Origin of the sequence: Plantactinospora veratri (assembly GCF_036421995.1) — a bacterium.
GTDB lineage: Bacteria > Actinomycetota > Actinomycetes > Mycobacteriales > Micromonosporaceae > Plantactinospora > Plantactinospora veratri.
This window is the reverse complement of record NZ_JAZGQL010000004.1, coordinates 113,839-171,079: the sequence shown is the minus strand read 5'-3', so window position 1 is coordinate 171,079 and position 57,241 is coordinate 113,839. Positions and strand designations below refer to the sequence as shown.

At 72.5% G+C, this 57,241-nt stretch carries 51 protein-coding genes and 1 riboswitch (2 of these 52 running past the window's edge); of the genes, 18 read left to right on the top strand and 33 right to left on the bottom strand.

The window, feature by feature from the left end:
* From V1634_RS05630 to V1634_RS05620, 3 genes are all read right to left on the bottom strand, one after another.
* Positions 1-377 carry the 5' end (the start) of a hypothetical protein gene (locus tag V1634_RS05630; protein WP_331206658.1) on the bottom strand. Its footprint begins 862 nt before the window's first position, so 377 of the gene's 1,239 nt are visible here — the first part of the coding sequence; the start codon lies at positions 375-377; its stop codon lies off the left edge, out of view.
* 65 nt (positions 378-442) lie between these two features.
* Positions 443-1,192 carry an ABC transporter ATP-binding protein gene (locus V1634_RS05625; protein WP_331206657.1) on the bottom strand — a complete coding sequence of 250 codons (750 nt, stop codon included), beginning with the start codon at positions 1,190-1,192 and terminating at the stop codon, positions 443-445.
* 43 nt (positions 1,193-1,235) lie between these two features.
* Positions 1,236-1,601, bottom strand: a complete 366-nt coding sequence (locus V1634_RS05620; RefSeq protein WP_331206656.1) for a hypothetical protein — start codon at positions 1,599-1,601, stop codon at positions 1,236-1,238.
* A 611-nt stretch (positions 1,602-2,212) separates the two neighbouring features.
* Between V1634_RS05620 and V1634_RS05615 the strand changes: the two genes are divergently transcribed.
* On the top strand, positions 2,213-2,584 hold the full coding sequence (locus V1634_RS05615; RefSeq protein WP_331206655.1) for a VOC family protein: 372 nt from the start codon (positions 2,213-2,215) through the stop codon (positions 2,582-2,584).
* A gap of 46 nt (positions 2,585-2,630) precedes the next feature.
* On the opposite strand, the gene V1634_RS05610 is transcribed toward V1634_RS05615, so the two are convergent.
* Both V1634_RS05610 and V1634_RS05605 read right to left on the bottom strand, forming a co-directional pair.
* Positions 2,631-4,883, bottom strand: a complete 2,253-nt coding sequence (locus tag V1634_RS05610; protein ID WP_331206654.1) for a glycoside hydrolase family 127 protein — start codon at positions 4,881-4,883, stop codon at positions 2,631-2,633.
* Positions 4,884-5,179: 296 nt separating this feature from the next.
* On the bottom strand, positions 5,180-5,992 hold the full coding sequence (locus V1634_RS05605) for a hypothetical protein (RefSeq protein WP_331206653.1): 813 nt from the start codon (positions 5,990-5,992) through the stop codon (positions 5,180-5,182).
* 130 nt (positions 5,993-6,122) lie between these two features.
* On the opposite strand from V1634_RS05605, the gene V1634_RS05600 reads away from it, so the two are divergent.
* Together V1634_RS05600 and V1634_RS05595 are read left to right on the top strand one after the other, a co-directional pair.
* Positions 6,123-6,821 (top strand): ImmA/IrrE family metallo-endopeptidase, encoded by a 699-nt coding sequence (locus V1634_RS05600; RefSeq protein ID WP_331206652.1) that lies wholly within the window; start codon positions 6,123-6,125, stop codon positions 6,819-6,821.
* The gene (locus tag V1634_RS05595; RefSeq protein WP_331206651.1) at positions 6,814-7,866 is read left to right on the top strand and encodes a TrmH family RNA methyltransferase; all 1,053 of its coding nucleotides are present in this window, start codon (positions 6,814-6,816) and stop codon (positions 7,864-7,866) included. Before V1634_RS05600 ends, V1634_RS05595 begins: the two co-directional genes overlap by 8 nt.
* A gap of 2 nt (positions 7,867-7,868) precedes the next feature.
* Here V1634_RS05595 and V1634_RS05590 read toward each other — a convergent pair whose 3' ends face one another.
* The 3 genes from V1634_RS05590 to V1634_RS05580 all read right to left on the bottom strand — a co-directional run bounded on the left by V1634_RS05590 (position 7,869) and on the right by V1634_RS05580 (position 10,925).
* Positions 7,869-8,384, bottom strand: a complete 516-nt coding sequence (locus tag V1634_RS05590) for an O-acetyl-ADP-ribose deacetylase (RefSeq protein ID WP_331206650.1) — start codon at positions 8,382-8,384, stop codon at positions 7,869-7,871.
* A gap of 97 nt (positions 8,385-8,481) precedes the next feature.
* Positions 8,482-9,504, bottom strand: a complete 1,023-nt coding sequence (locus tag V1634_RS05585; RefSeq protein ID WP_331206649.1) for a coiled-coil domain-containing protein — start codon at positions 9,502-9,504, stop codon at positions 8,482-8,484.
* Between the two features lie 3 nt (positions 9,505-9,507).
* Positions 9,508-9,641: riboswitch (cyclic di-AMP (ydaO/yuaA leader) on the bottom strand.
* A gap of 255 nt (positions 9,642-9,896) precedes the next feature.
* Positions 9,897-10,925: an SDR family oxidoreductase gene (locus tag V1634_RS05580; protein WP_331206648.1), complete on the bottom strand. Its 1,029-nt coding sequence runs from the start codon at positions 10,923-10,925 to the stop codon at positions 9,897-9,899.
* Between the two features lie 216 nt (positions 10,926-11,141).
* Here V1634_RS05580 and V1634_RS05575 point away from each other — a divergent pair, with 216 nt between their 5' ends.
* Entirely contained in the window at positions 11,142-11,879 is a 738-nt protein-coding gene (locus tag V1634_RS05575) for a polysaccharide deacetylase family protein (protein ID WP_331206647.1), read from the top strand.
* 102 nt (positions 11,880-11,981) lie between these two features.
* On the opposite strand, the gene V1634_RS05570 is transcribed toward V1634_RS05575, so the two are convergent.
* Entirely contained in the window at positions 11,982-13,103 is a 1,122-nt protein-coding gene (locus V1634_RS05570; RefSeq protein WP_331206646.1) for a glycosyltransferase family 2 protein, read from the bottom strand.
* A gap of 155 nt (positions 13,104-13,258) precedes the next feature.
* Positions 13,259-13,804 (bottom strand): hypothetical protein, encoded by a 546-nt coding sequence (locus V1634_RS05565; RefSeq protein WP_331206645.1) that lies wholly within the window; start codon positions 13,802-13,804, stop codon positions 13,259-13,261.
* A gap of 355 nt (positions 13,805-14,159) precedes the next feature.
* Between V1634_RS05565 and V1634_RS05560 the strand changes: the two genes are divergently transcribed.
* Positions 14,160-14,471 carry a hypothetical protein gene (locus V1634_RS05560; RefSeq protein WP_331206644.1) on the top strand — a complete coding sequence of 104 codons (312 nt, stop codon included), beginning with the start codon at positions 14,160-14,162 and terminating at the stop codon, positions 14,469-14,471.
* A 39-nt stretch (positions 14,472-14,510) separates the two neighbouring features.
* On the opposite strand, the gene V1634_RS05555 is transcribed toward V1634_RS05560, so the two are convergent.
* The 3 genes from V1634_RS05555 to V1634_RS05545 form a co-directional block, all read right to left on the bottom strand.
* Positions 14,511-14,984, bottom strand: a complete 474-nt coding sequence (locus V1634_RS05555) for a ribose-5-phosphate isomerase (RefSeq protein ID WP_331206643.1) — start codon at positions 14,982-14,984, stop codon at positions 14,511-14,513.
* Between the two features lie 160 nt (positions 14,985-15,144).
* On the bottom strand, positions 15,145-16,446 hold the full coding sequence (locus V1634_RS05550) for a DUF1015 family protein (RefSeq protein WP_331206642.1): 1,302 nt from the start codon (positions 16,444-16,446) through the stop codon (positions 15,145-15,147).
* 113 nt (positions 16,447-16,559) lie between these two features.
* Positions 16,560-17,189 carry a mycothiol-dependent nitroreductase Rv2466c family protein gene (locus V1634_RS05545; RefSeq protein WP_331206641.1) on the bottom strand — a complete coding sequence of 210 codons (630 nt, stop codon included), beginning with the start codon at positions 17,187-17,189 and terminating at the stop codon, positions 16,560-16,562.
* A gap of 219 nt (positions 17,190-17,408) precedes the next feature.
* On the opposite strand from V1634_RS05545, the gene pepN reads away from it, so the two are divergent.
* Positions 17,409-19,961, top strand: a complete 2,553-nt coding sequence (gene pepN / locus V1634_RS05540) for an aminopeptidase N (RefSeq protein ID WP_331206769.1) — start codon at positions 17,409-17,411, stop codon at positions 19,959-19,961.
* Positions 19,962-20,389: 428 nt separating this feature from the next.
* On the opposite strand, the gene V1634_RS05535 is transcribed toward pepN, so the two are convergent.
* From V1634_RS05535 to V1634_RS05520, 4 genes are all read right to left on the bottom strand, one after another.
* Positions 20,390-20,815: a DUF5130 family protein gene (locus tag V1634_RS05535; protein ID WP_331206768.1), complete on the bottom strand. Its 426-nt coding sequence runs from the start codon at positions 20,813-20,815 to the stop codon at positions 20,390-20,392.
* A gap of 4 nt (positions 20,816-20,819) precedes the next feature.
* Positions 20,820-21,116 carry an aa3-type cytochrome oxidase subunit CtaJ gene (gene ctaJ, locus V1634_RS05530; RefSeq protein WP_456238612.1) on the bottom strand — a complete coding sequence of 99 codons (297 nt, stop codon included), beginning with the start codon at positions 21,114-21,116 and terminating at the stop codon, positions 20,820-20,822.
* A 151-nt stretch (positions 21,117-21,267) separates the two neighbouring features.
* Complete coding sequence (gene kynU, locus V1634_RS05525; protein ID WP_331206640.1) at positions 21,268-22,548, bottom strand: kynureninase; 1,281 nt, start codon at positions 22,546-22,548, stop codon at positions 21,268-21,270.
* 55 nt (positions 22,549-22,603) lie between these two features.
* Positions 22,604-23,497, bottom strand: coding sequence for a tryptophan 2,3-dioxygenase (locus V1634_RS05520; protein ID WP_331206766.1), 894 nt, complete (start codon positions 23,495-23,497; stop codon positions 22,604-22,606).
* Between the two features lie 190 nt (positions 23,498-23,687).
* On the opposite strand from V1634_RS05520, the gene V1634_RS05515 reads away from it, so the two are divergent.
* The 3 genes from V1634_RS05515 to V1634_RS05505 all read left to right on the top strand — a co-directional run bounded on the left by V1634_RS05515 (position 23,688) and on the right by V1634_RS05505 (position 25,652).
* On the top strand, positions 23,688-24,140 hold the full coding sequence (locus V1634_RS05515; RefSeq protein WP_331206765.1) for an Lrp/AsnC family transcriptional regulator: 453 nt from the start codon (positions 23,688-23,690) through the stop codon (positions 24,138-24,140).
* A 148-nt stretch (positions 24,141-24,288) separates the two neighbouring features.
* Positions 24,289-24,810, top strand: coding sequence for a hypothetical protein (locus tag V1634_RS05510; RefSeq protein ID WP_331206639.1), 522 nt, complete (start codon positions 24,289-24,291; stop codon positions 24,808-24,810).
* Positions 24,811-24,824: 14 nt separating this feature from the next.
* The gene (locus tag V1634_RS05505) at positions 24,825-25,652 is read left to right on the top strand and encodes a class F sortase (protein ID WP_331206638.1); all 828 of its coding nucleotides are present in this window, start codon (positions 24,825-24,827) and stop codon (positions 25,650-25,652) included.
* 17 nt (positions 25,653-25,669) lie between these two features.
* On the opposite strand, the gene V1634_RS05500 is transcribed toward V1634_RS05505, so the two are convergent.
* Positions 25,670-26,203, bottom strand: a complete 534-nt coding sequence (locus V1634_RS05500) for an HNH endonuclease (protein ID WP_107263344.1) — start codon at positions 26,201-26,203, stop codon at positions 25,670-25,672.
* Between the two features lie 338 nt (positions 26,204-26,541).
* Here V1634_RS05500 and V1634_RS05495 point away from each other — a divergent pair, with 338 nt between their 5' ends.
* The 3 genes from V1634_RS05495 to V1634_RS05485 all read left to right on the top strand — a co-directional run bounded on the left by V1634_RS05495 (position 26,542) and on the right by V1634_RS05485 (position 29,853).
* A complete protein-coding gene (locus tag V1634_RS05495; protein ID WP_331206637.1) occupies positions 26,542-27,600 on the top strand; it encodes a mechanosensitive ion channel family protein in 1,059 nt (352 codons plus the stop codon).
* Between the two features lie 315 nt (positions 27,601-27,915).
* Complete coding sequence (locus V1634_RS05490; protein ID WP_331206636.1) at positions 27,916-29,328, top strand: MFS transporter; 1,413 nt, start codon at positions 27,916-27,918, stop codon at positions 29,326-29,328.
* A gap of 93 nt (positions 29,329-29,421) precedes the next feature.
* On the top strand, positions 29,422-29,853 hold the full coding sequence (locus V1634_RS05485; RefSeq protein ID WP_331206635.1) for a globin: 432 nt from the start codon (positions 29,422-29,424) through the stop codon (positions 29,851-29,853).
* 25 nt (positions 29,854-29,878) lie between these two features.
* Here V1634_RS05485 and V1634_RS05480 read toward each other — a convergent pair whose 3' ends face one another.
* The 4 genes from V1634_RS05480 to ettA form a co-directional block, all read right to left on the bottom strand.
* On the bottom strand, positions 29,879-30,481 hold the full coding sequence (locus tag V1634_RS05480; protein ID WP_331206634.1) for a type III secretion system chaperone family protein: 603 nt from the start codon (positions 30,479-30,481) through the stop codon (positions 29,879-29,881).
* Between the two features lie 131 nt (positions 30,482-30,612).
* On the bottom strand, positions 30,613-31,365 hold the full coding sequence (locus V1634_RS05475) for a hypothetical protein (RefSeq protein ID WP_331206633.1): 753 nt from the start codon (positions 31,363-31,365) through the stop codon (positions 30,613-30,615).
* Positions 31,366-31,412: 47 nt separating this feature from the next.
* On the bottom strand, positions 31,413-31,916 hold the full coding sequence (locus tag V1634_RS05470) for an acyl-CoA thioesterase (RefSeq protein ID WP_331206632.1): 504 nt from the start codon (positions 31,914-31,916) through the stop codon (positions 31,413-31,415).
* Complete coding sequence (gene ettA, locus V1634_RS05465) at positions 31,909-33,585, bottom strand: energy-dependent translational throttle protein EttA (protein WP_331206631.1); 1,677 nt, start codon at positions 33,583-33,585, stop codon at positions 31,909-31,911. Before ettA ends, V1634_RS05470 begins: the two co-directional genes overlap by 8 nt.
* Positions 33,586-33,944: 359 nt before the next feature.
* Between ettA and V1634_RS05460 the strand changes: the two genes are divergently transcribed.
* The gene (locus V1634_RS05460) at positions 33,945-35,345 is read left to right on the top strand and encodes an alpha,alpha-trehalose-phosphate synthase (UDP-forming) (RefSeq protein WP_331206630.1); all 1,401 of its coding nucleotides are present in this window, start codon (positions 33,945-33,947) and stop codon (positions 35,343-35,345) included.
* 11 nt (positions 35,346-35,356) lie between these two features.
* Complete coding sequence (otsB, locus tag V1634_RS05455; protein ID WP_331206764.1) at positions 35,357-37,951, top strand: trehalose-phosphatase; 2,595 nt, start codon at positions 35,357-35,359, stop codon at positions 37,949-37,951.
* Positions 37,952-38,129: 178 nt separating this feature from the next.
* Here otsB and cobA read toward each other — a convergent pair whose 3' ends face one another.
* The 3 genes from cobA to cobC are packed head-to-tail and all read right to left on the bottom strand — an operon-like array spanning position 38,130 to position 41,862.
* Positions 38,130-39,581 carry a uroporphyrinogen-III C-methyltransferase gene (gene cobA, locus V1634_RS05450; RefSeq protein WP_331206629.1) on the bottom strand — a complete coding sequence of 484 codons (1,452 nt, stop codon included), beginning with the start codon at positions 39,579-39,581 and terminating at the stop codon, positions 38,130-38,132.
* Between the two features lie 2 nt (positions 39,582-39,583).
* The gene (gene cobT, locus V1634_RS05445) at positions 39,584-40,666 is read right to left on the bottom strand and encodes a nicotinate-nucleotide--dimethylbenzimidazole phosphoribosyltransferase (protein ID WP_331206763.1); all 1,083 of its coding nucleotides are present in this window, start codon (positions 40,664-40,666) and stop codon (positions 39,584-39,586) included.
* The gene (cobC, locus tag V1634_RS05440; protein WP_331206628.1) at positions 40,666-41,862 is read right to left on the bottom strand and encodes an Rv2231c family pyridoxal phosphate-dependent protein CobC; all 1,197 of its coding nucleotides are present in this window, start codon (positions 41,860-41,862) and stop codon (positions 40,666-40,668) included. The genes cobT and cobC overlap by 1 nt, the downstream gene beginning before the upstream one ends.
* Positions 41,863-42,005: 143 nt before the next feature.
* On the opposite strand from cobC, the gene V1634_RS05435 reads away from it, so the two are divergent.
* Positions 42,006-44,171 carry a transglycosylase domain-containing protein gene (locus V1634_RS05435; protein WP_331206627.1) on the top strand — a complete coding sequence of 722 codons (2,166 nt, stop codon included), beginning with the start codon at positions 42,006-42,008 and terminating at the stop codon, positions 44,169-44,171.
* 76 nt (positions 44,172-44,247) lie between these two features.
* Here V1634_RS05435 and V1634_RS05430 read toward each other — a convergent pair whose 3' ends face one another.
* Both V1634_RS05430 and V1634_RS05425 read right to left on the bottom strand, forming a co-directional pair.
* Positions 44,248-44,823 (bottom strand): GNAT family N-acetyltransferase, encoded by a 576-nt coding sequence (locus tag V1634_RS05430; RefSeq protein ID WP_331206626.1) that lies wholly within the window; start codon positions 44,821-44,823, stop codon positions 44,248-44,250.
* A 268-nt stretch (positions 44,824-45,091) separates the two neighbouring features.
* Positions 45,092-47,236 (bottom strand): cobyrinate a,c-diamide synthase, encoded by a 2,145-nt coding sequence (locus V1634_RS05425; RefSeq protein ID WP_331206625.1) that lies wholly within the window; start codon positions 47,234-47,236, stop codon positions 45,092-45,094.
* A gap of 201 nt (positions 47,237-47,437) precedes the next feature.
* Here V1634_RS05425 and V1634_RS05420 point away from each other — a divergent pair, with 201 nt between their 5' ends.
* Both V1634_RS05420 and V1634_RS05415 read left to right on the top strand, forming a co-directional pair.
* Positions 47,438-48,274 carry an SURF1 family cytochrome oxidase biogenesis protein gene (locus tag V1634_RS05420; protein ID WP_331206624.1) on the top strand — a complete coding sequence of 279 codons (837 nt, stop codon included), beginning with the start codon at positions 47,438-47,440 and terminating at the stop codon, positions 48,272-48,274.
* Between the two features lie 128 nt (positions 48,275-48,402).
* Positions 48,403-48,954 carry a hypothetical protein gene (locus V1634_RS05415; RefSeq protein WP_331206623.1) on the top strand — a complete coding sequence of 184 codons (552 nt, stop codon included), beginning with the start codon at positions 48,403-48,405 and terminating at the stop codon, positions 48,952-48,954.
* Positions 48,955-48,976: 22 nt separating this feature from the next.
* Here the strand turns inward: V1634_RS05415 and uppS are convergent, their stop codons facing one another.
* The 3 genes from uppS to V1634_RS05400 form a co-directional block, all read right to left on the bottom strand.
* The gene (gene uppS, locus V1634_RS05410; RefSeq protein ID WP_331206622.1) at positions 48,977-49,753 is read right to left on the bottom strand and encodes a polyprenyl diphosphate synthase; all 777 of its coding nucleotides are present in this window, start codon (positions 49,751-49,753) and stop codon (positions 48,977-48,979) included.
* A gap of 51 nt (positions 49,754-49,804) precedes the next feature.
* The gene (locus tag V1634_RS05405; RefSeq protein ID WP_331206621.1) at positions 49,805-51,679 is read right to left on the bottom strand and encodes an ATP-dependent DNA ligase; all 1,875 of its coding nucleotides are present in this window, start codon (positions 51,677-51,679) and stop codon (positions 49,805-49,807) included.
* Positions 51,680-51,757: 78 nt separating this feature from the next.
* A complete protein-coding gene (locus V1634_RS05400; RefSeq protein ID WP_318394956.1) occupies positions 51,758-51,964 on the bottom strand; it encodes a hypothetical protein in 207 nt (68 codons plus the stop codon).
* A 190-nt stretch (positions 51,965-52,154) separates the two neighbouring features.
* Between V1634_RS05400 and V1634_RS05395 the strand changes: the two genes are divergently transcribed.
* Positions 52,155-53,834: a hypothetical protein gene (locus V1634_RS05395; RefSeq protein WP_331206620.1), complete on the top strand. Its 1,680-nt coding sequence runs from the start codon at positions 52,155-52,157 to the stop codon at positions 53,832-53,834.
* Between the two features lie 153 nt (positions 53,835-53,987).
* Here the strand turns inward: V1634_RS05395 and V1634_RS05390 are convergent, their stop codons facing one another.
* From V1634_RS05390 to V1634_RS05380, 3 genes are all read right to left on the bottom strand, one after another.
* Entirely contained in the window at positions 53,988-55,346 is a 1,359-nt protein-coding gene (locus V1634_RS05390; protein ID WP_331206619.1) for a dipeptidase, read from the bottom strand.
* Between the two features lie 168 nt (positions 55,347-55,514).
* Entirely contained in the window at positions 55,515-56,684 is a 1,170-nt protein-coding gene (locus tag V1634_RS05385; RefSeq protein ID WP_331206618.1) for a M48 family metallopeptidase, read from the bottom strand.
* 91 nt (positions 56,685-56,775) lie between these two features.
* Positions 56,776-57,241 carry the 3' portion of a uridine kinase family protein gene (locus V1634_RS05380; protein WP_331206617.1) on the bottom strand. Its footprint extends 224 nt past the window's final position, so only the last 466 of its 690 coding nucleotides appear in the window; its start codon lies off the right edge, out of view — the gene reads right to left on this strand; it ends in the stop codon at positions 56,776-56,778.

Below are 57,241 nucleotides of genomic sequence, written 5' to 3'. Positions count from 1 at the left end.
ACGCAGAATCCGATCACTGCCAATGTGGCCACACCGGCCAAACCGACGACCACGTCCTGGAGGGCTAACGCGCCGGCGGTCGCCTGGCGCGCTGCGGCGAGGTGCACCGGGACCAACCCGAGGGCATGTCCCAGGCAGAGCCACACCGCCAAGGCAAGCCCATGGACGAGGAACAGGCCGGCAGCCACCCTCGGTCGCAGTGCCGCTGCCACCGGAGACGCCTTGGGAAAGTACGTTGCTCCGAGCGCGGCGGCCACACCGGACAACAACGATCCGGAGATCCAGAGCGACTCGTGCCACGAGGTGGCGACAGCCGACCAGGTGACGTAGTCGGACCCGGCTATGTCCCTGGTTGCCAGAAACGAACCGGTCGCCATGAGAGCGCCTGCGACCGGGAACACCCACAGCGGACCGGGCCAGCCGCACAACAGGCGCAGGCGATTCACTCGGAACCGCCGAGGGACACGATCAGATCATCGTAGGCGCGCTCGAAGGGTGACCCGGGGCGGCCATCACCAGGCGTGTCGGCGATGGTCAACTGCGAGATCGGGCCCTGGTACTGAATCTTTCCCTGGACCAGGACACCGACCGAGTCCGCGAGGTGCTCGACATCCTCGGTCATGTGGGTCGACAGCACCACCGGCCGCTCGGTGGCGAACTGCTGAATCACCTGCCGTACCTTGAGCCGCTGTCCCGGGTCGAGACCCACAGTGGGCTCGTCCAGGATGAGAATGCGCGGATCGTGCACAATGCCGGTGGCCAGTGCGACTCGTTGCCGCTGCCCGCCGCTGAGGGTACGGATCCTTCGAGAGGCAAGGTCCAGAGCCTGCATCTTGCCCAAGGCGACCTCGACGGCCGCGTCCGTCCGTGCCATTTCCATCCCGCTCAGCCAGGCCGCGTACGCGACGAGGTCGCGCACTTTCGCCAAACCCGGAAGCGACGGGTTCTGCGGTACGTACCCGAGCGCCTCCTGGGCGGCCTTACCGTCGCTGACGTCCCGGCCGTCGATGATCACTTGACCATGGCTGGGGCGTGAGAGACCCACCATGCATTTGATCAATGTGGTCTTCCCCGACCCGTTCGGCCCCAGCAGCGCGGTCACCCCCGGGCCGATCGTCCAGGAGGCGCCGGTCAAGGCCCGACGCCTCCCGTACGAGAATGACAGGTTTCGAACCTCGACGATCCCGGTCACTCAAACCTCTTGACCTTGTAGTAGTGAGACTCGTTTCGTGAGGTCAGCAGCGCGTGGCGCGCGACGACGCCGCAGACGCCCCGGTGCTCGACCTGAAATCAGAGTAGTAGCTGCCACGGCCGTTGCCACAGGACCCGTCGACGGTTTTGGTGCCCCAGCCGCCACCAGAGATTGAACCGACGGTGTCGTCGGGCCAGTTGTTCCGGTCCTCCCTGATACGACCCTCACCATCGACTGTGTCGGAGCAGCCCGAACGGCCCACGACCGCGTCGTTGTTCGAGTTCGGTACGTCGGCCCGCAAGGTACACGCCAAAGCTGAAGACGAGTCGGCAATCGCCACCCCAGCCGCCACGCCAACCAGGCCGAAAGCCGCGATACCGGTGATCAACGCCTGTGAAATCTTTCGCATAGAACTCTCCAAATTCGGTAGATCCGAGAGGGTGCGCTATTGGCAGTGACAGTGTCGGACCCTAGACAGGGTGGAGCGCGCGATGACGGGACCACCTCCCGAATTTGATCGCATTGTCATCACAGTTTGTGGGCAGCGCAATGAGGACGCCCGGGGATTCACTCAACCCGGAGCGTTGCCCACGTCTTCTGATCACGTCTGGAGAAATCCAGTACAGACAGTTCGACCCTTAACACCCCCGTGATAAGATCGATAAGGCATTGCTGCCGCGACAGTCAGACTCATCTACCGCAGTCTGTCGCCACCGTGCCACACCTAAGGACATTAGTCAATGCCACAGATTCGGGTGGCGGGCACGTCGAGTGCGGCGGCGACATCGACGGTCCCGCTCGGGAAGAGTTTCACCACTCGATCAAATTCCGGTTCTCGCGAGTGTGTGCGGATAATCGCTGTGCCGACCCGTGACTCCGCCGATTAACTGATCAACGCCCGCACGCCGACCACACGCTGAGCGCGAAGGGCGACCGATCCCACCTGCCGGGGGCCGTCGCTGCCCCTCGCGACCACGGACGGGCCTGCGATGCGTCGTACCCTCGCCCTACGCTGGCCCGATGGACTGGAAGATCGAACTCATCCCCGTTCCGGTGACCGACGTCGACCGAGCCAAGGCCTTCTACGAGAAGGTGGGGTTCAACACCGACCACGACCACAGAGTGCACGAGGGTCTGCGGTTCGTGCAGTTGACCCCGCCCGGCTCGGCCTGCTCGATAGTGATCGGCGACGGCATCACCGACAAGACGCCCGGCACCCAGGAGATCCAGGTCGTGGTGGCCGACGCCGAGGCGGCGCGCCGGCAGTTGCGCGAAGCGGGCGTCGAGGCGAGCGATGTCGACCCGCAGCCGTGGGGAAGCTTCGTCTACTTCCGCGACCCGGACGGCAACCGCTGGTCGTTGCAGGCGATCGAGTCGCGCCCGAACGGTTAGACCTGGCGCCACGCCGGAGACGTGGCGCCAGGTCCTGGAACAGCCGTCAGGACCCCAGCTCGTCCTCGGCGTTGCCGGCGGCGGTGACGATGTCCCAGCGCTCGTCCCGGGTGATCAGCCCGGCCTGCACCCACTCGGTCGCGGTCCGGGAGACCTTCGTCATGAACTGGCTGTGGTTCCTGAACGGTGCCGCCGCCCAGACCTCGTCGAGGAACGACGTGCCGTCCGGTCGCTTCCGGTTCGGCACACCGGAGTCGTGCGAGCCGAAGACGATTGCCGGTTCGGAGCGCCGGAAGTAGACGTGCTGCGCCTGGGTGTCACCGACGTAGAGCGGCCGCAGCGTGTGCTCGTTGGTGGTGAAGGTGCCGTCGCCGGCCGGTACGACCGCCCGGGAGAGGTCACCGGTCAGGGTGAAGTGCCGGTAGAGGGAGAACTCCTTGAGGCTGCTGCCGGTGCCGAGCGCCGGCAGCAGCACCGGCCCGTTGAAGATCGCCTGTACGTCCCGGTCGTCGAGCGCCTTCTCCAGGCGGAGTACGAACGGGATCGTCACCTCGATGGTGTCACCGGGCTTCCAGTTCCGCTGGATGCTCAGGTAGCTGCCCGGGGTCACCTTCCCCTTCCGGGCCACCCCGTTGACCTTGACGGAGAAGCCCTCGGCCCAGCCCGGGACCCGGAGCCGGATGTCCAGCCGGCCCCGGCCCTGCACCGTCAGCCTGGCCTGCTCGCTGCGCGGATAGTCGGTCTCCTGCCGGATGATGAACCCGTTCGCCTCCCAGGTCAGCACCGACCCGACGTAGAGGTTGACGTAGAGCGTCGAGTTGTCCGCGGACCGGAAGTAGACGGACTCCTGGTATTTGGTGTGGTTCTCCAGGCCGGAGCCGCCGCAGCAGGTGCCGGTGTTGCCGTAGCCACGGGTGCTGCCCGGGGTCAGCGGCAGGAAGTAGGTGACGTTCGGGGTGCTGGCCGACTCGGTGTCCCGCTTGGACCCGAGGATGTGGTTGAGCAGCGTCCGCTCGTAGTACTCCATGTAGGCCGGGTCCGGGTCGTGGAAGAAGAGGTTCCGGGCCACCTTGAGCAGGTTGTACGAGGTACACGTCTCGGCGCCGTTCCCGGCGATCGAGCCGGCGATGTTCCCCCTCGGCTGGAACAGTTCGGCGTTGGTGTTCGCCGGCAGGTCCGGGGTGGCCGGCCAGGTGCCGCTGGTGCCGCCGTGCGCGTACATCCGGTGCGGCACCACCATGTGCCAGAAGTTCTCCGTCGCCGCGTGGTAGGTCTCCTCGGCTCCCTGGTCGAAGACCCGCAGGTAGCCGACGAACTGTGGTACGTGGGTGTTGGCGTGCAGCCGGGTGATGATGTCCCGGTCCTCCACACAGGCGTCGAAGAGCGACTGCCGGTTGTCGAAGCACTTCGCCGTGGCCAGGTGTTTCGGGTCACCGGTGATGGCGTGCAGGTCGGCCATCACCTCGTTCATCCCGCCGTACTCGCCGGCGATGTAGATGGCCCACATCCGGTTCAGGGTCTCCCGGGGCAGCACCGAGAGCCGGCTGTGCACCCAGTCGCCCATCGCGGTGACCACGGTGAGCGCCTGCGCGTTCCCGGCCAGCAGGTACGCGTCGAGCAGCCCGCGCATGATCTTGTGGCAGGTGTAGTACGGCGCCCAGATCGTCGGGTAGGTGGCGAAGGACTCCAGCCGGACGAACTGGTCCTCGGGATAGGCGGCCAGAAAGCCGGGGTGGCTGTACTTCCCGCTCGCCGCCATCGCCGTCTGGCAGGCGGCCAGCTCGGCGACGATGTAGTCCACCTTGTCGCCGTAGACCGAGTCGCCGGTGGAGGCGTACGCCTGGGCGAAGCCGGTGAGCAGGTGGCCGCTGTAGTGCCCGCGCAGGTTGCCGGTGGCGTCGTCCCAGCCGCCCGGCGGGGTCGACCCCTCCGGCAGCGGCAGCCCGGCGGTGACCCGGAAGTTGTGCAGCACCCGGTCGGCCGGGTACGCCCGGAGCAGGTTCAGGATCCGGTCCCGCTTCTCGGCGAAGAGCGTACCGTCGAGCAGTTCGACCTGGTCCAGCCCGAACGGCTTCACCACCCAGCGCGGGTTGCGGTCGTAGAAGTCCCCCTGGGACAACGTCGCGGCGGTCACCGCCGCCCCGTCCGGCACGGCGGCGGCGCGGGCCGGTGCCGCTTGCGCGGGTGCGGCCGATGCCGCCGCACCGGGCAGTTGGGTCGCGGCGACGGTGCCGGCGGTCACCGCGCCGACGGTACGCAGGAAACGGCGGCGATCAAGTGCGTGCTGGTCTGCGACCACTGTCAACCTCCTCGGTGGTGGCTCCGATGTCCCCGGCGCCCGCTGACGCCTCGTCACCTCTCGGCAGGTCGGCGCCGATGTGATCGCTAACATTCAACCAGAGACATGGCCGGCCGTGATTGCGACAGTTGTCGAAATTCCCGGCCCCGATCGACCGCCGACAGTTCGGGTCCGCCGACCGTCACCGGCCGGGCAGAGGGACCTGAACAGCGGTCGCCTCGGTCGCCTGCTCCAGGTTCTCGTGTGGACAGAGCCGCCGCACCGTCGCCAGCGCCGTGAGCCGGTCGGCTTCGGCGTCAGGTGAACTCCCGGGGCGGTGTCTCGCCCGCCGGCAACCCGCCGTCAGGTCGGGACGGGAGGTCGGCGTGCAGCCGGGCCAGCTCGGTCGCGGTGCCGATTCCGGCGCGGAACGACGGATGTGCGACGTACTCCCGGATCGCCGAGGCGAGGAAGTCGGGTTGCACGTTCAACTGCCCGACCGGCAGCTCCTCGGTGCGCGGTGGGCGGCCGGACCACGCGTGCCAGCCCCGGCGGTAGAGCGTGATGCGAGGGCTGACCGGCGCCGGCTGCGGCGGCCCACCGGGCGCCAACTCGTCCCAGTCGATGGTGGTCGCGCCCGGGACCCCGGACACGGAGATCCCGGTCGGTTCCAGCACCAGACCTGCCCGCCGGTGAAACGGCGAGACCAGCGCGCACCCGACTACCACGGCGAACAGGGCGCCGTGGTAGCTATCGGACGGCCAGTCGTGGAAGCTGAGCTTGTCCCGCGCCGGTCCGCCCTCGACCACGACCAGTACTGCGGCAGTCCAGAGGTAGACGATCGTCAGGGCGCACTGGAAGCGGGGGAACGCCCCGACGACGAACCGGCGGGCTGCGGTGTCGACCTGGAAGGTGGCGGGCCGCCGTCCCAGCGGCGCGACGACCCGGATAAAGACGACCAGCGGCGCCACCACGGTGAGGACCAGCGCCAGCAGTTGGAGCAGCAGGCCGAGGCCGGCGGGGTCGATCCGGTCGGTCAGCGGTTCCACCCACCAGCTCACCGCGAATCGGCTCAGGAAGGCAACGATGCCGAGCGCCAGGGCGGCGGCCCGGAGCACGCCGAGCGACATGACCAGCAGCGTAGCGAGGCCGGTCAATGCCGTACCGGCCGCACGCAACAACCCCGAGCCGCGAAATCCGGTGGAGCCGCCGGCTTAGACCCTGGTACCAAGAGCCGATGCCGACACCATCCCGTACCGCGTGAGCCGTAGCCTGCACACCGACCCGTACCCGAGCCGGGCCGCCCGGCGACTCGGCGCACCCCGGGGCCGGCGCGCGGCCGAGCCGAGGGTACTGCGCCGACGCGCCCGCCTCGCCGTCCCCGAGCCGGAGGCCGCCGCGCCCGAGCCGGAGGCCCGGCCGGCGGCCCCGTACTCTCCGCCCCGGCTCCCGATCCGGGAGTCCCCGGCCCGGCCGGGCTTCCTGCATCCGGCGACCGTCGGCGACGTCACCCGGCTGCTGGGCTTCTTCGGCCCCGAGCTGCGGTACGGGCTCCGCGCCGTCGAACTGCGGCACGCCGTCGGCGCCGGCCGGCCCGGGCCGCTCCTCGCGGCGTTGCTGGTGCCGGGCGTGGTGATCCTGTACGAGCAGCCGCGACCGCCCTGGACCCTCCCCGGCCAACTGGTGCCGCGGTCCCGGTCCAGGTTGGAACGGGCCGGTGCCCGGGTCGAGTCCGCCGCGACGCTGACCACGATCGACTGGCCCGATTCGACGCTGCGCGACTTCGTGCTCTTCGACGGCCTGCTGCACGAGATCGGCCACCACCTGGTGCAGCACGGCACCGGCAAGCGGACGGTCCGGGTCCGCCGGACCGCCGACCACGAGCGGTACGCCGACGAGTTCGCGGCCCGCTGCCGGGAGCGCTGGGCGACCGCCGCGCCCGGGGTCGCCGGTGGATAGCCGTGCCCGGCTGGTCGGTGACGGTCTGGAGAACCCGGCCAACGCGTACGCGCTGCGGGACGCCGCCGCGATGTTCGGGGTGCCGTGCCTGTTCCGGGACGGCCGGGGACTGGCCGGGCGCTGGTCCGCCGAACGGGCCGGCGGGCCGCTGGACATGATCAGCAGCAGTGAACTGCTGGCGGCACCGACCCCGATCGTCGCCGTCGAGAACGCGCCCGGCGCGACCTCCGTGTTCGGTATCGCGCCGCCGGCCGGGCGGCCGTCGGTCGTCCTCGGCAACGAACGGCTCGGCGTACGGCCGGACGTGCTGCGGGCGGCCGCACGGTGCGTACAGATCCCGATGGCCGGTCGCGGGGTGAACACCCTGAACGTCGCCTCGGCGGCCGCGGTGGCCCTGCACTACCTGCTGGCGGCGTCCGGCCGGCGTACCGTCCGGGGCGCTCGTCCCGGGTCGCGGCGTCCGGCGGTACTGCTGGTCGGGCCCGGCGACCACGTCGAGGCGGGCAGCACGCTGCGCTCGGCCGCCGCGTTCGGCTGGCAGACGGTGGGGCTGGACGACCGGGCGAGGGTGTGGTGGGGCACGCCCCGCCCGGTACGCACCGAGGCCCGGGCCGCCGCCCGCAGCGCCCGCAACCCGCTGCGGGTGGTACCGCTGCCGGCGCAGCCGCCGTTGCCGGCCCGACGGGTGGTGGTCGCCGGGCTGCACGTCACCGGTCCGGCGCTGCACCGGGTCGACCTGACGGGCGGCCCGGAGACCCTGCTGGTGATTCCGGACGAGCAGGCGACCGGGCTGCCCGAACAGTGGCGACGGCTCGGCCCGAGGGTGGAGTTCGCCCGGCTGGAGGTGCCGGCGGCGAACGTGCCGTACCGGTACCGGCTGGTCGCGGCGATCGTGCTCGCCGAGGTCGCCCGGCAGCTCGGTACCCGTACGCCCGGACGCCCCGGCCCGGCACCCCGGCAGCGCCCCCGCTACGACAGCGCGCTCGCCCTGGTCGACTCCCCGGACGCCGAACTGGTCACCCCGGCGGAACTGGAGTCGTACTGAGATCAGGCGGGATCGGTGCCGTCGAGGGCCGCCTGGATCAGGCCCCGGGTCTTCTCGTCGAAGGCGACCAGTCGGATCGACTCGACCGCCGACGGTGTGGAGCGGAGCGTCCGCACCGCTATCCGCGCCGCCCGGTCGGCCGGGAACCCGTAGACCCCGGTGGCGATGGCCGGGAAGGCCAGGCTGCGCGCGCCCACCTCGTCGGCGACCGCCAGGCAGCGGCGGTAGCAGGAGGCCAGCACCTCGGCTTCGCCGTACTCGCCGCCCTCCCAGACCGGGCCGACGGTGTGGATGACATGCCGGACCGGCGGGTCGAGGTCGAACGCCGGGGTCGCCACCGCCTCGCCGGGTGGGCAGGGGGCGATCGCCCCGCCCGCCTCGGCCAGCCGGGGACCGGCCGCCCGATGGATGGCACCGTCCACACCGCCGCCGCCCAGCAGCGACTCGTTGGCGGCGGTGACGATCGCGTCCGCGTGCTCCCGGGTGATGTCGCCCAGGACGACTTCGATGCTGGCCACCCGCCGATGATGCCAGTCGGCGCCGCGACCTGTCCGCACAATGCCACCGCCCCGCCACCTGAGCGGACAGGTGACGGGGCGGTGGCGTTGGCTCGGGCTACAGCATCGAGACGTGCACGTGGTCGGTGTGGTCACTCGGACCGCTGTAGGAACTCCAGCCCTCGTCCGGGAACCAGATCTCCTTGTACCAGATCACGTAGAGGATGCCGAGCCGGTCCGCGTTGCGGATCAGGAACGCGGCCAGGTCGTTGCCGTACTTCATCTGGTCGTCGTTGGCGGCCCGGCTGAACCCGGAGTTGCGCAGCGACCAGTCACATGCGCGGCCCTTCGGATGCTCGAACGGCCCACCGGGCCGGAAGCAGCCGACGAACCTCTTGAAGCCCGCCCGGCGCACCTCGTTGTACATGTGGAGCGTCCGGGCGGTGATGCAGCCGCTGGTGGTCGGGTCCTTCTTGTTGCACGGCAGCCCGGGGAAGCCGTCCGCCATCCCCGGCCCCGGCCGGGCGACCGGCGAGGTGGCCGCCACCAGCCCCTTGTCGGGGCGCGAGTTGCCGCCCACCAGGGCGAGCGCCTTCTTCGCGTCCGACTGCTGCTTCTTGATGATCTTCTCTTGCGCGGCCTGCTTGGCGACCTCCTCGTCGATCGCCTTCTTGGCCGCGCCGACCTCGTTGCGCGCCTGGTTGAGCGCCCGGAGCTTGCTGTTGTTGAACAGGTTCAGCTCGTTGAGCGCCGAGGCCCGCTCGATGAACGAGTTCGACGAGGAGTCGGACGAGTTGTTGGTCAGCAGCATCGAGATGGCGCTGAGCTTGCCGCTGCGGTAGGACTCGGCCGCGATCTGGCTCGCCTCCGGCGTGAGCGCCGCCAGCCTGGCCTCCGCCTGCTTCAACTGGTTGCCGAGCTGCTGCTGCCGCCGCTGGGACTTGGTGCGTTCGGCCTTCGCCTCGGCGAGCCGCTTGCCGGCGCTGGCGAGCACGTCTCCGAGCACCGGCGAGTCGGCCTCCTCCTGGGGGGCCGGTTTCGGCGCGGGTGCCGCCGACGCCTCCGACGGGACCACGACCAGAGCTGCGGCGGTGAGCAGTGCCAGGGCAGTCGCCAGCCTTCGGCGTAGGGGTGCCCTCACATGTATCCCTTCCGTCGGCCGCCGACCGGGTTAGCTGACGGGTTCGGGATGGAAGTGGTCCCTACCGCTCGCGCGGATTCACCCCAGGGGTACGTGGGTCCCCGGCTCGCCGTGTGGCGATTAGGCGGCGATCAGCGCCGGCACCACTCGGTATCCGGCGGCTATGAACGGCAGACAGCATACCCGGTTTCACTTCCCGAATGGCAAGACCCGTTCGCAGGCAAAAGCGTTGCCAGGCAACGACTATCAGTAATCACGGCGCGTCAGACGCATCGAAGGTCATGCTTTGTCCACCATTATCGACTAGCTGCTGTCGGCTATTTACCAAGCGCGTTGTCAGCCGTCTGACGTGCGGAAACGTGTCCAGGTTGGTCGGTGGCGTGATTCTCCGGTCACCGTCGGCGCCAAGGCGTTGTGCCGAACAGCACACCGGCCACCGTACCGGCCGAGAGCAGACCCGCCGTCACCGCGCCCCGGTGCTGGGACAGCCAGAGTTGCGGACTCCGTGTGCGATACGGCGTGTCGAACGAGCCGTGCGCGCCCGGGTCCACCCCGGTGCCGTCGTCGACCGGGTGCCACAGGTTGGCCGGTCGACCCCGCTCGGCCGGCTGCTCCGTCTGCTGGCCGGAGTATCCCGTCCGGGCCAGATACCGGTCGAGCAGCCCGGGCACCAGCCGGTTGCCGAGGATGGTGCCGACCGTCGAGGCACCGACCCAGTACTCCCGCCGGCCCGGCCGGTCGGCCGCGTGCACGATGGCCCGGGCCGCGAGTTCGGGCTGGTAGATCGGTGGCACCGGCTGGGCGCGGTTGCGCAGCCGGGACAGTACCCAGTCGAACTGCGGGGTGTTCAGCGCCGGCAGGTGCACCATGGTGAGCCGGACCGGACTCCGGTCGTGCAGCAGTTCGCAGCGCAGCGACTCGGTGAAGCCCGCGATGGCGTGCTTCGCGCCGCAGTACGCGGACTGGAGCGGGATCGACCGGTAGGCCAGTGCCGACCCGACCTGCACGATCGTGCCGCTCCCGCGCGGCAGCATCCGGTCGAGGGCGGCCCGGGTGCCGTGGACGTACCCGAGATAGCAGACCTCGGTCACCCGCCGGAACTCCTCCGGTCCGATCTCCTTGAAGGGCGCGAACACCGAGACGATGGCGTTGTTGACCCAGAGGTCGATCGGCCCGAGTTCGCTGGTCGCCCGGTCCGCCGCCGCCTCCACCTGGTGGTGGTCCGCCACGTCGGTCTCGATCGGCAGCGCCACGCCCCCGGCCGCCCGGACGTCCTCGGCCGCGCCGCGAAGACCGGTACCGCCCCGGGCCAGCAGGGCGAGCCGCATCTCCCGGCGGGCCAGCAGCCGGGCCGTGGCGCGACCCACCCCGGCACTCGCTCCGGTGATCACCGCTACCCGCGCCGCAGGTCGCCCCCGCATCCGCTCCCCCGTCCCGAACCTCCCCGGTCGCCCGCGCCGGCTACCCGGCCGACGCCCCGGCAAACGCCGGGACGCTTCCGGAGCAGGCCGCCACGTGGCAACCGGAGTGACCGGCCCGGGCACCCGTCCGGGTGAGGATGAACCCCGGCCGGGCGGGTAACCGCGTCCGCGACGGTGCGGCGGGCGGAGCGAATGGTGCGGCGGGCGGAGGAACGAGTGCGCGGACGCGCGGTACCGGCGACGGCCGTCGGTGCCGCGTTGGCCGCCCAGGTGGTGCCGGCCGTGTTGGCCGCCCAGGTGGTGCCGGCCGTGACGGTGCTGCCCGGGGTACGGCTGCGGTTCTTTCCCCGGCTGAGCGGACGCGGCTCGCCGGGGCACGTCGCGCTCACCTTCGACGACGGCCCCGACCCGGCCTCCACCCCGCTCTTCGTCGAGACCCTCGCCGCGCACCGGACCCGGGCGACCTTCTTCCTGCTGGGGTCGATGCTGGCCCGCGCACCGGAACTCGGGCTGGATCTCGTCGCCGCCGGGCACGAGGTGGCGGTGCACGGCTGGGCACACCGGAATCTGCTCCTCCGGGGCCCGCACGCCACCTATCGCGACCTGGCCCGGACCCGCGAGCTGGTCGGAGCGGTGACCGGGCGGGTACCCCGGTTCTTCCGCCCGCCGTACGGGGTGCTCAGCGCCGCCGCCCTGATCGCCGCGCGCCGGCTGGACCTGACCCCGGTGCTCTGGACCTGCTGGGGGCGGGACTGGACCCGGTCGGCGACCCCCTCCTCGGTACTCGACACGCTGCGCGACGGGTTGGCCGGCGGCGGCACGGTACTGCTGCACGACTCCGACTGCACCTCCGCGCCGGGGTCCTGGCGGGCCAGCCTCGCCGCCCTGCCCCACCTGCTCGAGGAGTGCCTTCGCCGGGGTTGGCGGGTCGGGCCGCTCGGCGAACACGGCTGATCCGCCGGCCCGCCGCCTGCGCCGCCCGGGTCGGTCGCCCGCGGTACCCGCGCCCGCCGCCCTGGGCGCCGCGCCCGCCGCCCGGGCCCGTGCCCGGTGGGTTCAGCCCAGCCGGTCGGTCAACTCGCCGGGTACCGCCTCGACCCGGCTGCCGGGCACGGCCACCGGGGCCGAGCCGCCGGCACCGGCCGTCGACCGTGTCCCGGCGAGCGGATGCCGGACCCGGGTCACCACGCCGACGTGTGCCCGCCGCGCGGCCTGGAGCGCGGCGAACAGCCCGTACGCTCCGCGACCGACCAGCCGGTGCTTGAGCCCGACAGCGCCGCCCGGCGGCTGGTAGCCGGCGGGCGGCAGGTGGGCCCGGTACCGGGTGACGATCTCGGCGAAGAACTCGCGGCGGCGGCCAGGCGGCACCCGCCGGGGATGGCCGAGCACCTGCAACAGGTGCCAGATCATCCGCTGGAAGATCAGGTGACGCAGTTCGGCCGGCACCGCCGGGTCGGCGTCCAGCCCGGACAGCACCCGGTCCCAGTGCGCGAAGACCTCGAAGTGCCGATCGCTGACCGTCGCGGTGATCGCACCCTCGGGACGCTGCCGGTACGCGTAACAGCACCGGTCCAGCAGGGCGACCCGCTGCGCGGCGAGCATCAGCGGAAAGCTGAACGAGACGTCCTCGTACCAGCCGGGGCCGAAGGTCAGGCCGAGGTCGAGGAGGAACCGGCGCCGGATCACCTTGTTGCAGGTGATGTGCAGCACCGACAGCAGGCCCGGCCGCTGCCGGAGGGTGAAGGTCTCCGGCCCCGACCCCCCGGCACCGACCTGGGAGAGCGACAGGTGCCGGGTCCCGCCGTTCGGGTAGTACCGGGTGTACGCGGTGACCAGCAGGTCGGGCCGGGTCCGGGTCAACCGCTCGGCGACGGCGGTGAGGCTCCCCTCGGGCAGCCAGTCGTCGCCGTCGACGAACCACACGTACTCGCCGGTGGCCCGGGACAGGCCGGTGTTGCGGGCCGCCCCGAGCCCCTGGTTGCGGTCGAGGGTGACCACCACCAGCCGGGAGTCGCGTTCGGCGTACCGGGCCAGGATCGCCGCGCTGCCGTCGCGGGAACCGTCGTCCACCGCCACCAGTTCGAGGTCGCGAAAGGACGCGTCGAGGATGGAGTCCAGGCAGTCGGCCAGGTACTCCCGCACCTGGTAGACCGGGACTATCACGCTGAGCAGGGTCACCGTGGAAACCTCCGGGGGAGGACGGAGACCGAATAGTAGCGCCCAGTAATCGGGCGCCACGCGCTCGGTAACTATCGAGTGACCAAATTGTGATTTGTCACTTCGATCAACACCTGTCCGGATCTACCGGTCATCCCGGTCGCCGCACGGGTCGCTCAGAGCCCCGCCACCCAGTTCCACAGGTCGACCACCCACTCGGTCTGGCGCAGGTACGCCACCCCGACCCCGGCCAGGAAGATCCCGGTGACCAGGTGCGCGCCCCGGGCACTACGCCGGATCCGACCGAGCTGACGCTCCCAGACGACCCGGCCGACCAACCGGGCCAGCGCGAAGAGGCCGACCGCGACGAAGAGGGTCAGCACGAAGGTGACCACCGGACTGGTCAGGTCACCCCGGGCCGAGATCGCCCAGATCCCCCAGCAGACGAAGGCGAAGAGGCCGCCCAGCATGCTCCAGTGCCGCCCGATGCGCAGCTGCCGCCAGTGGTAGCCCGGCGGAAGCTGCTCCCGCTCCTGCTCCACCATCGGCCACCCGGTACCGGTCGGCTCGTGCGGCGCCTCCGGCTCGGTGCGCGGCCGAGGCACCCCGACCTGCGCCACACCGCGCCGGAAGCCCTCGGGGCCCGGCGGCATCCCCGGTCCCTCCGCACCGGGCGGCATCTCGACGGTCCGCTCGGCCCACGGCTGCGTCTGGTCTGCCATCTGTCCTGTCCTCCCCATCGGCCCGGGCCCGGAACCCGGTCCAGTTCCGAGGGTAGCCAGCCGGCAAAGCCCGCGCCGAGCCAGCGTCGATCCACCGGACAGGGCGACGACCCCGCGCCGTTCGACCTGCCAGCCCGAGTTCCGCCGCCCCTGGCCGACCTCCGCCGCGTTCGGCGGGCTGTGCACGGGTCACAGAGCGTGCCGGCGTTCGGGGCTCCCGCCGGTTCGGGGGCCGCTGAGCCGGGACCGGCACGCCACCGGCCGGTAGGGTCGACACCATGACCGGGCGGAGCGACGGCGTCGACCAGCTCAGGTCTGCCGGTCGTGACGCCGACGAGCGGATCGGGGAGGGACCATGACCGAGCCGGAGCGTCGACGGCGGAGGCTGCGGCACGACCCGTCGAGCGGCAGCGGCGGCACACCCGAACAGGGCCGTCGCGGCGGTGACCCGGGTACCGGGCCGGGCGCCGGGGACGACCGGGACGCGGAACGCGGCCTGCGCGGGCTGATCGGCTCGGGCGCCTCCCAGGTGAGTGTCGCGGCGGCGATGCGCGCCCGGGACGCGGCCCGGCCGACCGAGGCCGACCTCGCCGAGGCGGCCGACCGGCTGGTACTGGTCCGGCGCAACTGGGTGCCCCGGGACGAACTGCCGCGCGGCGGCCGCTGAGCGCCCGCCACCGACGAGCGGGGCGGGCGGCCCGTCCGGCTACGACGCGGGCAGCGCCGGCAGCGCGCCGGAGCGCTCGTACTCGGCGACCTGCCCGATCCGCCGCGCGTGCCGCTCGTTACCGGAGAACTGCGTGCTGAGAAACGCCTCCACGATCGCCGTCGCCTCGTCGAGGGTGTGCTGGCGGGCGCCGACCGCGACCACGTTCGCGTCGTTGTGTTCCCGGGCGAGCTGGGCGGTCTCGACGTTCCAGGCGAGCGCGGCGCGCACCCCGGCCACCTTGTTGGCGGCGATCTGCTCGCCGTTGCCCGAGCCGCCGATCACCACGCCCAGGCTGCCCGGGTCGGCCACCACCCGGGCGCCGCAGTGCAGGCAGAAGACCGGATAGTCGTCGTCCGGGTCGAAGAGGAACGGCCCGACGTCCACCAGTTCGTAGCCCTGCTTGGCCAGGTGGTTGGCCAGGTGCACCTTCAGTTCGTAGCCGGCATGGTCGGATCCCAGATAGACGCGCATACCGCGAGTCTGTCAGCCCGCCACCGGCACCCGCCGGCAGGCACCGCGACAGCCGGACAGATCACAACCCGGCACCGCCCACGGGTACGGTGCCGGGCGCCCGGAACGCCGCCGGCGCGCCCGGCAGCGTACTGAGCCGTACCGCCAGCTCGTCGCAGGGTCAGTCGCGCGGCGTCTCCGCCGTGTCCCGGCCCAGCTCGGCAAGGACCAGCCCGGCCCGGGCCTTCGGGGTGAACCAGGTGCTCTTCCGGGGCATCTTCTGCCGGGCCAGGTTGACCGCGACGAAGTCCTGCACGGTCACCGGGGCGATCAGGATCGCCAGCTCCGCCCGGCCGGCGTCGACCTCGCCGACCAGCCACCGCGCCGGGTAGTCCCCACCGACGTACGTGATCCGCTTGTCGCCGGGGTCGAGCCCGAGCGCGTCCCGCAGCAGCACCCGCTCGACGAGCGCGTGGTCGAGGTCCTCCACTCCCCCGCCGGAACCCGAGGGGAGGGTGACCGCGTAGGTCCTGCCGGCCGCGTAGAGCTGGATCGTGCCGCCGGAGTCCGGTACCGCCGCCGGGCCCGCCACCTGCTCGACCCTGGCGCCGGTCGCACGCAGCCGGTCCAGCAGCTCGTCGGGGGTGCTGGTCAGCTCGCTGACCAGCCGGTTGTACGGCTGGATCGCCACCGAGCCGGGTGTGGTGACCACCGCGAGGAACCGGGGCAGCTCGCCGATCTGCGCGGCCAGGCTGCGGTGGTTGCCGTCCGCGACGACGAGTTCCCCGGCACCGGCCAGCGCCAGCAGTTCGTCCTGGCGGGGCCCCGGCCCCTGCAACCAGATGGCGTGGGTCCGCCCCGCCTGGTCGGTGTCGGTCGCGGCCGGCGGACCGGCCGCGTCGGTGGCCTCGGCCAGCGCCCGGTGCAGCGCCTCGCCGGCATTCGGCCGCGCACCGCCGCCGTCGGCGCTGCTCACACCGTCGCCGTCGCTCGCACCGCCGTCGCCGCCGGCCCGGTTGCCGGTCTGGAGCAGCAGCACCGGCGAGAGGAGATGGCCGGTCGCCTCGGCGAGCGCCACCCGCTCCCGCACCTTGGCGATGAAGACGTCCTCGTTGCGGATCACGAGTCCGGGCTCGTCCGCACTGGTGGAGATCTGGTCGGTGTCGACCATGGCGAACATCCCGTAACCGGGCTCCTCGCCCGGCGCGGTGATCCGGTAGAGCACCACGACCTGCTCGGCCGGGGTGTAGCTGCCGTCGGCCCGCGCCTGTGCCAACCGGGCGACCGCCTCGGGCAGCGCGTCGGTGAAGGACCGCCCGACGCTCTCCGGCGCCCGGTGCGGCATCTCGATCGCGAGTGCGCTGGCTGGGTTGTCCCGGATGATCGCCGTGATCTCGGCGTCGTCGGCGAACTCGTCGTAGTTCTGGGCGCCGGTGCCGCCAGTGGTGACCCAGGCGCGGCTGATCGGATGCACGACCGTCATGTGCCGGAACGCTACCGGCGGTGCCGGAGCCGGCGTACGGATACCCCGGTCGTTTCCACCCCGTGGGCGGCCCGACCGGCGGAGAGTACCGGCCGGACCGCCCGGCGGCGCGCTCAGTCGAAGCTCGGCGCCTCGGTACGGGTCCGCTTCAGCTCGTAGAAGCCGGGCGTGCCGGCGACCAGGAGTACGCCGTCCCAGAGCCGGCCGGCCGCCTCGCCCTTCGGGGCCGGGGTGATCACCGGGCCGAAGAACGCGACGGTCTCCCCCGGCACCGGACCGGGAGCGTGGACCACCGGCGTGCCGACGTCCTGGCCGACCGGCTTCATCCCGGCGTTGTGGCTGGCCCGCAGCGCCTCGTCGTACTCGGTCGAGTCGGCGGCCTCGGCCAGCGCCGGGTCCAGCCCGACCTCGGCCAGCGCCGCCCGGTACAGCTCCGGGCCGCGCTCCTCCTTGGCCAGGTGGATCCGGTTACCGAGCGCGGTGTAGAGCTTGCCGACCGCCTCGGAGCCGTGCCGCTGCTCGACCGCGATGCAGATCCGCACCGGTCCCCAGGCGGTCTTCAGCCCCTCCCGGTACTGCTCGGGAAGGTCCTCCCGGCCCTCGTTCAGCACCGAGAGGCTCATCACCCGGAACCGGATGTCGACGGGGCGTACCCGCTCCACCTCCAGCAGCCACCGGGAGGTGATCCAGGCCCAGGGGCAGGTCGGGTCGAAGAACATGTCAACGGACGCGCGCTCGGACACGGCGCGACTCCCTTCGTCGTCGGGGCAGCCGGAATCGGCGGCACCGTTACAGATCTTCACCCGTGTACGCCGTCGCCGACAGCGGGATGAGACCGTGACCTGGAGCACCAGTGGCATTCCCGCCGGCATGAAACACTCGACGTCGAGCCGTGGGGATGGCTCGGTGCTGTCAACGGGGACAGCCAGCGGGAAGACCGGATGGAGATTCACGTGCCAGGAGTGCGTAACCTGACCCAGGTCGAGGCGACGGACCGGGGTCGTCTGCTCGACGTCACCGGCTATGACATCCGCCTGGACCTGTCGTCCGCCGGGCGGGGCGCGGACAGCCGCACCTTCCGCTCGACGACCGAGGTCCGGTTCCGGTGCGCGGATCCGGGTGCCACCACCTTCATCGAGGTGGCCGCCGATTCGGTACGCGCCGCGACGCTGAACGGCACCCCGGTCGACCTCTCCGGCTGGTCGGCCGAGGACGGGCTCACCCTCACCGGTCTGGCCGCCGAGAACACCCTGGTCGTGGATGCCGACTTCCTCTACTCCTCCAGCGGTCAGGGGCTGCACCGCAGCGTCGACCCGGTGGACGGCGAAACCTATCTCTACAGCCAGTTCGAGACCGCCGACGCGCAGCGGGTCTTCGCCTGCTTCGACCAGCCGGACCTGAAGAGCGTCTTCACCTGGCACGCGACCGTGCCGGCGCACTGGCGGGTCATCTCCAACATGCCGATCAGCGGTGAGGAGCCGGCCGGCACCGACACCAGGACGATCCACTTCGCCGAGTCGGTCCGGATGAGCACCTACATCACCGCACTCTGCGCCGGTCCCTACCACGAGGTGCGGTACACCCACGACGGTCTCGACCTCGGCTACTTCTGCCGGGCCAGCATGGCGCCGCACCTCGACTCGGCGGACCTGAACCTGATCACCGTCCAGGGCTTCGACTTCTTCCACCAGCAGTTCGGCGTCCGCTATCCGCTGCCCAAGTACGACCAGGTGTGGGTGCCGGACTTCAACGCCGGCGCGATGGAGAACTTCGGCTGTGTCACGCACGCCGAGGCGCACTACCTGTTCCGGTCCCAGGAGACCGACTTCGAGTACGAGCAGCGGGCCAACACGATCCTGCACGAGCTGGCCCACATGTGGTTCGGCGACCTGGTCACCATGCGCTGGTGGAACGACCTGTGGCTGAACGAGTCGTTCGCCGAGTGGGCCAGCCACTGGGCCAACACCAACGCCACCCGGTTCTCCGACGCCTGGACGACCTTCCTCTCCATCCGGAAGAACTGGGGCTACCGGCAGGACCAGCTCTCCTCCACGCACCCGGTCTACTGCGAGATGCCGGACCTGGAGGCCGTCGAGGTCAACTTCGACGGCATCACGTACGCCAAGGGCGCCAGCGTGCTCAAGCAGCTCGTCGCGTACGTCGGGGAGGCGCCGTTCCTGGAGGGCCTGCGCAGCTACTTCGGCAAGTACGCCTGGGGCAACGCCACCTTCGACGACCTGCTCACCGAGCTGGAGGCGGCCTCCGGCCGGGAGCTGCGCAAGTTCGCCGCCGAGTGGCTGGAGACGTCGCAGGTCAACACGCTCCGCCCGGAGGTGTCGATCGGCCCGGACGGGACGTACGAGTCGGTGGTGGTCCGGCAGGAGGCACCGAGCGAGCACCCGACGCTGCGTACGCACCGGATCGGGGTGGGCCTCTACGACCTGCGGGACGGCCGGCTGGTCCGGCGGGACCGGATCGAGGTCGACGTGGCCGGCGAGCGTACCGAGCTGCCCCAGCTCGCCGGCGTCGCGGCGCCGGACGTGCTGCTGCTCAACGACGACGACCTGACCTACGCCAAACTGCGGCTGGACGAGCGGTCCATGGCGACGGTGGTCCGGCACATCGCCGCGTTCGAGTCGTCGCTGGCCCGGGGCCTGTGCTGGGCCGCCGCCTGGGACATGGTCCGGGACGCCGAACTGGCCGCCCGGGACTACGTGGCGCTGGCGCTGGCCGGGCTGCCCGCCGAGACCGACATCAACCTGGTCACCGCGACGCTGCGGCAGGTCGCCGCCACGCTCACCTCGTACGCCGCGCCGGAGTGGGCGCCGACCGGCTGGGCGGAGTTCGCGCGTACCGCGGCGACCGCACTGCGCGCCGCCGAGCCGGGCAGCGGCCTGCAACTGGCCTGGGCCCGGACCTACGCATCGGCGGCCCGCAGCGACGAGGAGCTGGCCGTGCTCCGGGGCTGGCTGGACGGTGCCGGGGTGCCGGACGGGCTGGCCGTCGACACCGAACTGCGCTGGACCGTCCTTCGTGCCCTGGTCGCGGGCGGGGCGGCGGGGCGGGCCGAGGTGGACGCCGAGCTGGCCGCCGACCGCACGTCGAGCGGCGAGCGGGAGGCCGCGCTCGCGCACGCGCTGCTGCCCACCGCCGAGAACAAGGAGACGGTGTGGCGCACCCTGACCGGGGACGAGGCGCTGCCGAACTGGCGGCACCGGGCGCTGCTCCAGGGTTTCCAGCATCCGGCGCAGGTCGAGCTGACCGCGCCGTACGCCGAGCGGTTCTTCCAGGTCGTCGGCCAGATCTGGAAGAACCGCGACAGCGAGCCGGCGCAGGAGTTCGTGATGCTGGCCTACCCGGCGTACCAGATCACCGAGGAGACCATCCGGCTGACCGACACCTGGCTGGCCGAGTCGGGGCATCCGGCGCCGCTGCGCCGGCTGGTCGCCGAGGGCCGCGACGGGGTGGTCAGGGCGATCCGGGCGCGGGCCAAGGACGCCGCCTCGCCGGCCTGACCGCGCCGCCGAACTGACCGCCGCCGGGCGCCGGATCCGATCCGACGCCCGGCGCCGTCGTCGCGCCCGGAAGCGATTCGGGTACGGCCACCGGGCGCGCCCCGTTCCGTCCGCCAACCAGGTCCGGGCGGTGCCGGGACGACCGGTTCACCAAGCTGAGCCTGTACGCCGAGGCCGGCATCGAGTCGTACTGGCGGATCGAACGCGCCGAGCGGGGCCGATCGCCCACCTCTACCTGCGCGCCCCCGCCGGCCACTACGAGCTGCTCCACTCGGTCCCCTCGACCGGCGCGGAGCTGGTCGAGGTGCCGTTCCCGGTGCGGGTCGTCCCGGGCAGCTGGCTGGGCTGACCGGCCGCCTGGCCGAGTGCCGGGGCGGCCGGGCAGCTACTCGGACGAGCGCGGGAACCGGCCGGACGAGCGCGCCGGGTCAGGCGGCGCGGCCGGCCCGGGTGGCGAGCTGGTCCAGCCCGCTGACGATGCCCCCGGTCAGGTCGCCGCCGCCGAAGGCGGCCACCATGGAGAGCGCGGCCAACTTGGCGTCCCGGTCCGGGATCCGCTTGCGTGCCTCGGAGCCGGTGACGACCTCCAGCACCCGCTGGTTCGGCGAGAGCGCGACGAGTACGGCGCGGGCCGGGTCGACCAGCTCCAGGTGCAGCCGCTGCGCGTGTTCGCGTACCGGTTCGGTCAGCGGGCCGACGTAGACGGTGAAGACCAGGCCGGTCGACTCGTCGGCGATCCGCAGCGCCTCGTCGATCCGGAGGAGCTGGCGGGTGGTGAACGGCCCGTCGAGCACGTCCGGCCGGGTGGTGGCGCTCGGCCCGACCTCGGCCTCGGGCCGTTCGGCCGTCGCCACGCTCTTACCAGCGGTCACTTGCGCCCCCTGTCACGCCGGCGCGCTTCGGCGCGCTGATGGTCTCGATCTCGCCGCTGCTCAGGGCCCGGGCCTCGGCGCCGGCCGGCAGCGCGTTCCGGGCGGACTCGGTCAGGTGCTCGGGCGAGGAGAGGAACCAGACCGGAGTGAACTCGAAGGGCCGCCCCGGGCGGTAACGCCGGGCGTTACGGCCGCTCTTGCCGGCCCGGGCCAGCACGGTGATCAGGAGCACCGCGGCGGTCGGGATGGCAACGAAGACCAGCAACGTGTCGGAAACAGACAACCTCAACGCCCCCAGGCGAAAACGGGATCATCGTGCCGGTCGGCGCAGGTGGCGAAGGTGTCCACCCGACCGACCCGGTCGCCGTTCACGGTATCGGAAACCGCCGCCCACCAGATCTCGGGGTGCCGATCCGGCCCGGGCGGCGCTCGGATCAGGCCGCGTCGACGAGCCGGGCCAGCGCCTCGGCCGCCCGCCAGCAGTCGTGGTGGGTCGAGTAGAGCGGTACCGGGGCGAGCCGGATCACGTCCGGCTCCCGGTCGTCAACGACCACCCCGTACTCCTGGGAGAGCCGCTTGGTCAGCGCGGCGGCCCCGCCCTGGCCGATCCGGACGGAGAGCTGGCAGCCGCGCCGGGCCGGGTCGCGCGGGGTGAGCACGGTGAGGGGCCGGCCGGGGGTGATCTGGTCGAGCAGTCCTTCGAGATAGCCGGTCAACCGCGCGCTGCGGGCCCGCAGCGCGGGCATCCCGACCTGCTCGAAGATGGCCAGGGCGCTGCGCATCGGCGCCATCGCCAGTACCGGCGGATTGGAGATCAGCCACGCCTCCACGGTGGCCGGTGGCCGGGAGACCGGTGCCATCTCGAACCGGGTCGCCTCGTCAGTGCCCCACCAGCCCTCGAACCGGTCGATCGCCGGGTCGCCGAGGTGCCGTTCGTGCACGAACGCCCCGGCCAACGCCCCCGGCCCCGAGTTCAGGTACTTGTAGGTGCACCAGGCGGCGAAGTCCACGTCCCAGTCGTGCAGCGCCAGCGGTACGTTGCCGACCGCGTGCGCGAGGTCCCAGCCGACCAGGGCGCCGGTCCGGTGCCCCGCCCGGGTGATCTCCGGGATGTCCATCAGCTCGCCGGTCAGGTAGTTGACCCCGCCGAGCAGGACCAGCGCCACCCGCTGCCCCTCCCGGTCGAGGTAGTCGACGACATCCTCGGTACGCAGGGTCTCCTCGCCGGGACGCGGGCGCAGCCGGACGACGGTCTCGTCCGGGTCCAGTCCGTGGTGCCGGGCCTGGCTGCGTACGGCGTAGCTGTCGGAGGGGAAGGCGCCGTCCTCGATCAGGATCCGGTCCCGGCCGGCCGTCGGCCGGTAGAACGAGACCATCAGCAGGTGCAGGTTGACCGTCAGCGAGTTCATCACCACGGTCTCGGCCGGCAGCGCGCCGACCAGCGAGGCGCTCGGCCCGGTGAGCGAGCGGTACGACGGCACCCACGGCCGGTCGCCGGAGAAGTGCCCCGAGACCCCGAGCCTGGCCCAGGTCTCCAGTTCGGCGTCGAGATCGGCGCGGGCGGCCCGGGGTTGCAGCCCGAGTGAGTTGCCGACCAGGTAGGCGGCCTCGGCGTACCGGCCGCCCTCGGCCGGGGGCACGTGGAAGAGGTGCCGGTGACCGGGGTCGGCCTCGTCACGGCGCCGGGCCGCCTCCTCCTGCTCCGGGGTGGTCATCCGCTCGTCACTCCTCAATTCGCTCGCCCTCGGCACGGAACGGTAGCTGCCGGCCCTACATGTCGGTCCGGGCGGCCCACAGCTCGGGGAAGACCTCCCGGGCCATGCTCCGGCGCAGCCAGGCCGCGCCGGCCGATCCGCCGGTGCCGACCTTGGCACCCATGGTCCGGCGTACCGCCTTGAGGTGCTGGTGGCGCCAGTCGTCGAACTGCTCGGCGATCTCCACCAGGGTCTCGCCGAGCTGTCGCAGGTGGTTGTCGGGTCCGGTGTCGGCGTAGATCTCCACCCAGGCGGCGGTCAGCTCGGCGCTCGGCTCGGCGTCGCCGGAGAAGTCCCGGTGCAGCAGCGTCTCCGGCAGCGCGAAGCCGCGACGGGCCAGCAGGGCGGTCACCTCGTCCCAGAGGCTCGGCGCCCGGAGCGTCTCCACCAGTTCGGCGTAGACCTCCGGCTGCCGGTGGAAGGGCCGGACCAGGGTGGCGGACTTCAGCCCGAGCAGGAACTCCAACTGCCGGTACATCGCGGACTGGAATCCGGAGCCCTCGCCGAGCAGGTTGCGGAACCGGTTGAAGTCCGCCGGAGTCATCCAGCGCAGTCCCCGCCAGGCCGCGTTCAGCCCCTCCAGGTGCAGCGCCGCCCGGTGCAGCGGGGCGAGCGCGCCCCACAGGTCGTCGGCGCGCAGCCGCTGCCGCGCCTCGCGCAGTTCGAAGCAGGTCAGCCCGAAGTACAGCTCCATGATCTGGCTGACCATCAGGAACGACATCTCGCCCGGATCCCGGCTCAGCGGCTGCTGGAGACGGTGCAGCGTACTCGCGTGCACGTACGCCTCGTACGGCGTCCGCCCGGCCGGTTCCAGGGTCGGCTCGCCGCCGTTGGCCGCCGCCCGGGCGGCCCGCTGCGCGGCGTTCACCGGGCGTACCCGGGGTCGGCCGGGTCGCCGCTGCCGCTGGATGCTCTCCACCGTCGCCTCCGTTCCGTCACGCACTACCGTCATGATCTCCCCGGTCCGGTGCCGGACGGAATGCCGGACCAACGGCACTACCGGCCCGGATTCGGCGCTTCTGCGGTTCGGTGTTGAATTGGCTTAACGTTTGAAAGGTCGATCCGAGATTCAGGATTAGGTCACTGAGAGTGAGGCAGTGGTGGACGACATGGACTGGGCACTGCTGCGGGAACTCCAGGCCGACGCCCGGCTCTCGTTCAGTGAACTCTCCCGCCGGGTGCACCTCTCCCCGCCGGCCGTCGCCGAACGGGTCCGCCGGCTGGAGGAGTCCGGCGTGGTGACCGGGTACCACGCGCACGTCGACCTGGCCCGGGCCGGCCGGAACGTGGTGGCGATGATCCGGATGTCCTGTTACGGGGCGCGTTGCATCCTCCGCGACCCGGACGTGCCGGGGTGGCCGGAAATCCTGGAGATCCACCGGATCACCGGGGACGCCTGCTCGATGCTGAAGGTCGCCGCCGAGTCGATCGAGGCGTTCGAGCAGGTCATCGACCGTCTCGCCCCGTACGGGCAGCCGTCGAGCACGATGGTGCTCTCCAGCCCGCTGGACTGGCACCCGGTGCTGCCGATCCCACCCGCGTCAGGCGTCTGACCAGGGCGATCGTCCGGTTGTCGGCCCGCCGGGGGCGTGTGTGCGCCGGACCGGTGGGAACACGTCCCCCGACGACGGTCGCGCACCCGACCCGTGCGGCGATGCGACGGGTGCCCGGCCGAGGGGATGCACCGTCGGGGAGGACGTCATGCGCACTGCCAAGGTCGTCGGCCGTACGATCGCCGCCGGTGTCACCGTTGCCGCGCTGGTCCCCGGGCCGCTGCTCGGGAACGTGGGCGCGGTACGGGCCGGACCGAACACCTTCGTCGAGGTGACGCCGAACACCGCCCAGGCGGGTACCCGGGTCAACATCCGGGCGAGCTGCGACGGCGCGAACAACCAGCAGGCGACGGTGCACTCGGACGCGTTCGGCCGGGTGATCGTACGCCCCGACAACGGTTTCCTCACCGGGTCGGTGACGATTCCGGGCAGCAAGGCGCCCGGGGCGTACGCGGTCAACCTGGCCTGCCAGCAGAACGGCAACAACGCCACCACCACGCTGACCGTGGTGAACATGAGTCAGGGCAGTCAGGGGCCGGCCACCGGTGGCGGCGGTACGGCCGGCGGCCCGGGCGGGACGCTGATGATCGCCGGTGGTCTCGGCATCGTCGTGCTCGCGATCGGGTTCGGCGTGGCCGGCCGGCGGCGGCGTACCGAACCGAGTAGCTGACCCGCGGACCGACGATGTTCCGCCCTCCCACCGCCGGTGGCGCGTGGCGGGACCGGACGGGTCGGTGGTGGGCGCGTACCGACCGGTGGCGACGCCGGACGGTCCGGCTCGCCCGCCAGGCCACTGCGGCGAGCATCACCAGCCCGGATCCGGCCGACGGCACCCCGCCCGGCACCCTGGCCGCCGAGCCACCCCGGCCGGCCCGCCGGGCGGGTCGACGCCGTTGGGCCCGCCGCCCCGGGCCGGTACCGGTGATCACCCTGCTGCTGGGCATCCTCGTCACCCTCTTCGGGGTGCAGAGCGTCACCGGGATCGCCCTGCTGCCCAGCGGGCTGCCGTTCGGCGCCCCGGCGCCGCCCCGCAAGTTCCCGGTGCTGGAGTCGAGCCCGCCGGTCGCGATCGGCATCCGGTCGCTCGACCTGAGCGCCCCGGTGCACCCGGTCGGGGTCGCACCGGACGGCACCATCGAGGTGCCGGCCTCGGACCGCCGCGACGAGGCCGGCTGGTACAGCCAGAGCCCGACCCCCGGCCAGTACGGGCCGTCGGTGATCGTCGGGCACGTCGACACCCGGACCGGGCCGGCCGTCTTCCACGACCTGGCCGGGCTGCGCCCCGGCGCGAAGATCGAGGTGGACCGGGAGGACGAGTCGGTGGCGGTCTTCGAGGTCAACTCCGTCCGGCGGTTCAACAAGTCCGAGCTGCCGGTCGACCAGGTCTACGGCGACTTCAGCCGGCCGTCGCTGCGGCTGATCACCTGCGGCGGGCGCTGGGTCGGCGGTTCCGTCGGGTACGCCGACAACGTCATCGTCTTCGCGTCCCTGGTCTCGGCCCGGCACACCTGAGCCAGCGTGCCGTCGGCTCAGGCCGCCTCGGCCTCGCGCAGGTCCAGCCAGTCGGCCCAGCGCGGGTCCGGTGCCCGGTGTCCCAGCACCCGCCACGCGATGCCCTTCGGCGCGGTCGGCAGCGAGTGCAGCCGCCAGCCCAGCTCCGCCGGAGTCTTGTCGCCCTTGGTGTGGTTGCACTTCGCGCAGGCCGCGACGACGTTCTCCCAGGCGTGCCGGCCGCCCCGGCTGCGCGGGAAGACGTGGTCGATGGTCTCGGCCGGGCCCCGGCAGTAGACGCAGCGCCAGTTGTCCCGGGCGAAGATGGCCCGGCGGGAGAGTCCGACATGCGTCCGGTAGGGCACCCGGACGAACCGGGTCAGCCGGACGACCGACGGCACCGGCAGGGAGTTGCGGGCGCTGTGCAGGATCCCCTCCCCGTCGGCCACACAGACGGCCTTGGCGGAGAGAACCAGGATGGCGGCTCGACGCACTGAAACGACACACAGCGGCTCATAGGTGGCATTGAGCACCAACGCTCCGGAGCCCACCGTGGGTCGTATGTCAGGCATCGCGCTCACCCTCTCGGTTGTTTCTCGTCCGCTCCCTCGCCCGCCTGGTGCCGGCCGGCGCCCCGGCGCCGGTCGGCAGGGACCGACCGACCGCCAAGACCACGGCCGACGCCGGCAGATCACCGGCGTCCGTGCGCCAATAGTCCCCGATAGCTGGCGCGATTGCACGTACTAATCGGGGGTCCCGCAGAAAGCTTTCACGTCCCCGTGGCAAGATGACCGGTTCCGTCCCGACCCCCCGACCCGGGCGGGCGGGCACCGGCCGCGGGACGGGGCGTCCGCCACGTGCCGGCGGGTCGGCCGCGACCGGTGGACGCCGGTACGGTACGAAGGCATTCGTGAACCCCGCGACGCTGATCACCGCCGCCGTGCTCGGAACGCCACCGGCCGAGACGCCGGAACCGAAGCCGAGTTGCCTGGACAACCCGTTCTGCGACCAGGTCTACCGGGTGACCAAGTCGGCGTGGTTCGCCGAGGGGAGCAACCTCTTCCTGATCAAGCCGGCCACGATCCTGCTGATCCTGCTGGTGGCGGTCCTGCTCCGCTTCCTGCTGCACCGCACGATCAACCGGCTGGTGCGGAGCACCTCGGAGAGCCGGATCCCGGCGGTGCTCCGGCCACTGCGGGAACGGATTCCCAGCGCCGCGCCCGACCCGCAGGCCGTGGTACCCGAACGGCGCCGGCAGCGGGCCGAGGCGATCGGCTCGGTGCTGCGCAGCATGACCACGGCGGTGGTCTTCGCGATCGCCGTGTTGCAGATCCTCAGCGAGCTCAGCTTCGACCTGGCCCCGCTGCTGGCCAGTGCCGGCATCGCCGGTCTGGCCCTCGGCTTCGGCGCCCAGACGCTGGTCAAGGACCTGCTCGCCGGGCTGTTCATGCTGCTGGAGGACCAGTACGGGGTCGGCGACACGGTGGACCTCGGCGAGGCGACCGGGGTGGTCGAGGCGGTCGGCCTGCGGATCACCACGGTCCGGGACGCCCGGGGAGTCGTCTGGTACATCCGCAACGGCGAGATCATCCGGGTCGGCAACAAGAGCCAGGGCTGGGCGATGGTCGTGGTGGACATGCCGATCGGCTTCGCCCGTACCGAGGAGGCCACCGCCGTGCTGCGGACCGCCGCCGCCTCGGTCGCGGTCGACCCGGAGCTGGCGCCGGAGCTGGTGGAGCCGCCTGAGGTGGTCGGGGTCGAGCAGATCACCGTGGACGGTTCGGTGATCCGCACGGTCGCCAAGACGACCGCCGAGGGGCAGTTCGCGGTCGCCCGGGAACTGCGCCGCCGGCTGGCCGAGGCGCTGGAGAACTCCGGCATCACCGCCGGCATCGCGGCGACCAGGATGTTCCCCCGGCCGTCGACCCCACCGGCCGACGGGGAGACCGGCCAGGGTGGAGCGACCTGAGGCCGCCCCTTTCGGGTACGGCGGCAGCCGCCCCGCCGACCGGGTGACCCGGCATCGGTACGGGGCGGTGCCAACTACGCCGGACGGCGCCGTACGGGTACCGGATGGCCTGGCCGGAGGGCCGGCCGTCAGGGGTCGCGTACCGCGCGGGCGGTCGGGTATGGTCCGTTCGACCAGTCAGAGATGTGACGATCTATCCGTTCGCCCTAGCCAGCCGTCATACGATCGGGCAGAATCCAGAACTAGCTCCCTCCCGGAGCGTAACGAAGACCTTGCTGATCAGAACGTCTGAAACGTTCCCGGCAGCCCCATCACATGTGGTCAGCGGTCGAGAACGATGGAGGCCCACCGGTGTCCGAAGAGACACACACTCCCGAGCGGCCGGCAACCTATCGGGAAGTGTTTGCCCAGCGTGAATACCGGGCGGTCTTCGCGGCCACCGTACTGACCTGGACCGGCGACTATCTCGCCAAGGCCGCCGTGACCCTGCTGGTCTATCAGCAGAGCCAGTCCGTCGCCCTCTCCGCAGCCGCCTTCGCCACCAGCTACCTTCCGTGGCTGATCGGTGGCCCGCTCCTCACCACCCTCGCCGACCGGTACCCGTACCGGACGGTCATGGTGATCTGCGACCTCGTCCGGCTGCCGCTCTACGCGGCCATCGCGATCGACGGCCTGGACACACCGGTGATCCTGGCGTTGCTCTTCGCGGCGACCCTGGCGAATCCGCCCAGCCAGGCGGCCCGGTCCGCGATGCTCCCCCTGCTGCTCACCGGAGACCGGCTGGTCGTCGCACTCGCCCTGCAGGGCAGCGTGGGGCAGGCGGCGCAGGTCGTCGGCTACGCGGTCGGGGCCGGCATCGCGCTCTACAGCCCGGCCCTGGCCCTGCTGCTCAACGCCGTCGCCTTCGGCGTCTCCGCGGTGATCATCTGGTTCGGCGTCCGGCACCGGCCCGCCGTGCCGCCCGAGCGGGGCCGGCGGCACCTGCTCCGGGAGACCGGCGCCGGTTTCGCCCTGGTCTTCGGCACCCCGGTGCTGCGGGCCATCGCGATCATGGTGTTCTGCGCGATGCTCTTCGCGATCGTCCCCGAGGGGCTGGCCGCGGCCTGGGCCACTGATCTCGCGGGTTCGGGCGCCGACCGGAGCGTCACCCAGGCGCTGATCATGGTCGCCGCACCGGCCGGTTTCATCCTCGGCGGCGTACTGGTCGGCCGGACCCTCCGGCCGGACCTGCGCCGGGCCCTGGTCCGGGTGTTCGGGGTACTCGCGCCGCTGGCCCTGGTGCCCGCCCTCTTCAACCCGCCGCCGGTGGTGGTCGCGCTGCTGGCGGCGATCGCCGGCTTCGCGGTCGCCGGGCTGTTGCCGGTGACGAACGGGCTGTTCGTGCTGGCCCTGCCGCACGGCTACCGGGCCCGGGCCAACGGCGTGATGAACACCGGCGTGCAGGTGACGCAGGGCCTGGCGGTGCTCGTCACCGGCCTGCTGGCCGAGCGGTTCACCATCCCCCGGGTGGTGGGGGTGTGGAGCGCCGCCGGGGTGCTGCTGATGCTGTTGCTGGCGCTGCGCTGGCCGCAGCCGGAGCGGTTCGACGCGGCGATCGCGGAGGCCCAGCGCCGCTCCGCCGACCGGGAGGCGGCGGCCGGAGCGGCCCGGCCGGGACAGCACCCCGCACCGACCTCCCCGCCCAATCCCAGGCCGCCCTCCTCCGAGGCCGGCATCGGCGCGGTCTGATCCCCCCGCCCACCGCTGAGATGTGAGCGAGCCCGCACCGGGGGCACGGCACAGACTGCCGACGATCGCCCACCCGAATGGCAGGATGGAGCGGTGAATCCCGCAGGTGAGCGAGAGCAGACCCGCCCGTCGCCGACCTTCTTCGAGGAGATCGGCGGCGAACCGACCTTCCGGAGACTGGTCGACGAGTTCTACGCGGGTGTCGCCACCGATCCGGTGCTCCGGCCGATGTACCCGGAGGCGGACCTCGGTCCGGCGGCGGATCGGCTGCGGCTCTTCCTGATCCAGTACTGGGGTGGCCCGAACACCTACTCGGCGCAGCGCGGGCATCCCCGGCTCCGGATGCGGCACGCGCCGTACCGGGTCGGGCCGGTCGAGCGGGACGCCTGGCTGCGACACATGCGGCAGGCCGTGGACCGGCTGGAGTTGTCGCCGGAGCAGCACGAGACCCTGTGGCAGTACCTGGAGCGGGCCGCGTACTTCATGGTCAACACGATGGACGAGACGCCGGGGCCGGCGCACTGAGCGCTGCCTCGGCCGGGGACCGCCCCTAGAGCAGCGCGCCCTCGTCGTGCAGCCAGTCGACGAAGGTGGTCGCCACGGCGGCTCCACAGTCCAGCATCTCGACGAGCAGGGCGTCGTGCGCACCGGCGCTCAACGGCACCTGCAACTCGGCGTAGATGGGCAGCTGGCCGCGCTCGGTGGGGTCACCGACGTACGCCTTGCAGAACCGCCGGGTGTGGTTCCACTCGTTGACCACCCGGTAGGCCCGGTCGGCCCAGTCCGGCGGGACGGTGGAGTGCGGACGGGCCCGCATGACGAGGATCTCGTCGTCCGGCCCCTCCAGGGCGAACAGCACGGCGTGCCGCTCCCACATGGCCAGCAGGCTGCCGTCGCCGTCGGCGAGATAACGGACGTCGAGCAGGTCCAGCGCGTCGCCGACCCGGCGGAGCGTCACCGGCGCGATCACCGGGGGAATCTCCCTGATCGAGGCCCGGTCCCCCGGCCGGGCGTCGGGCTCCGGTCGGGAGTCGTGATCCGGCTCCCGAGGTGCCGGCGGCCCGACCCGGACGGCACCTTCCGACGCGATCCTGCTTCGAGTTTCCGGCTCGCCGCCACCGGCGTGGCCGGGGCGCCATGACCACCACGGCATCGCTTGCGCACCTCACTCCCCAGCGGATCCACGTGCCTACGTTGCGTTGGATCCGAGGCCCGACGGTACCCGTACAGCCGGCTCGAAGCACCCCCCCAACTACAGCCCCAGGACGGTTGGACCATGCCGCCTCATCCGTTCGGATGATCACGCGCCGGTTTTATCGCAAGCTGACTGACTTTCTGTGACCATGCCACTCCGAATGGTGCGGCCAATCCGACCCAACGACCCATGATCCGCACCCGTACGGCGTCCTGCCCGGGTGCGCCGGAGGAGCCGAGAAAGCCCATCCGGACGATGGCCTGGACCAGCCGTTGAGAGATCTCGATCCGGCCGCCGCCGGAGACCGGATCGGTGCCGGCGGTGCCGGCGGTGGGTACCGGATCGGTGCTGGTCGATGGCGCGGTCACCACCACCGCGACGTGGTCGAGCAGGGCGTCCCGGACCGCGCGCTGGCCGACCGCCCGGCCGGCGACGCCCTCGACGGCGGCACCGCGCAGCGTCTGGGCCGCCGCCACCGCGATCCGGCGCAACTCGGCACCGGCGATCGTCTCCACCACCGTGCCGGGCCCGCCCGGCACCGGCCAGCGCCAGTCGGCGTCCCGGCGGCGGGGCAACGCCGCACCGCCCCGGCCGAGTTCGGCCAGCAGTTCGGCGGCGGAGACCGTGGCGTCGCCCGGGCCGACCCCGGCGACCACCCGGCCCACCAGCACCTCCCAGGGCAGCCGCGCCCAGAGTACGGTCCGTTCCGGTGCCCCGGGCGCCGCACCGGGCGCCCCGGAGCGGAGCCGGACCACCGCGCCCGGGTCGAGCCGGGTCAACCGGGCCAGGAAGGCACCGGCGTCCGGCAGGCCGGAGAGCCCGTGCCCATTACCCTGCGCCACCGACGCACCGGCCGTAGCCTTCTCCGCAGCGGACACCGAATCGCTCCCTACGCTGGGTTGTCCCGGTTCGCCGGCTCGATCAGGTACCGCCGGAGGAACTCCTGCTCGGAGTCGGTCAGCCGGCGCGGCCGCTGCTGTTCGAGGTCGAACGGCACCAGCACCGACCGGGCCCGGCTGGCCAGCACCGTACGGTCGAAGAGTTCGTACGCGACGGTGAACCGGGACTGCCGCAGATCCTCGATCCACATCTCGATGCGTACCGTCGGGGCGCGCTCGGCGGTCGTCTCGTCGAGCGCGTACCCGACCGGGCGCAGGTAGTCGACCTCGTGTCGGTAGATCACCACGCCGTCGGCGAACGAGCCGACTCCCCAGGCCCGGCCGCCGGCGAACATCAACGCCACCCGGGCCTCCTCGTAGAGGGTGAGGAAGCGGGCGTTGTTGACGTGCCCGTACGCGTCCAGGTCCGACCAGCGCAGCGTGCAGTCGTAGACGTACCTGCGGCTGTCGAGCTGCTCCGCTGGCGCCGGCCGGGCCTGCACCGGACTAGTCACGGGTGAGCTTGCGGTAGGTGACCCGGTGCGGCCGGGCCGCCTCGGCGCCGAGCCTGTCGATCTTGTTCTTCTCGTACGCGTCGAAGTTGCCCTCGAACCAGAACCACTTCGACGGGTCCTCGTCGTCGCCCTCCCAGGCCAGGATGTGCGTCGCCACCCGGTCCAGGAACATCCGGTCGTGCGAGATGACCACGGCACAGCCGGGGAACTCCAGCAGCGCGTTCTCCAGCGAGGAGAGGGTCTCCACGTCCAGGTCGTTGGTGGGCTCGTCGAGCAGGATGACGTTGCCGCCGATCTTGAGGGTCAGCGCCAGGTTGAGCCGGTTGCGCTCGCCGCCGGAGAGCACCTTGGTCGGCTTCTGCTGGTCGGGGCCCTTGAACCCGAAGGCCGCGACGTAGGCCCGGGACGGCATCTCGACCTTGCCCACCATCAGGTGGTCCAGCCCGTCCGAGACGACCTCCCAGACGGTCTTGTCGCCGGCCAGCCCCTCCCGGTTCTGGTCGACGTACGACAGCTTCACCGTCTCGCCCACCTTCACCGAGCCGGCGGTCGGCTGCTCCAGCCCGACGATGGTCTTGAACAGGGTGGTCTTGCCGACGCCGTTCGGGCCGATGATGCCGACGATGCCGTTGCGGGGCAGCGAGAAGCTCAGGTTGTCGATCAGCACCCGCTCGCCGAACGCCTTGCGCAGCCCGTGCGCCTCGATCACGGTGTTGCCCAGCCGGGGGCCCGGCGGGATCTGGATCTCCTCGAAGTCCAGCTTCCGGGTCTTCTCGGCCTCGGTGGCCATCTCCTCGTAGCGGTCCAGCCGCGCCTTGGACTTGGTCTGCCGGGCCTTGGCGTTGGACCGGACCCACTCCAGTTCCTCGCTCAGCCGCTTCTTCATCTTGGCGTCGCGGCGCCCCTCGACGGCCAGCCGGGCGGCCTTCTTCTCCAGGTAGGTGGAGTAGTTCCCCTCGTAGCCCACCGCTCGGCCCCGGTCGAGTTCGAGGATCCAGCCGGCCACGTTGTCGAGGAAGTACCGGTCGTGGGTGATCGCCATCACCGTGCCGGCGTACTTGGCGAGGTGCTGCTCCAGCCACTGCACGCTCTCCGCGTCCAGGTGGTTGGTCGGCTCGTCCAGCAGCAGCAGGTCGGGCGCCTCCAGCAGCAGTTTGCAGAGTGCGACCCGGCGCCGCTCGCCACCGGAGAGCTGGGTGACGTCGGCGTCCGGCGGCGGGCAGCGCAGCGCGTCCATCGCCAGTTCGAGCTTGGAGTCCACGTCCCAGGCGTCGGCGTGGTCCAGCTCCTCCTGGAGCTGCCCCATCTCGGCCATCAGCTCGTCGGAGTAGTCGGTGGCCATCTGCTCGGCGATCTTGTTGAACCGCTCCAGCTTGGCCTTGGTCTCCGCCACCGCCTCCTCGATGTTGCCGAGCACGGTCTTGGCGTCGTTGAGCGGCGGCTCCTGGGCGAGCAGCCCGACGGTGTAGCCGGGCATCAGCCGGGCCTCGCCGTTGCTCGGCCGGTCCAGGCCCGCCATGATCTTGAGCAGGCTGGACTTGCCGGCGCCGTTCGGACCGACCACACCGATCTTGGCCCCCGGCAGGAAGCTCAGCGTCACGTTGTCCAGCACGACCTTGTCGCCGTGCGCCTTGCGCGCCTTCTCCAGGACGTAGATGTACTGGGCCACGGTGCGGCCTACCTCCCACGGATGTGATGTCCCCGAATGCCGTGTTTACGATCGACCACGACGTCGGGCTTGCTCTGGACCGCGCTGTCGGTGTCACGCCGGCCACGCGGTGCGGCGGAAGCGCCGTCGTCAATCCTGACAGGTCCGGCCCGGCCCGCCCACATCACCCTCCGCCGGAGCCGACGCCGGGGAGCCGACGCCGGAGCCGGCGCCCGCACCGGCCGGGTGGTCATGATCACCTTTGTGTTTTCGTCCCGCGTCCCGCAGGGCAGTAACTGTGCCACTGGGGGTTAGGCACCGCGGCTACGCTCAGTACGCTCAGCGGTGGACCACCCGTCATTACCGGAGGTGCACTGATTGTGACCGTACGTAGCTCGTTCGTGGTCGTTGCGAATCGCCTGCCGGTCGACGAGGTGACCACAGCCGAGGGACGCCAGTGGCGGCGCAGCCCCGGAGGTCTGGTCACCGCCCTGCATCCGGTGCTCGCCCAGCACCAGGGCACCTGGGTCGGCTGGGCCGGCGGTGTGGGCGCCGCGCCGGAGCCGTTCGACCTGGAGGGCATCCGGCTGCACCCGGTACCACTGAGCGCGGAGGAACTCGAACGCTACTACGAGGGCCAGTCCAACGCCACGATCTGGCCGCTCTACCACGACGCGGTGGAGACCCCGGCGTACAAGCGCCGGTGGCGCGAGGCGTACCGGCTGGTGAACGCCCGGTTCGCCGAGGCCGCGGCCGAGGTGGCCGCCGAGGGCGCCACGGTCTGGGTGCAGGACTACCAGCTCCAACTGGTACCGGCGATGCTCCGGGAACTCCGCCCCGACCTGCGGATCGGCTTCTTCCTGCACATCCCGTTCCCGCCGATCGAACTCTTCATGCAGATGCCGCTGCGCGCCGAGGTGCTGCGCGGGCTGCTCGGCGCCGACCTGGTCGGCTTCCAGCAGCGGCTGGCGGCGCAGAACTTCGTCCGGCTGGCCCGGCACCTGCTCGGCCTCCGCTACGAGGGCCAGATGATCCAGGTGGACGGCCGGCAGGTGAAGGCGGGTGCCTTCCCCATCTCCATCGACGTGGCCGAGATGGAGCGGATGGCCGTCGACCCGGCGGTGCAGGCCAGGGCCAAGCAGATCCGTACCGAACTGGGCGACCCGAAGACGGTGATCCTCGGCGTGGACCGGCTCGACTACACCAAGGGCATCGAACTTCGGCTCAAGGCGTTCCGCGAGTTGCTCTCTGACGGAAAGTTGACAGTTCCCGACGCGGTTATGGTGCAGGTTGCTACGCCAAGTCGGGAACGTGTCGAGCACTACCAGGCACTCCGGGTCAAGGTGGAACGCGAAGTTGGTCGAATTAATGGCGAATTCGGCCGGGTCGGCGTACCGGCCGTCCATTACCTCCATCAGTCGTACAGTCGCAGTGAACTGGCCGCGCTCTACTGCGCGGCCGACGTGATGATGGTGACCCCGCTGCGAGACGGAATGAATCTGGTGGCCAAGGAGTACGTAGCAACACGCGCCGACTCGGGCGGCGCCCTCGTGCTCAGTGAGTTTGCCGGCGCCGCCACCGAGCTGCGCCAGGCATTCCTCTGTAACCCGCACGACCCGGACGGAGTCAAGGACGCGCTGCTGCGCGCGGTCCACGTCGACAAGGTCGAGGCTCGGCGCCGCATGCGCATCATGCAGCGCCACCTGCGTACGCACGATGTCGGACACTGGGCCCGGTCCTTCCTCAACGAGTTGGGCGTACCCGAGACGGAGGACGAGTGAAGGTTGGTTCCCTGCTCGACGGGGGTCCCCGGACCCTCGACGGGATCGACCCCGAACTGCGGTCGGCCATCGGCCGGATCGCCCGGGTGCCACAGCTCCTGGTCGCCTGCGACTACGACGGCACGCTCGCGCCGATCGTGGAGGACCCGACCAAGGCCGTGCCGCTGCCCGAGTCGGTCGCCGCGGTGCGCGCGCTGGCCGCCCTGCCGCAGACCACCGTCGCCGTGGTCTCCGGCCGGGCCCTGCGCGACCTGGCCACGCTCTCCCGGCTGCCCAGCGAGGTACACCTGGTCGGCAGCCACGGCTCCGAGTTCGATATCGGTTTCGTCGAGCGGCTCTCCCCCGAGCTGATCGAGGTACGCACCCGGCTCCGCAACGAGCTGCGCCAGATCGTCGCCGGCCGCGGCCGGGTACGCCTGGAGACCAAACCGGCCAGCATCGCGGTACACACCCGGGGCGCCGACCCCGAGGTCGCCGCCGAGGTCGTCGCGGCGGTGGACGCCGGCCCGGCGATCTGGCCGGACGTCACCGTGACCCGGGGCAAGGAGGTGATCGAGCTGTCGGTGATCCCCACCAACAAGGGGACCGCGCTCGAACAGCTCCGCACCCAGCTCTCGGCGAGCGCCGCCCTCTTCCTCGGCGACGACGTCACCGACGAGAACGCCTTCGCCAAGCTGCACGGCCCGGACGTCGGCATCAAGATCGGCCCCGGCGAGACCAGGGCCACCTTCCGGATCGACGAGCCGGTCGACGCCGCCCGGGTGCTCGCGCTGCTGCTGGAGGTGCGCCGGAACTGGCTCTTCGGCGAACGGGCCGTACCGATCGAGCGGCACTCGATGCTCGCCAACGGGCGTACCGTCGCACTCGTCACCCCCGAGGCGAGCCTGAGCTGGCTCTGCCACCCCAAGCCCGACTCCCCGGCGATCTTCGCCGACCTGGTCGGCGGCAACCCGGCCGGCTACTTCAGCATCGCCCCGGAACGCGGCGGCCTGCCGCTCGGCCAGCGCTACCGGACGGGCACGATGACCGTGGAGACCCGCTGGTCCGGGCTGACCGTCACCGACTGGCTGGACCGGCCCTCCACCGACGGCGTGCCCACCGGCTCGGCGGTGATCAGCGGTGACTCGACCCTGGTCCGGGTGCTCAGCGGCGCCGGCCGGGTCCGGCTCGACTTCGCCCCCCGCCCCGAGTTCGGCCAGGTCGCCGTGCAGCTCCAGCCGCTCGGCGACGGGCTGCTGGTGCTCGGCTCCAACGAGCCGATCGCGCTCTACTCCCCCGGCGTCGAGTGGGAGATCGTCAACGACGGCGGCTACGAGACCGCCCGCGCGGTGGTCGACCTGGCCGCCGCCGGTGGCCAGGTCACCTGCGAGTTGCGGTTCGGCTCGCACAGCCTGGACCACCACCGGGTACCGGTGCAGGAGCGGCAGGCGGTGGCGGAGCAGCCGTGGCGGGACTGGGTCACCGGGCTCCGGCTGCCCAGCACCGCCCGGGACATGGTCGGGCGGAGCGCGCTGACCCTGCGCGGCCTGGTGCACGAGGCGAGCGGCTCGATCCTGGCCGCCGCGACCACCTCGCTCCCGGAGGAGTTGGGCGGGGTACGCAACTGGGACTACCGGTACTGCTGGCTGCGCGACGCCGCGATGACCGCGCGCGCCCTGGTCGACCTCGGCTCGCTAACCGAGGCCGAGGGCTTCCTGCGCTGGGTCGACGGCTGCGTCGAACGCACCGGCGGGCACCCGGAGCGGCTGCACCCGCTCTACACCGTCGACGGCTACGAACTCGGCGCCGAGGCGGTCATCGACACCCTGCCCGGCTACGCCGGCTCCCGGCCGGTCCGGGTCGGCAACCTCGCCAACCACCAGCTCCAGCTCGACGTCTTCGGGCCGGTCGCCGACCTGCTGGCCGCCGTCGCCGACCTGCGCGGCTCGGTACGCGACACCGAGTGGCGGGTACTGGAGAACATGGTCGAGGCGGTCTCCCGGCGCTGGCACGAGCCCGACCACGGGCTCTGGGAGGCCCGACTGCCACCCCGGCACCACGTCTACTCCAAGGTGATGTGCTGGATGACGGTGGACCGGGCGCTGCACGTGGTGCGGCGGCACGGCGACGGCGACCGGCCGGAGTGGGTGGAGCTGCGCGACCGGATCGGGCACAACGTGCTGGAGTTCGGCTGGCACGCCGGTGCCGGCGCCTACACGGTGGCGTACGGCGACGAGGAGATGGACGCCTCCTCGCTCTGGATCGGCCTGTCCGGGCTGCTGCCCGACGACGACCCCCGGTTCCTGGCCACCGTGCTGAAGGTCGAGGCCGACCTGCGCAGCGGTCCGGTGGTCTACCGCTACCGGTGGGACGACGGACTGCCCGGGCGGGAGGGCGGCTTCCACATCTGCACCGCCTGGCTGATCGAGGCGTACCTGCGCACCGGTCGGCGGTCGGACGCGGAGGAGCTGTTCGCCCAGATGGTCGACACCGCCGGCCCGACCGGCCTGCTCCCCGAGCAGTACGACCCGATCTCCGAGCGCGGCCTCGGCAACCATCCGCAGGCCTACAGCCACCTCGGCCTGATCCGCTGCGCCCTCCTCCTGGACAACATGCTCAAGTCCTGACCCCCTCCGGGGGGTGATCGGTGATCGCGCGCTACCTCGGGGTTGGGGTGGGGGGGCGGCGGGCGGGGGGGGGGGGCCCCCCCCCCCCCCCCCCCCGCGGGTTGTGGTGGTCGGGCGCCGTCCCTCGGTGTTGGAGGGGCCGCACGGAGTCTGTGCGGCCACTACAACCCGAAACCTGCTACGCGCTCCCCGACGCGGAGGAGGGAACCGCGGCGAGGGTGGTCGCCACGTCACCGAAGACGACCACCGCCGGGGGGCGGAAACCCGCCGCGAGCGCCTCTGCGGCTACCGCGTCCAGGGTCGACCGGAGCACCCGCTGGCCGTGGGTCGTGCCCTCCTGTACCACCGCCGCCGGGGTATCCGGCCGCCGGCCGTACGCCCGCAGCGCGGCGGCGATCGCCGGGAGGTTGTTCAGCCCCATCAGCACGACCAGGGTGCCGCGCAGCCGGGCCAGCGCCGACCAGTCGACCAGGGAGTCGGGATGCTCCGGCGGCAGGTGCCCGGAGACCACCGTGAACTCGTGCGCCACGCCCCGGTGGGTCACCGGGATGCCCGCGGCCGCCGGGGCGGCGACCGAGCTGGTCACCCCGGGGACCACGGTCACCGGTATCCCGGCGGCCGCACAGGCCAACGCCTCCTCGCCACCCCGACCGAAGACGTACGGGTCGCCGCCCTTGAGCCGGACCACCCGGGCGCCGGCCAGGGCACGGTCCACCAGTACCCGGTTGATCTCCTCCTGGGCGGCGGCCGGGCCGTGCGGGATCTTCGTGGCGTCCACCAGCTCGACCTCGGGGCGGAGTTCGTCCAGGAGCAGCCCGGGGACCAGCCGGTCGGCGACAACCACGTCGGCCTCGGCGAGCAGCCGCCGGCCGCGGACGGTGATCAGCTCGGGGTCGCCGGGACCCGCACCGACCAGCGCGACCCGGCCGACGTCTGCGTCTGCGTCGGTGGCGACATCGGTGTGAGTGCTGCCGGTGTCGTGGGCGTTGCCGTTGTCGTGAGTGCTGCCGGTGTCGTGGGCGTTGCCGGTGTCGTGGGCGTTGCCGGTGTCGTGGGCGTTGGGTGGGTTGGCGTTCCGGGGGCCCGGGTGCGCCCGTGCGGCGCCGTCCGAGGCGCCGGCGGTGTCGGTGGGGGTGACGCCGTCTGGGCCGGGCAGCGGGGGTGACTCCGCCGCGACACCGGAGAGGGCGCCGGTGATCAACTGCTCGCGGATCGCGTCCCGGACCGCCATCGCGCGACGCGGGTCACCTCCGCCGAGCACGGCGACGGTGAGCGGACCGTACCGGGTCACCGCCGGGGTCCAGGCGGTCGCGGCGTCACGGTCGTCGGCGCGTACGCAGAAGATCTGCCGCTCGAACGCGGCGGCGCTGACCGCCTCGGCGGCGAGCGGATCGTCGACCGCCACCTGTACCAGCCAGACACCGTCCAGGTCGGCCGGCGCGTACTCCCGAGCCACCCATTCCAGCCGGCCCGCGTCGACGTGCGCCCGCAGCGCCGGGGTCAGCTCGGGGGCGACCACCACCACCCGGGCCTCCGCCTCCAACAGCGCCGGCACCCGCCGGGTCGCCACCGCCCCGCCGCCGACCACCAGCACACGCCGGCCGGCGAGCCGCAGCGCAAGCGGATACATGATCATTTCTCCGACACTCCCGCCGCGTCGAACGTGGCCACCTCGTGCAGCACCCGCACCGCACCGGCGACCACCGGATAGCCAAGCAGGGCGCCGGTGCCCTCGCCGAGCCGTAGGCCCAGATCGATTATCGGCAGCAGGCCCAGCCGGTCCAACCCGGCGGTCGCGCCCGGCTCGGCCGAGCGGTGCCCGGCGACCATCGCACCGACCGCGTCCGGGGCGAAGGCGGCCGCCGCGAGCGCGGCGGCGACCGCGCTCACCCCGTCCAGCAGCACCGGGACCCGTCGGGCGGCGCCGCCCAGGACGAAACCCGCCAGCGCCGCGTGCTCCAGGCCACCGACCGCGGCGAGCACTCCGAGCGGATCGGCCGGATCGGGTACGTGCCGGGCCAGCGCCGCCCGGACCACGGCCACCTTGCGGGCGTACGTGACGTCGTCGATCCCGGTACCCCGGCCGGTGGCCTCGGCCGGGTCGATTCCGGTGAAGGCGGCGATCAGCGCGGCGGCGGCCGTGGTGTTGCCGATCCCCATGTCACCGGTGAGCAGGATCCCGGCCCCGGAGTCGAGCAGTTCGTGTGCGACCCGGATGCCGGCCTCGACCGCGCTGCGTGCCTCGTCCCGGGTCAGGGCGGGCCGGACGCTCATGTCCCGGCTGCCGTCCCGCACCCTGGCGCTGATCAACCGGGGAGCCGACCGCCCCGACCGCTGTGCCGGCACCTTCACCTGCGGCAGCGGGGTGGCCACCCCGACGTCGACCACGGTGACCGTCGCGCCGATCTGCCCGGCGAACGCGTTCACCACCGCACCGCCGGCCAGGAAGTTCCCCACCATCTGCGCGGTGACCTCCTGCGGCCACGGGCTGACCCCCTGGGCGTGCACGCCGTGGTCGGCGGCGAAGATCGCCACTGCGGCGGGCTCGGGCAGCGGCGGCGGACAGACGCCGGCCAACCCGGCCAGCCGGATCGAGAGTTCCTCCAGTGCGCCCAGCGAACCGGCCGGCTTGGTCAGCCTCCCGTGCAGGTCCGCAGCCGCGGCCATGGCCGCCTCGTCGAGTGGTCCGATCCCGGCGAGGGTGGCGTCCAACATCATTCCTCCAGGATTCCGGCCAGCGCGGCCACGAACAGGTCGGTGGTGGCAGTGTCCCGTACCGCGAGGCGCAGCCAGTCGGGGCCCAGCCCCGGGAAGGTGTCCCCGCGTCGTACCGCGAAACCCCGGTCGCGCAGGGCCAGCCGTACCCCGGCCGCCCCGGGCAGGTGCACCAGGACGAAGGCGCTGGCCGGGGTACCCGCGACGCGTACCCGGGGAAGCTCGCCGAGCCGCCGGACCAGGTACGCCCGCTCGACGGCGAGCCGGGCGGCGATCCGGTGCTCCGCCTCGACGGCAGCGGGCGTGGCGCAGGCCGCCGCTGCGGCGAGCGCGGGGCTGGAGACCGCCCAGAGTGGCTGTACCGCCGCCAACCGCTCGACCAGCTCGGCCGGAGCGAGCAGGTAGCCGACGCGGAGTCCGGCCAGTCCCCAGGTCTTGGTGAGGCTCCGCACGACGACCAGCCCCGGGATGTCGCGCCGGCTCGCCAGCGACTCGGGCTCGGCGATCCCCCCGACGGTGGAGTCGCCGGTGATCGTGGAGTCGGCGAATGCCTCGTCGACCACCAGTACCCGGCCGGGGCGGGCGAGGCCGGCCAGTACGTCGGCCGGGTGGAGTACCGAGGTGGGGTTGGTGGGGTTGCCGACGAAGACCAGATCGGCGTCGGCCGGCACCAGCTCGGGGTCCAGCCGGAAGTCGGTCTCCGCCGGCAGCAGCACCCGCTCGACCCGGTGCCCGGCCGCGCGTAGCGCCGCCTCCGGCTCGGTGAACTGGGGATGCACCACCACCGGCCGGCAGGCGTCCCGGAGCGCCCGGGCGAGCAGCACGAACCCCTCCGCGGCGCCGGCGGTGAGCAGTACCTCGTCGACCGGACGGCGGTGCCGGGCGGCGACGGCGGCCCGGGCCGGGCCGGGATCGGGATAGGCGGCCAGTGTCTCCAGCGCGGCGACGACCGGTTCCCGCAACCAGACCGGCATCGGGTGCCGCTGGACGTTGACCGCGAGATCCACCAGACCGGGAGCGAGTTCGACGTCGCCGTGGTGGCCCAGATCCGGCCCGTGCCGGTCGAGCTGATCCGGCGTGTGCCCGCCGGGCTGGTTCGCGGCGTCCGGGACGGCCTGGTTCGGGGCGTGCGGGCCGGGTCGGTGGTGGCCGGGATCGGGCCCGACGGAGGGCGCTGCGGGGGCGGGCCGGTGCATGGGCATGATCCTGCCGGGCGTCGCGGCACGGGGGCCAGTGCCGTCCCGGAGCGGATCGGGAGTGGTCGAACCGGCCGGCCCGGAGACTCGGAGATTCGCGAATCTTTATCATGTTTTACCAAGATTTATCATAGCTTGGAAACGTGACCAACCCCACCACCCGCTCCGCCTCTGGTCGACTCGTACCCCTGCTCCGTGCCGGCCTCATCGCCGGTGTGGTCGTCGCGGCGGCCTTGTTCCCGTTCGTCGCGGTCGGTGGGCTGGCTGCCAAGGCCGGCGCCGACCTGGTGGAGAAGACCCCGGCCGACCTGCTCGCCTCCTCGCCCGCGCAGACCAGCTACGTCTACGCCGCCGACGGGACGACCCTGATTACCACCTTCTACGAGGAGCACCGGCGGTACGTGCCGGTCTCCCAGATGTCGCCGTACATCCAGCAGGCGATCGTCGCCTCGGAGGACTCCCGGTTCTACGAGCACAACGGCGTCGACCCCAAGGGCGTACTCCGGGCCTTCGTCGCCAACCAGCAGGCCGGCGGGGTGTCCCAGGGCGCCTCGACCCTGACCATGCAGTACGTCCGGATGGCCCTGCGGGACAGTGCGAAGACGCCGATGGAGGCCCGGCAGGCCACCGAGCAGACGCCGCTGCGCAAGCTGCGGGAGATGCGACTCGCCCTCGACCTGGAGAAGGAGACGACGAAGTCGCAGATCCTGGAGCGCTACCTCAACTCGGCCTACTTCGGCCACCGGGCGTACGGCATCTACTCGGCGTCGGAGATCTTCTTCTCGAAGCTGCCGAAGGACCTCACCCCGGTCGAGGCGGCCACCCTCGCCGGGCTGGTGAAGGCGCCGACCACGTACGACCCGGCCAGCTCGGACCGGAGAGCCGCCACCGACCGGCGCAACTACGTACTCGACCGGATGCAGGCGATGGGCTACCTCTCCCCGCAGGCCACGGCGGCGGCGAAGGCCGAGCCGATCCAGCTCCGCCTCAGCAACCCGCCGAACGACTGCGTCTCGGTGCCGGAGGAGCGCAACAGTTGGGGCTTCTTCTGCGACTACCTGAAGGCGTGGTGGGCCGCGCAGCCGGCCTTCGGCAGCAACACCCTCGAGCGCCTCGACAAGCTGCGCCGGGGCGGCTACACCATCGTCACCAGCCTGGACCCGAACATGCAGAAGGTCGCCGACGAGCAGGTGCAGGCCGGCGAGTCCACCGGCAGCCCGTACGGCCACGGCCTGGTCGCGGTCGAACCCGGCACCGGGTACGTCCGCTCGATGGCGGTGAACCGGTCCTACTCGCTGGACCAGAGCGAGAACGGTCCACACTCCGACCCGAGCAAGCGCAGCCGGATGAAGGGCAACTACCCGAACACCGTGGTACCGCTGCTCGGCGGCGGGGACCTCCCCGGCTACCAGGCCGGCTCGACGTTCAAGATGTTCACCATGCTCGCCGCGCTCGACGCCGGCCTGCCACTGAGCACCTCGTTCAACTCGCCGCACCGGTTCGTCTCGATCTATCCGGACGGCAGCGGCGGCCCGACGGACTGCGGCGGGTACTGGTGCCCGTCGAACGCCAGCGGCGCGATGAGCGGCAACCAGACCATGTGGTCCGGCTTCGGCAAGTCGGTCAACACGTACTTCGTCTGGCTGGAGCAGAAGGTCGGTGCCGAGAACGTGGTCCGGCTGGCCGAACGGTTGGGCCTGCAGTGGCGTACCGACATCGACAAGCGGCAGGCGTCCCCGAGCCAGGCGAACAAGTGGGGCTCGTTCACCCTCGGGGTCTCCGACGTCACCCCGCTGGAGATGGCGAACGCGTACGCCGCCGTCGCCGCCGAGGGACGGTTCTGCGAGGCGCTGCCGGTCAGCTCGATCGTCGGGCCGGACGGCACCCCGGCGACCTACCGGAGCGGTTCCGGGATGGATCTGGAGATCGCCCTCCCCCGGTGCAGCCAGCAGGTCAGCGCCGACGCGGCCCGGGCCGCCACCGACGCCGCCCGGTGCCCGACCGGGGACACCCCGGCCCGGGGCTCCTGCGGCGGCTGGTCCACCGCCGACCGGGTGCGGGGCATCGTCGGTCGGCCGGTGGCCGGCAAGACGGGTACCACCGACAGCGACCGGGCCGCCTGGTTCGTGGGCTACACCCCCGAGCTGGCCGCCGCGAGCTTCCTCTCCGACCCGGACAGCCCGATGAACCCGGTCGGTTCGGGGCCGGCGAACAAGCCGATCGACGCCGTCGCCGGGTTCCTCAAGGGCGCGCTGAAGGACCAGCCGGTACGCCAGTTCAACCCGCCCTCGGACGAGATCACCAGTTGACGGGCGCGCGCACGGCGCTCCGTACGACGGTGAGCAGCCGGTTCACCAGGGAGGCGCGCGGAGTGGGTGGTCATGGTCAGTGGCGGTGCAGGTCGGCGGCGACCAGGGACCAGACCTCCAGGTCGACCCGGCCGCTGTGCACGTACCCGGCGTTGCGCAGCAGCCCCTCGTAGGTGAACCCGGCCTTCTCGGCGACCCGTCGAGACGCGGTGTTGCCGGGGGCAACCCGTAGTTCGAGACGCTGGAAGCCGTGCTCCAGGATCAACGCGACGGCTATCGCGTCGACCGCCTCCGCGGCCATGCCGAAGCCGCGCGCCTCCGGCGCGACCGCGTACGACACCTCGGTGACCCGGCCTCCCCAGTCGGTGCGCTTGGTCCACAGGCAGCCCACCAGCCGCTCGTCCTCGCGCCGGATCATGCCGTAGTGGTCGCCGTTACCGCTGTCCCGCCGTTCCTGGGCCATCTCCGTGCACCAGGCCTCGGCGTCGATCTCGCCGAGTTCGCGCTGTAACGGCAGCCAGCGCCGGGTCTGCTTGTCGGCGAAGATCGCCGAGACCGCCTCCGCGTCGGTGCCGCGCAACGGCCGTACGTGCACCCGTGGCGTCGACACGGTCAGGGTCGGAAAACGGCGCACCGCCACCTCTCCGCTCATTCCGCCGACTCACCCCATTCGCCGCCGGGTCGCCTCCCGACCGTGTCCCACCGGCCCGGCCGGCTGCCGATCCGGCCGTGCCGAACCGCCCACTCGGTCACATCCGCCACCTCATCTCGGCTCATCCCGCCGGGCCCCACATCCGGGCAGAACAATGGCTCCCGGTGGCACCGACCCGTCCAGCGGGCCGGGGATCTGACCCGTCCAGCGGGGCCGGGGATCTTCTCCCCGGGTTCGCGGGCAGCCACCCGCCCGGTCACCGACCGGTTCACCCCACCGGTCCGCCAGCCGGACTGCTCGGCACCGCACCGGCGCCCCGATCGGAGCCGGTCGTCCCACCCGGTCCGGCGGCCTCCGCGGCCGGCTCGGTACCCGTCCGGGCCGCCCCGGGCGCCGTACCCGATCCGTCACCGGGCCGGGACGGGGCCGGCCGGTCCGTAGTGCCTCCGGGCACCGGCTGCTCGTCGACGGGTACCGGTCTCGGACGTGGCGCGGCCACCGCTGCGGGAGACTCCACCCCGCCGGCCGGCCTCGGCCGGGTCTGCGGTGTCGGTCCTGAACCGGGTGCACCGACGGGGCGACCGGTTGGCCCGGGGCGACCGGCCGGTGCCGGTGGCGACACCGGAGCAGCCGGCCCGACCGGCCCCGACGGTGAGACCGTGGCCGGGGGTGACACCGGGGCCGACGGTGAGATTGGGACGGCCGACGAGACCGGTGCCGAGGGTGAGTCCGGGGCGGACGGCGGCGGGATCGGGGCGGAGGGTGAGACCGGACCCGGCGCCCCGGCCAGCGCGGGTGACACCGGCGCGGTCGGGCCGGTCGGGCCCGAGGGCGGAACCGGTCCGACCGGCCCGGCTGCTGCCCCGGCCGACGGCACGGCGGCAGCGGGGGTGGCCGGGACGGCCGGCGACACCGGAGCCGGGTTGGCCGCAGCCGGGTTGGCCGGCACGGCCGGCGACACCGGAGCCGGGGCCGGCACGGGGGTACCTGCCGCAGCAGGCGTAGCCGCCGGGGCAGCGGTACCCGCCGGGGCAGGCGTAGCCGCCGACGCGGCGGCGACCAGGCGGCTGGCGATCACCGGGCTGCTGGCCCAGTGCAACATCAACTGGGAGGCGTGCACCCGGCGCCAGACGAACCCCTCCGGCGGGCCACCGCCCCAACTCCACGCCGGGGTCTGCCCGGCCCGTGGGGTCAGTACGCCACGGTGCTGCTTGTAGCCGATCACCCGGGCGCCGATCCGGGCCACCGGGGTGTCCGCCCGCGCCGTCGCCTCGCGGTAGCCGACCACGGTCCGGTCCAGGCTCGCCCCGCTGGCGTCCAGCACCCCGCACATCGGGCGGCCGTCGAACTCCCGGGCCAGCCAGAGCAGCCCGGCGCCCTCGGCGATCACGGGTCGGCCGGTACGCGCCAGTTCGGCGACCGCGATGCAGAGCCGGCGGTTCGCCGACAGCTCCTCGGCGTACGTCTCCGGCAGCGCGCCGCCGATCACCAGCGCGCCGGTGTTCGCCGGCAGTTCCTCGTCGCGGAGCGGATCGAAGGGGACCACCTCGGCACCGGCCGCCGCCAGCAGCTCGGCGGTCTCGGCGTACGAGTACGACAGGTTCGGTCCGCCGGCCAGCGCCACCACGGTGCCCGTACCCGCGGCGGGCACCTCGCCGACCGGCCCCAGCTCGGCGAGCGCCTCCGCGGCCGACCAGGCGGTCACCGGTACCCGGGGTGCCGACCGGGCCAGCGCCAGCAGCCGGTCGAGGTCGACGGCTCCGGCGACCGCCTCGCCGAGCCGCCGCACCCCCCGGTACGCCTCCACGCCGCGCTGCATCACCGGCACCACGCCGTGCTGCCGGGACGGCAGTACGGCGGGCAGGTCCCGTCGGCGCAGCGCCCCGAAGACGGGTACCCCGATGTCGTCCAGCGCGTCGCGGAGCAGCTGCTCGTGCCGGTCCGAGGCGACCCGGTTCAGGATCACCCCGCCGAGCCAGAGCATCTCGTCGTACGCCCGGAAGCCGTGCGCCAGCGCGGCGACCGACTGGCCCATCGAGCCCACGTCGACGACCAGCACGACCGGGGCGCGCAGGGTGGTGGCGATCGCGGCGGTCGAGTCGACCTCGGGCCGGCCGGCCAGGCTGTCGAAGAGCCCCATCGTGCCCTCCACCACCGCGATCTCGGCGTCGGCGGAGCCGTGCGCGAAGAGCGGGGCGATCCGCTGCGAGCCGACCAGCCGAGGGTCGAGGTTGCGGCCGGGCCGCCCGGCGGCGAGTCCGAGATAGGCGGCGTCGGTGTGGTCGGGGCCGACCTTGAACCCGGCGGCGTCCAGCCCCCGGGCGGCCAGCGCGGCGAGCAGGCCGACCGCGATCGCGGTCTTGCCGTGTCCGGACGACGGTGCGCTCACCACTACGCGCGGGGTGGCGATCATGGTCGGCTCCTCGGGGCGCGGTCACCGGCCCGTGCGGGCGGTGCGGAGGTTCTGGTACGGACGGTGGTGGTGCGAGGGACGGCCCGGCCCGACCCGTCGATCGAACCGACGCGCGTGAGGATACCCGGCACCGCCCGCCGCGCCGGCCCGCCGAGCCGGCCACCTGGGAAACCGCCGGACCGGTCCGGGTAGCCTCGTGCTGTGTACCGGTTCCTGCTCACCCCCCGCTGGCTGGGCATCCTCGCGCTGACCCTGGTCGCGGCCGCGGTGATGGTGCTGCTCGGCAACTGGCAGTTGAGTCGCTACCAGGAGCGGGCCGCGACCAACGAGCGGATCGACGAGACCGCGACGCTGGCGCCGGTACCGGTGGACCAGGTGCTGCCCCGGCCGGGTGGCGCGGCCGGCACCGTCGGGCGGCCGCCGCCGGCCGGCGCGGCCTGGACCCGGGTCACGGTCACCGGGCGGTACGACAGCGCGAACGTGATCCTGGTCCGCAGTCGTACCGTGGAGAGCAGGGTCGGCTTCGAGGTGCTCACGCCGCTGCGGCTGGCCGACGGCAGTGCCGTGCTGGTGGACCGGGGCTGGATTCCGCCGCTCCCCGGCGGGAGTGCGCTGGCCCGGCCCGAGATCCCGGCCCTACCCTCCGGTGAGGTGACGGTGGTGGGCCGGGTGCGCCTGTCGGAGAGCAAGCCGGATGCGGTCACCCGGCGGGACGGCCGGATCGAGACGCGGCGGATCGCCGTACCGACACTGGCCCGGGAGTTGCCGTACCCGGTCTACTCGGCGTATTTGCTGCTCGACGAGCAGACCCCGGCCGCCGACCCGGCCTTCTCCGCGATACCGATCCGGCACGAGAACGACTGGCAGAACGGCGGGTACGTCGTCCAGTGGTGGCTGTTCGCGGCGCTGACCCTGGTCGGCTTCGGCTGGGCGGCCCGTCGGGAGGCCCGCGGCGACACGACCGACGGCGACGGGAACCGGGACCTGGCCGCCGGTCCGGACCGGCGGGACCAGCCGGCCGCCGCACCGAGCCCCTGAGCCTGCCGACGGGCTGACCAGCGGTCGGGCGCCGGGCATCGACGTACCGGGAGCACCTCACGGTGGCGGCGGTCACGGTCCGGGTTAAGGTCTGCGGAACGGGCCGGGGCACTGGGGAGGAGCCGGCAATGAGCGTGGACCCGACCGGAGCGCCGGACGTACCTCCGCCGCCGACCGATCCGTGGCCGACCGACGCCTCCGTTTCGCCCGGCTATCCGCCGCCGCACCCCCCGGGCGATCCGCTGACGCCGACACCGGGCTATCCGGGGCAGTCCTATCCGGGCGGAGGCGGGCCCGGCGGTGCGGCGTGGCCGCCCCCGACCGGGTCGGAGCCGGTGGTCGCGCAGATCGGCGAGATCGCGGTCACCTCGTCGACGGTGCGCACCCCGAGCGGCGACCTGCCGCTGGCCGGTTCACAGTGGCACGTCGCGGACTACTGGCAGAGCGAGCAGAAGACGCCGACCTGGGCGATCGTGGTGGCGGTGGTCGGCTTCTGCGTGCTGACCGTGTTCAGCCTGCTGTTCCTGCTGGTCAAGGAGACCGTGCACCGTGGAACCGTGCAGGTGACGGTGACCAACGGGCTGCGGCAGTACGTCGCCCGGATCCCGGTCACCGACCAGTTCCAGGTCCAGCAGATCCACCAGCAGGTCAACTACGCGCGGTCGCTGGCCGCGATCTGAGTGGCTGCCGGGCTGTCCCCGGTCAGGCGCCGTAGCGGCGCTGCCGGCCGGCGTACGACCGCAGGGCGCGCAGGAAGTCGACGTACCGGAAGCCGGGCCAGTACGCGTCGCAGAAGTACAGCTCGGAGTAGGCCGCCTGCCAGAGCAGGAAACCGGACATCCGCTGCTCACCACTGGTCCGGATGATCAGGTCGGGGTCGGGTCGCCCCTGGGTGTAGAGATGCGCCGCGATGTCCTCGGCGGTGAGCCGCTGGGCCAGTTCCGTCGGGGAGGTACCGGCCCGGGCCGCCTCGTCCAGCAGGGAGCGGATCGCGTCGACGACCTCGGCCCGGCCGTCGTAGCCGACCGCGATGGTGAGGTGGAATCCCGCCCCACGCTCGGCGGTCGCGTCCCGGGCCAGCTTCAGCGCGTGCCGGGTCGAGTCGGGCAGCGTGTCGAGCCGGCCGGCGAGGTGCAGCCGCCAACGGCCGGGCCGTTCGGCGAGCCGGGCGGCGACGATCCGCTCGACCACCTTCATCAGGTACCGGACCTCCTCCGTCGGCCGTTTCCGCAGGTTGTCGGTTGAGGCGACGAAGATCGTCACGTGTTCGATGCCGAGGTCGGCGCACCAGCCGAGCACCTCGTCGACGTGCTCGGCGCCGTACCGGTGACCGACGCTCGGATTCTCGAAGCCCTGCTTCCGGGCCCACCGCCGGTTGCCGTCCATCACCATCGCCACGTGCCGGGGCAGCGAGCCGCTGGCCAGTTGCGTCCGCAGGCGGCGGGCGTAGAGCCGGTAGAGCGCGTTCCGGAAGATCATTGCCGAACCGTAGCAACCGCCGACCAGTCGCCGGTGGATCCGCGACGGCGGTCAGGCGCTGCGGTGACCTGCATGGATGGCCCGTACGGTGTCGATGGTGTCGGCCTCCGCCGCGCTCTTGTCGTCGCGGTAGCGCAGCACCCGGGCGAAGCGCAGCGCCACGCCGCCCGGATAGCGCGGGCTGCTCTGCACTCCGTCGAAGGCGATCTCCACAACCTGTTCGGGGCGTACCCGGACCACCCAGTCGCCACGCTCCACCGCCAACTCCTGGAACCGCTCGGTCTGCCAGCGCAGCAACTCGTCGGTCAGCCCCTTGAAGGTCTTGCCGAGCATCACGAAGCCGCCGGTCTCGGGATCGCGCGCGCCGAGGTGCAGGTTGGAGAGCCAGCCCTTGCGCCGGCCACTGCCCCACTCGACGGCGAGCACCACGAGGTCGAGGGTGTGTCTCGGCTTCACCTTGACCCAGGCGGCGCCTCGCCGCCCCGCGTCGTACGCCGCGTCCGGCGCCTTGACCACGATGCCCTCGTGCCCCGCGTCGACGGCGGCGGCGAACGCCGCCGACGCCTCCTCGACCGTATCGACGGTGATCCGCTCGACGAGCTGTGCCGAGGAGACGGTACGGGCCAGCGCGGCCCAGCGCTCGTGCCCCGGCGCGTCGAGCAGGTCGACGCCGTCCAGGTGCAGGATGTCGAAGAAGTACGGCGTCAGCACGACACCACCGCTGGTGTTCGCCGCCGCGGCCACCGCCGGAGCGACGACCGTCGGACGCTCCGGGGCGGGGATCCCGGCCGGTGCCGTTCCGGAGCTGCCGATCCGGGGCACCTCGGAGATGTCCACCGGCCCGACCGCCCGTGCCGACCCGGCCGTCGACGACGCGACCGGCGCTGCCCCGAAACTCCGGGCGCCGCCGGTGACGGGCGCACCGCCGTCAGCTTCCGCCCCGCCCGAGACACCGCCGCCGGCTCCCGCCTCGTCCGACGCACCGTTGCCAGCGGCCGGCCCGCCGGGCGCGTCGCCGATCGCTTCCGGCGCGTCCGGTGTACGGGCGGCCTCGTCCCGCACCGCCCGGCGCGCTCCCCTGGTGGCCGCCCGGCTCGCGGTCTCCTGGAACGGTCGTGGCCGGCCGGATGGGTCGAGTGCGATCGCCTCACCGTCGAGCACCAGCTCGCGGGCCGGCAGGGACCGGACCGCCGCCACCACCTCGGGAACCCGGGTGGTGATCTCGTCGAGGCTGCGGGTGAAGACCGCTATGTCGTCGCCGGAGCGGTGCACCTGGATGCGGATGCCGTCGAGCTTCACGTCGACCACCGCCGGCAGTCCGACCGCGGTCAGCGCCTCCTCGACCGAGGCCGCGCTCTGCGCCAGCATCGGCGCGAGCGGCCGGCCGACCCGCAGCGCGAACCCGGTGAGCGCGCCCGAGCCGCCGGTGAGCGCCGCCGCCGCGACCGTCTTCAGATCGCCGGCGAGCAGCAGGGCCCGGCGGACCGTCGGCAGCGGCACCTCGGCCGCCCGGGCGATCGCCTCGGTCAGCAGCCCGGCCTGGGCGCCCTGCCGCAGCTCCCCGCTGAACAGGCCGAGCAGCAGCCGCCGCTCCTCGACGGTGGCGGCACCGAAGAGGGCGGCCAACAGCTTACGGCGGCGCTGCTGCGAGCCCGGCCCGCGCACCTCGGCCAGCTCGGCTATCGCCGCGTCGACTTCGGCCACCGTCAGGGTCGGCTGCTCGGCGGCCGGCGGCAGCTCGCGGAGGCTGGCGTAACCGACCCCGGTCTGCCGCTGGCGCAGCTCTCCGGCCAGATAGCCGGAGCCGGCGACGAGTTCCTCCGGGGCGAGGTTTCGCAGCGCCTCGGCGAGCAGCTCGACCTTCGCCCGCCGGCCGGAGGTGGCGGCGACAGCGGCGGAGGTAGCTGCCAGGTCAACGAAGCGCACGGCTCCATCCTGGCAGCCACCGCCGACATCCTGCCGGCCGGCCCGCCCTCATCCCCCGGCTGAGCTGGGCGGGGACGCTCAGGCCGGGGCAGGCTCCTCGATGCGTAGGCCGCGGGCGCGCACACTGTCGGCCACCCGGGCGAGGGCGGCATCGAGCGCACAGAGAACGGTGGAAAGCTCGCCGAGCTGGTCCCGGAGCGCATCCTCGGACCACGCGGAGACGTCGACGTCCCGCAGCGCACTGACCGCGGCGTCGAGCCGCGCGATGGCCTCGTTCGTACTCATGTTCGAAATCTTACCGCCTCGGCGATCCCGCCGGGCGCTTTCTCCGCTTTCTTCCCGCGAACCTCCGATCGTGGGACGAGTGGGCTATCTTTCGGGTACGGACATCCATCCGTCCTCTGTCCACACTCCCCTCCAGCCAGACGCGGTCCGTTCCCGGACCCGGGCTCCGGCGAGACCCCTCCGGAGAGTCATGACGAACGCCATCCTCCGCCCAGGCAGACGGGTCGGCGCGGCCGCCGCCGCAGTGCTCGCCACGCTCGCGCTCACCGCCGCACCCAGCCCCGCGCACGCCGCCGCGCAGCCGCAGTTGCAGATCTCCAGCGCCGTCGACGCGACGATCGACACCACCGGCACCACCATCGGCTTCCACCTGCGCAACACCGGGGACGCACCGGCCACCGACGTCGGTGCGGTCTACGACGCCCAGCCCACCACCGACGACGTCATCTTCGTGGTCCCGGCCGGCCCCGAGGACTGCTACCAGTCCCGCAAGGCGGCGGACTGCCGACACGGCGAACTGGCGCCGGGGCAGGAGCGGCTGGTCCAGCCGTTCATGCTGCGCAGTGGTCCGAACGCCCGGCCGGGCCCGGCCGGGGTCGTCCGGGTCAGCGTCACGGGCCAGGGTCCCGACGGCGCGGTCTCGGCGACGTACGAGCTTCCGGTGACCATCCGGGCCACCGGCTCGGGGCTGGTGGCCGAGATGGAGGACCTCGGTTCCGAAGCGCAGCGGGTCGGCGGCGGTGACCGGCGTCCGCTGCACGCCACCGTCTTCAACTTCGGCACCGGGACGCTGCCCGGCTTCCTCCTGACGATCACCCTCCCGCTCGGGGCGACCTTCGTCGAGCGCTACGGGGACTGCGTCTACGAGGACGACCTGCCCGGCGAGCCGCCCACGGGCTACGTCTACGGTCCGCAGCGGGTGACCTGCCAGATGCACCTGATCCTGGAACCCGGTGCCGGGGTCGCCTTCTCCGACCCGGTCTCCGGCGACGCGGCGTTCAACGTCGTCTTCGGCAAGAACCTGCCGGGGCCCGCCGAGGCGACCGGGCGGTTCGAGGTCGGCGAGCTGGACCAGCCGCTCCCCGAGGCCCAGCGCCGGGCGGGAGCGCCGGCCGGACCGTCGCTGGCCGACAAGGTCGCCGAGCTGCGGACCAGGGCGGAGCAGCGGGCCAGGGCGGAGCAGCCGGCCGGGACCGGGCAGCCCGACGGAGTGAAGCGGACCACGCCGAGGCAGGCCCGGACCGGCACCACCGAGCCGTCCCCGGCGGCCGTCGGGGCAGCACCCAACGTCGACCAGTTCAGCATCTGGACCAAGCCCAACAGCCAGGATCTGGAGGTACGGGCAACCGAGGTCACCGGTTCGGTCGGTGACACCGTGGAGGTGCCGTACACGATCACCAACCACGGGCCGTCGGACGGCGGCGCCGCCTGGCGGATCGTCGCGCCGAGCGGCACCGTGCTGCTGCCCAGTCAGTGGTGCACGTTCCGCGACGAACAGGGTGAGCAGGTCGCCGAACTGACCGAGGTCGACTGCGGTACCGAGAACCGGTGGCTGGCGACCGCCTCCGGCGAGGGCGTGGTGTCGTCGGTCGTACGGGTGAAGATCAAGTCGACACCGGGCACGAACGGCAAGATCACTATCCGCGGCCTCGGCCCGTCGAAGGAGACCGGGCCGAAGAGCAACAGCGCACAGCTCCTGATCAACCAGCCGGGCGGCGGTGGCGGCGCGGACGGTGACGACGGGCTCCCGATCACCGGGGTCCGGACCGGTCCCATCGCCGCCGTCGGTGGCGGCGCCCTGCTCCTCGGTGCGGTACTGCTGCTACTCGGCCGGCGGCGCCGGTCGGCGGCACCCCCGTCCGCCGAGTAGCCGTAGGGACGCCCGGCGGCAGGCATCGCCGAGACGGGCGTGTCCGGGGGTCGTGACCGGCGATCCGGTCCCGACCCCCGGGGCAGGTCAGGGCCCCGACCCCCGGGGGGAGGTCAGGCCCCGACGTCGGTCACGAGGCGGCCATAAGGACGGTCAGGCGGCGGCCTCGGCGACCTTGGCCAGCAGCAGCGCCTCGGCCAGGCAGACCCGGGCGAACTCGCCCAGGTGCAGGCTCTCGTTCGGCCCGTGGGCCCGCGCGTACGGGTCCTCGACCCCGGTGACCAGGATCGCGGCGTCCGGGAACATCCGGCGGAACGTCTCGATGAACGGGATGGAACCACCCACACCCATGTCCACCGGCTCGACGCCGTCCCAGGCGGCCCGGAAGGCGGCCCGGGCCGCGTCGTACATCGGACCCGAGGCGTCGATCACGCACGGCTCGCCGTCGTGTTCCAGCGTCACGGTGACGGTCGCCCCGTACGGGGTGTGCCGGCGCAGGTGCTCGGTCAGCGCGGCGTACGCCTTCGCGGCCTGGTCGCCCGGGGCCAGCCGGACGCTCAACTTGGCCTTCGCCGACGGGACCAGTGCGTTCGGCGCCTCGGCGGTCGGCGGTGCGTCCAGCCCGATCACCGAGATCGCCGGCTTGTTCCAGAACCGGTCGGTCAGCCGGCCGGTGCCGATGAACGAGACCCCGTCGAGCATTCCGGCCTCGGTACGCAGCCGCTCCTCCGGATAGTCGACGCTGGCCCCCGGCGCGCTGACCAGCCCCTGCACCGCCACGTCGCCGGCCGGGTCGTGCAGGGTGGCGAGGAGCCGGCAGAGCGTGGTCAGCGCGTCCGGTACCGCCCCGCCGAACATGCCGCTGTGCACCGCCTGGGAGAGGGTACGGACCTCCACGAAGCAGTTGACGATGCCGCGCAGCGAGGTCGTCAGCGCCGGTACGCCGATGTCCCAGTTGCCGGAGTCGGCGATCACGATCACGTCGGCGGCGATCTCGTCCCGGTGCTCGACGAGGAGCCGTTCCAGCGAGTCGGAGCCGTACTCCTCCTCGCCCTCGACGAAGAGCACCACGCCGACCGGGAGCGCGTCGCCGAAGGCCCGCAACGCGGCGACGTGGGCCAGCACGCCGGCCTTGTCGTCGGCGGCGCCCCGTCCGTAGAGCCGGCCGTCACGCTCCACCGGCTCGAACGGGTCGCTCTGCCAGAGGCTCAGGTCGCCGACCGGCTGCACGTCGTGGTGCGCGTACAGCATCACGGTCGGTGCGCCGGGTGGGGCGGGACGCCGGCCGATCACCGCCGGCTGGCCGCCGGACCGGACCACCCGCACGTCGAGGGAGCAGCCGCGCAGCAGTTCGGCGACCGCCTCGGCGGACCGTTCGACCTGGGAGTGGTCGAAGCCGTCGAAGGCGATGCCGGGGATCCGGACCAGCCGCTCCAGGTCGGCCCGTACCCCGGGAAGCTCGCGCTCGATCGCGGCACGCAGTTCAGACTCGGTGCGGATAGTCGTGGTCATGGCAAAGATCGTATGCGCCGCCGGACGAGGCTGGTCGGCGGAGTCCCTGGGCCCTGCCCGGCCGAATGCCGCAGACCTCGCTCGTCCGACTTCCGCGGACCCGTCCCGTTCGCCGAGGTGGGGCGCGCCGAGGGTGGGGCGCGCCGAGCGGTGGCCGCCGAGCGGGTGCTACCGGGCTTCGTCGCCGCCCGGTTCCGGTCCGTCGCCGTCGGCCCCGGTGCCCGGACCGGCGGAGCCGGCCGCGCCCGGCTTGCCGCTCCGGCGGGTACGCCCGGCGGCCCTGGCGGCGGCCTCGCCCGCCGCGTTCGCCCAGGAGCGGGCCCGGCCCGCGCCGCCGCCGGCCCACTCGCCGAGGTCACTGGCGCCGTCACCGAGCCGGCGCAGCAGACCGACCAACGGGTCCTGGGATCGTCCGAAAGCCTCCCGGTACGACTCCGCCGCCGCCTTGATCTCGGCGGAGACCGAGGTCAGGTCGTCGTCCTCCCGGCGCGGATAGTCGCCACCGAGCAGCCGGGCGTACTCGCCGGAGTCGACCCATCGGCGCAGGTCCGCCGCCCGGGCCACCGGCACCGGGTGGGTACTCCAGGCGGTCATCCGGATCTTGTGCAGGCTGTCCCGGAGATCGCCGCCGCCGTCGTACTCGGAGGCCTGCTCAAGGAAGGCGGCCGTGTCGATCTGGCTCAGGTCCCCGCCGCCGGCCAGCTTCATCAGCACCCGCAGCGCCGCAGCCGGGTCCTGGCCGGCGAGGAGCCCGGCCCGGTCACCGGAGAGTTCCGCCTTGCGCCACCACTCCAGCATCGCGGCGATGATCGCCCGGAGTGCGAGCGCGCCGACCGGCAGCCAGCTCAGGTTGGCCGCCCACCGGGTCAGGATGGTCAGAATGGTCTTGTAGACGGCGTGCCCGCTGCCCACGTGGCCCAGCTCGTGGCCGAGCAGGAAGCGAAGCTCGTCGTCGTCGAGCTGGTTGACGGCGGCCGAACTGATCACGATGAACGGCCGGTCGAGCCCGATCGCCTCACCGGTCAGCCACGGCGAATGGGTCACGAAGAGTTCCGGCAGCTCGGCCACGTCCAGCGCCGCGCCCGCCTCGGCGTAGAGCCGGTAGACCCGGGGATACTGCCGGTGGTCGACCCGGATCGCGGCGGCCAGGTAGGAGAGCCGGAAGCCGCGCTCGTTCCACATCCCGAAGAACGCCTTGACCACGTCGTCGAAGCCGCGCAGCTCACGCAGCGCGGTGAGCGCGCCCCGGTCGGCCGGATGCTCCCAGGCGCGGGAGCTGATCCCGCCGAGCGTCAACCGTCGTCGGGCCGGAGTGGGACCCGTACCCTCGGTCGTCATGGTGTCCCCCCGCCCGCCGCTGCGTCGGCCTCTCCTGCCGATCGTGCCGTAGCGATCCGGATACGTCCATAAGCGGACCAGGGTCAGTCCGTCACCGGACGCGGACGAAGGCGGGGCCGTCCAGCGCCGAGCCGGCGGCGCCGTCCACCACCAGGTCGGCCCGTTCGACGGTACGGTCCGCGGCGAAGTGCGCCCGCTCACCACGACGCCAGACCGTGAGCCGAGGTTCCAGCGCGGCGCCGTCCCGGGCCAGGGTACGGTGCCGGCACAGCTCCGCCGGTGCGGTCACGAAGACGGCGAGGGTGAGTTCGGCGGCGATCACCGCGCGGGCGCTGGAGACTCCTTCGACGATCACCACCGGGGCGGGCGGCAGCAGCGTCCAGTCCGCCCCGAAGCGGCCACGGGTCCAGTCGTAGCGGCGGTAGCGTCCCGGGCGGCCGGCGCGCAGCGGGGCGAGTATCCACTCCTCCAGCCGGGGCCAGAAGGTGAACTGGTCCGCCCAGCCGTCGAGCAGGTCGTCGGTGTGCACCACCGGAGTCTTCGGTCCGTCGGGCGGC

Bases quoted from the DNA above. Each gene is read 5' to 3' on its own strand.
- V1634_RS05620 (WP_331206656.1), bottom strand. From the start codon at position 1,601: ATGCGAAAGATTTCACAGGCGTTGATCACCGGTATCGCGGCTTTCGGC.
- V1634_RS05615 (WP_331206655.1), top strand. From the start codon at position 2,213: ATGGACTGGAAGATCGAACTCATCCCCGTTCCGGTGACCGACGTCGAC.
- V1634_RS05605 (WP_331206653.1), bottom strand. From the start codon at position 5,992: ATGTCGCTCGGCGTGCTCCGGGCCGCCGCCCTGGCGCTCGGCATCGTT.
- V1634_RS05580 (WP_331206648.1), bottom strand. From the start codon at position 10,925: ATGCGGGGGCGACCTGCGGCGCGGGTAGCGGTGATCACCGGAGCGAGT.
- V1634_RS05565 (WP_331206645.1), bottom strand. From the start codon at position 13,804: ATGGCAGACCAGACGCAGCCGTGGGCCGAGCGGACCGTCGAGATGCCG.
- V1634_RS05560 (WP_331206644.1), top strand. From the start codon at position 14,160: ATGACCGAGCCGGAGCGTCGACGGCGGAGGCTGCGGCACGACCCGTCG.
- V1634_RS05555 (WP_331206643.1), bottom strand. From the start codon at position 14,984: ATGCGCGTCTATCTGGGATCCGACCATGCCGGCTACGAACTGAAGGTG.
- V1634_RS05550 (WP_331206642.1), bottom strand. From the start codon at position 16,446: ATGACGGTCGTGCATCCGATCAGCCGCGCCTGGGTCACCACTGGCGGC.
- kynU (WP_331206640.1), bottom strand. From the start codon at position 22,548: ATGACCACCCCGGAGCAGGAGGAGGCGGCCCGGCGCCGTGACGAGGCC.
- V1634_RS05510 (WP_331206639.1), top strand. From the start codon at position 24,289: ATGCGCACTGCCAAGGTCGTCGGCCGTACGATCGCCGCCGGTGTCACC.
- V1634_RS05505 (WP_331206638.1), top strand. From the start codon at position 24,825: ATGTTCCGCCCTCCCACCGCCGGTGGCGCGTGGCGGGACCGGACGGGT.
- V1634_RS05500 (WP_107263344.1), bottom strand. From the start codon at position 26,203: ATGCCTGACATACGACCCACGGTGGGCTCCGGAGCGTTGGTGCTCAAT.
- V1634_RS05490 (WP_331206636.1), top strand. From the start codon at position 27,916: ATGTGGTCAGCGGTCGAGAACGATGGAGGCCCACCGGTGTCCGAAGAG.
- V1634_RS05480 (WP_331206634.1), bottom strand. From the start codon at position 30,481: ATGCCGTGGTGGTCATGGCGCCCCGGCCACGCCGGTGGCGGCGAGCCG.
- cobA (WP_331206629.1), bottom strand. From the start codon at position 39,581: ATGTATCCGCTTGCGCTGCGGCTCGCCGGCCGGCGTGTGCTGGTGGTC.
- cobT (WP_331206763.1), bottom strand. From the start codon at position 40,666: ATGTTGGACGCCACCCTCGCCGGGATCGGACCACTCGACGAGGCGGCC.
- cobC (WP_331206628.1), bottom strand. From the start codon at position 41,862: ATGCACCGGCCCGCCCCCGCAGCGCCCTCCGTCGGGCCCGATCCCGGC.
- V1634_RS05430 (WP_331206626.1), bottom strand. From the start codon at position 44,823: ATGAGCGGAGAGGTGGCGGTGCGCCGTTTTCCGACCCTGACCGTGTCG.
- V1634_RS05425 (WP_331206625.1), bottom strand. From the start codon at position 47,236: ATGATCGCCACCCCGCGCGTAGTGGTGAGCGCACCGTCGTCCGGACAC.
- V1634_RS05415 (WP_331206623.1), top strand. From the start codon at position 48,403: ATGAGCGTGGACCCGACCGGAGCGCCGGACGTACCTCCGCCGCCGACC.
- uppS (WP_331206622.1), bottom strand. From the start codon at position 49,753: ATGATCTTCCGGAACGCGCTCTACCGGCTCTACGCCCGCCGCCTGCGG.
- V1634_RS05400 (WP_318394956.1), bottom strand. From the start codon at position 51,964: ATGAGTACGAACGAGGCCATCGCGCGGCTCGACGCCGCGGTCAGTGCG.
- V1634_RS05395 (WP_331206620.1), top strand. From the start codon at position 52,155: ATGACGAACGCCATCCTCCGCCCAGGCAGACGGGTCGGCGCGGCCGCC.
- V1634_RS05390 (WP_331206619.1), bottom strand. From the start codon at position 55,346: ATGACCACGACTATCCGCACCGAGTCTGAACTGCGTGCCGCGATCGAG.
- V1634_RS05385 (WP_331206618.1), bottom strand. From the start codon at position 56,684: ATGACGACCGAGGGTACGGGTCCCACTCCGGCCCGACGACGGTTGACG.